Annotated in this window: 44 protein-coding genes and 1 tRNA gene (1 of these 45 only partly in view); 20 read left to right on the forward strand and 25 right to left on the reverse strand. The window is 64.8% G+C overall.

The genetic code is table 11. The annotated features are described in order from the left end of the window. The 7 genes from ppk1 (GAK28_RS17230) to ppk1 (GAK28_RS17260) form a co-directional block, all read left to right on the forward strand. On the forward strand, nt 1-683 hold the 3' end of the coding sequence (ppk1, locus tag GAK28_RS17230) for a polyphosphate kinase 1 (protein WP_291781933.1). Its footprint begins 1,393 nt before the window's first position; the window shows 683 of its 2,076 coding nt (coding positions 1,394-2,076); its start codon lies off the left edge, out of view; the stop codon is at nt 681-683. Beyond that, nucleotides 680-1,825: a glycosyltransferase gene (locus tag GAK28_RS17235; protein WP_291781935.1), complete on the forward strand. Its 1,146-nt coding sequence runs from the start codon at nt 680-682 to the stop codon at nt 1,823-1,825. Before ppk1 (GAK28_RS17230) ends, GAK28_RS17235 begins: the two co-directional genes overlap by 4 nt. Next, a complete protein-coding gene (locus GAK28_RS17240; protein WP_291781938.1) occupies nt 1,822-2,322 on the forward strand; it encodes a hypothetical protein in 501 nt (166 codons plus the stop codon). Before GAK28_RS17235 ends, GAK28_RS17240 begins: the two co-directional genes overlap by 4 nt. Nucleotides 2,323-2,417: 95 nt before the next feature. After that, nucleotides 2,418-3,935, forward strand: coding sequence for a Ppx/GppA phosphatase family protein (locus tag GAK28_RS17245; protein ID WP_291781941.1), 1,518 nt, complete (start codon nt 2,418-2,420; stop codon nt 3,933-3,935). Nucleotides 3,936-4,006: 71 nt separating this feature from the next. Further along, on the forward strand, nt 4,007-4,729 hold the full coding sequence (locus GAK28_RS17250) for a peptidylprolyl isomerase (RefSeq protein WP_291781943.1): 723 nt from the start codon (nt 4,007-4,009) through the stop codon (nt 4,727-4,729). Beyond that, a complete protein-coding gene (locus tag GAK28_RS17255) occupies nt 4,726-5,454 on the forward strand; it encodes a UDP-2,3-diacylglucosamine diphosphatase (RefSeq protein WP_291781947.1) in 729 nt (242 codons plus the stop codon). Before GAK28_RS17250 ends, GAK28_RS17255 begins: the two co-directional genes overlap by 4 nt. 271 nt (nt 5,455-5,725) lie before the next feature. Beyond that, a complete protein-coding gene (ppk1, locus tag GAK28_RS17260; protein ID WP_291781950.1) occupies nt 5,726-7,885 on the forward strand; it encodes a polyphosphate kinase 1 in 2,160 nt (719 codons plus the stop codon). A 164-nt stretch (nt 7,886-8,049) separates the two neighbouring features. Here the strand turns inward: ppk1 (GAK28_RS17260) and GAK28_RS17265 are convergent, their stop codons facing one another. Genes GAK28_RS17265 through GAK28_RS17280 form a run of 4 tightly spaced genes read right to left on the reverse strand, consistent with a single transcriptional unit; the run spans nt 8,050 to nt 12,681 of the window. Next, nucleotides 8,050-10,314 carry a thiamine pyrophosphate-dependent enzyme gene (locus GAK28_RS17265; protein ID WP_291781953.1) on the reverse strand — a complete coding sequence of 755 codons (2,265 nt, stop codon included), beginning with the start codon at nt 10,312-10,314 and terminating at the stop codon, nt 8,050-8,052. Nucleotides 10,315-10,336: 22 nt separating this feature from the next. Continuing rightward, nucleotides 10,337-10,939 carry a glutathione S-transferase family protein gene (locus tag GAK28_RS17270; RefSeq protein WP_291781956.1) on the reverse strand — a complete coding sequence of 201 codons (603 nt, stop codon included), beginning with the start codon at nt 10,937-10,939 and terminating at the stop codon, nt 10,337-10,339. A gap of 26 nt (nt 10,940-10,965) precedes the next feature. Further along, nucleotides 10,966-11,502 carry a GNAT family N-acetyltransferase gene (locus tag GAK28_RS17275; protein ID WP_291781959.1) on the reverse strand — a complete coding sequence of 179 codons (537 nt, stop codon included), beginning with the start codon at nt 11,500-11,502 and terminating at the stop codon, nt 10,966-10,968. 9 nt (nt 11,503-11,511) lie between these two features. Continuing rightward, complete coding sequence (locus tag GAK28_RS17280; protein ID WP_291781962.1) at nt 11,512-12,681, reverse strand: acyl-CoA dehydrogenase family protein; 1,170 nt, start codon at nt 12,679-12,681, stop codon at nt 11,512-11,514. A gap of 189 nt (nt 12,682-12,870) precedes the next feature. Between GAK28_RS17280 and GAK28_RS17285 the strand changes: the two genes are divergently transcribed. After that, a complete protein-coding gene (locus GAK28_RS17285) occupies nt 12,871-13,401 on the forward strand; it encodes a hypothetical protein (protein WP_291781965.1) in 531 nt (176 codons plus the stop codon). Nucleotides 13,402-13,461: 60 nt separating this feature from the next. Further along, nucleotides 13,462-14,337 (forward strand): DMT family transporter, encoded by an 876-nt coding sequence (locus GAK28_RS17290; RefSeq protein WP_291781968.1) that lies wholly within the window; start codon nt 13,462-13,464, stop codon nt 14,335-14,337. Nucleotides 14,338-14,380: 43 nt separating this feature from the next. On the opposite strand, the gene GAK28_RS17295 is transcribed toward GAK28_RS17290, so the two are convergent. The 3 genes from GAK28_RS17295 to GAK28_RS17305 all read right to left on the reverse strand — a co-directional run bounded on the left by GAK28_RS17295 (nt 14,381) and on the right by GAK28_RS17305 (nt 21,231). Further along, complete coding sequence (locus GAK28_RS17295) at nt 14,381-15,322, reverse strand: 5'-nucleotidase (protein ID WP_291781970.1); 942 nt, start codon at nt 15,320-15,322, stop codon at nt 14,381-14,383. A gap of 84 nt (nt 15,323-15,406) precedes the next feature. Then, nucleotides 15,407-16,165 carry an NAD kinase gene (locus GAK28_RS17300; RefSeq protein ID WP_291781973.1) on the reverse strand — a complete coding sequence of 253 codons (759 nt, stop codon included), beginning with the start codon at nt 16,163-16,165 and terminating at the stop codon, nt 15,407-15,409. Between the two features lie 146 nt (nt 16,166-16,311). Further along, nucleotides 16,312-21,231 (reverse strand): NAD-glutamate dehydrogenase domain-containing protein, encoded by a 4,920-nt coding sequence (locus tag GAK28_RS17305; RefSeq protein ID WP_291781977.1) that lies wholly within the window; start codon nt 21,229-21,231, stop codon nt 16,312-16,314. 267 nt (nt 21,232-21,498) lie between these two features. On the opposite strand from GAK28_RS17305, the gene GAK28_RS17310 reads away from it, so the two are divergent. From GAK28_RS17310 to GAK28_RS17320, 3 genes are read left to right on the forward strand one after another with little or no spacing between them, the layout of a single operon-like run. Continuing rightward, entirely contained in the window at nt 21,499-22,155 is a 657-nt protein-coding gene (locus GAK28_RS17310; protein ID WP_291781980.1) for a TetR/AcrR family transcriptional regulator, read from the forward strand. Next, nucleotides 22,152-23,384: an efflux RND transporter periplasmic adaptor subunit gene (locus GAK28_RS17315; RefSeq protein ID WP_291781983.1), complete on the forward strand. Its 1,233-nt coding sequence runs from the start codon at nt 22,152-22,154 to the stop codon at nt 23,382-23,384. Before GAK28_RS17310 ends, GAK28_RS17315 begins: the two co-directional genes overlap by 4 nt. Nucleotides 23,385-23,396: 12 nt before the next feature. Next, entirely contained in the window at nt 23,397-26,705 is a 3,309-nt protein-coding gene (locus GAK28_RS17320) for an efflux RND transporter permease subunit (RefSeq protein ID WP_291781986.1), read from the forward strand. A 206-nt stretch (nt 26,706-26,911) separates the two neighbouring features. Here GAK28_RS17320 and GAK28_RS17325 read toward each other — a convergent pair whose 3' ends face one another. After that, entirely contained in the window at nt 26,912-28,072 is a 1,161-nt protein-coding gene (locus GAK28_RS17325; protein WP_291781988.1) for an acyl-CoA dehydrogenase family protein, read from the reverse strand. 172 nt (nt 28,073-28,244) lie between these two features. On the opposite strand from GAK28_RS17325, the gene GAK28_RS17330 reads away from it, so the two are divergent. From GAK28_RS17330 to metH, 3 genes are read left to right on the forward strand one after another with little or no spacing between them, the layout of a single operon-like run. Further along, nucleotides 28,245-29,171, forward strand: a complete 927-nt coding sequence (locus tag GAK28_RS17330; RefSeq protein WP_291781990.1) for a metalloregulator ArsR/SmtB family transcription factor — start codon at nt 28,245-28,247, stop codon at nt 29,169-29,171. 14 nt (nt 29,172-29,185) lie between these two features. Beyond that, the gene (locus GAK28_RS17335) at nt 29,186-30,262 is read left to right on the forward strand and encodes a homocysteine S-methyltransferase family protein (protein WP_291781992.1); all 1,077 of its coding nucleotides are present in this window, start codon (nt 29,186-29,188) and stop codon (nt 30,260-30,262) included. Further along, complete coding sequence (metH, locus tag GAK28_RS17340; RefSeq protein ID WP_291781993.1) at nt 30,259-32,952, forward strand: methionine synthase; 2,694 nt, start codon at nt 30,259-30,261, stop codon at nt 32,950-32,952. The genes GAK28_RS17335 and metH overlap by 4 nt, the downstream gene beginning before the upstream one ends. Here the strand turns inward: metH and GAK28_RS17345 are convergent, their stop codons facing one another. The 9 genes from GAK28_RS17345 to pilV form a co-directional block, all read right to left on the reverse strand. Next, entirely contained in the window at nt 32,953-33,285 is a 333-nt protein-coding gene (locus GAK28_RS17345) for a lipid-A-disaccharide synthase N-terminal domain-containing protein (RefSeq protein WP_291781996.1), read from the reverse strand. It lies immediately after the preceding gene. Between the two features lie 121 nt (nt 33,286-33,406). Continuing rightward, nucleotides 33,407-33,481 (reverse strand) — tRNA-Val (locus GAK28_RS17350). 48 nt (nt 33,482-33,529) lie between these two features. Beyond that, nucleotides 33,530-34,129 (reverse strand): GspH/FimT family pseudopilin, encoded by a 600-nt coding sequence (locus GAK28_RS17355; protein ID WP_291781999.1) that lies wholly within the window; start codon nt 34,127-34,129, stop codon nt 33,530-33,532. Then, complete coding sequence (locus GAK28_RS17360; RefSeq protein ID WP_291782002.1) at nt 34,129-34,554, reverse strand: type IV pilin protein; 426 nt, start codon at nt 34,552-34,554, stop codon at nt 34,129-34,131. Before GAK28_RS17360 ends, GAK28_RS17355 begins: the two co-directional genes overlap by 1 nt. Before the next feature lie 16 nt (nt 34,555-34,570). After that, nucleotides 34,571-38,113 (reverse strand): PilC/PilY family type IV pilus protein, encoded by a 3,543-nt coding sequence (locus tag GAK28_RS17365; protein ID WP_291782005.1) that lies wholly within the window; start codon nt 38,111-38,113, stop codon nt 34,571-34,573. Nucleotides 38,114-38,115: 2 nt separating this feature from the next. Further along, the gene (locus GAK28_RS17370; protein ID WP_291782010.1) at nt 38,116-38,268 is read right to left on the reverse strand and encodes a hypothetical protein; all 153 of its coding nucleotides are present in this window, start codon (nt 38,266-38,268) and stop codon (nt 38,116-38,118) included. Nucleotides 38,269-38,272: 4 nt separating this feature from the next. Then, a complete protein-coding gene (locus GAK28_RS17375; protein ID WP_291782013.1) occupies nt 38,273-38,899 on the reverse strand; it encodes a PilX N-terminal domain-containing pilus assembly protein in 627 nt (208 codons plus the stop codon). A gap of 18 nt (nt 38,900-38,917) precedes the next feature. Further along, complete coding sequence (locus GAK28_RS17380) at nt 38,918-40,258, reverse strand: PilW family protein (RefSeq protein WP_291782017.1); 1,341 nt, start codon at nt 40,256-40,258, stop codon at nt 38,918-38,920. Then, nucleotides 40,255-40,785: a type IV pilus modification protein PilV gene (gene pilV / locus GAK28_RS17385; RefSeq protein ID WP_291782020.1), complete on the reverse strand. Its 531-nt coding sequence runs from the start codon at nt 40,783-40,785 to the stop codon at nt 40,255-40,257. The genes GAK28_RS17380 and pilV overlap by 4 nt, the downstream gene beginning before the upstream one ends. A 228-nt stretch (nt 40,786-41,013) precedes the next feature. Here pilV and GAK28_RS17390 point away from each other — a divergent pair, with 228 nt between their 5' ends. Then, complete coding sequence (locus tag GAK28_RS17390) at nt 41,014-41,274, forward strand: hypothetical protein (protein WP_291782023.1); 261 nt, start codon at nt 41,014-41,016, stop codon at nt 41,272-41,274. 376 nt (nt 41,275-41,650) lie between these two features. On the opposite strand, the gene GAK28_RS17395 is transcribed toward GAK28_RS17390, so the two are convergent. After that, nucleotides 41,651-42,211: a GNAT family protein gene (locus GAK28_RS17395; RefSeq protein WP_291782026.1), complete on the reverse strand. Its 561-nt coding sequence runs from the start codon at nt 42,209-42,211 to the stop codon at nt 41,651-41,653. A 163-nt stretch (nt 42,212-42,374) separates the two neighbouring features. Between GAK28_RS17395 and GAK28_RS17400 the strand changes: the two genes are divergently transcribed. Continuing rightward, entirely contained in the window at nt 42,375-42,809 is a 435-nt protein-coding gene (locus GAK28_RS17400; protein WP_291782029.1) for a hypothetical protein, read from the forward strand. A 6-nt stretch (nt 42,810-42,815) separates the two neighbouring features. On the opposite strand, the gene GAK28_RS17405 is transcribed toward GAK28_RS17400, so the two are convergent. Continuing rightward, nucleotides 42,816-43,466 (reverse strand): TetR/AcrR family transcriptional regulator C-terminal domain-containing protein, encoded by a 651-nt coding sequence (locus GAK28_RS17405; RefSeq protein ID WP_291782032.1) that lies wholly within the window; start codon nt 43,464-43,466, stop codon nt 42,816-42,818. A gap of 60 nt (nt 43,467-43,526) precedes the next feature. Here GAK28_RS17405 and tet point away from each other — a divergent pair, with 60 nt between their 5' ends. Beyond that, on the forward strand, nt 43,527-44,738 hold the full coding sequence (tet, locus tag GAK28_RS17410; RefSeq protein WP_291782035.1) for a Tet(A)/Tet(B)/Tet(C) family tetracycline efflux MFS transporter: 1,212 nt from the start codon (nt 43,527-43,529) through the stop codon (nt 44,736-44,738). On the opposite strand, the gene GAK28_RS17415 is transcribed toward tet, so the two are convergent. Then, nucleotides 44,723-44,971: a hypothetical protein gene (locus tag GAK28_RS17415; RefSeq protein WP_291782037.1), complete on the reverse strand. Its 249-nt coding sequence runs from the start codon at nt 44,969-44,971 to the stop codon at nt 44,723-44,725. The genes tet and GAK28_RS17415 overlap by 16 nt on opposite strands. Nucleotides 44,972-44,976: 5 nt before the next feature. Next, on the reverse strand, nt 44,977-45,267 hold the full coding sequence (locus GAK28_RS17420; protein ID WP_291782040.1) for a hypothetical protein: 291 nt from the start codon (nt 45,265-45,267) through the stop codon (nt 44,977-44,979). A 165-nt stretch (nt 45,268-45,432) separates the two neighbouring features. Here GAK28_RS17420 and GAK28_RS17425 point away from each other — a divergent pair, with 165 nt between their 5' ends. Then, on the forward strand, nt 45,433-46,059 hold the full coding sequence (locus GAK28_RS17425; RefSeq protein ID WP_291782043.1) for an outer membrane beta-barrel protein: 627 nt from the start codon (nt 45,433-45,435) through the stop codon (nt 46,057-46,059). Between the two features lie 55 nt (nt 46,060-46,114). Here the strand turns inward: GAK28_RS17425 and bla are convergent, their stop codons facing one another. The 4 genes from bla to GAK28_RS17445 all read right to left on the reverse strand — a co-directional run bounded on the left by bla (nt 46,115) and on the right by GAK28_RS17445 (nt 50,075). Beyond that, nucleotides 46,115-47,092 carry a class A beta-lactamase gene (gene bla / locus GAK28_RS17430; RefSeq protein ID WP_291782045.1) on the reverse strand — a complete coding sequence of 326 codons (978 nt, stop codon included), beginning with the start codon at nt 47,090-47,092 and terminating at the stop codon, nt 46,115-46,117. A gap of 88 nt (nt 47,093-47,180) precedes the next feature. Further along, complete coding sequence (locus tag GAK28_RS17435; protein ID WP_291782047.1) at nt 47,181-48,431, reverse strand: DUF418 domain-containing protein; 1,251 nt, start codon at nt 48,429-48,431, stop codon at nt 47,181-47,183. 138 nt (nt 48,432-48,569) lie between these two features. Next, nucleotides 48,570-49,025 (reverse strand): hypothetical protein, encoded by a 456-nt coding sequence (locus tag GAK28_RS17440; protein WP_291782049.1) that lies wholly within the window; start codon nt 49,023-49,025, stop codon nt 48,570-48,572. 741 nt (nt 49,026-49,766) lie between these two features. After that, complete coding sequence (locus tag GAK28_RS17445) at nt 49,767-50,075, reverse strand: hypothetical protein (RefSeq protein WP_291782053.1); 309 nt, start codon at nt 50,073-50,075, stop codon at nt 49,767-49,769. A 62-nt stretch (nt 50,076-50,137) separates the two neighbouring features. On the opposite strand from GAK28_RS17445, the gene GAK28_RS17450 reads away from it, so the two are divergent. Continuing rightward, on the forward strand, nt 50,138-50,334 hold a 197-nt coding region (locus GAK28_RS17450), incomplete at its 3' end, for a hypothetical protein (RefSeq protein ID WP_291782056.1).

Here is a 50,334-nt window from a genome sequence, read left to right on the forward strand (position 1 = left end):
ACTACCACCAGGGCAACAGCCGGGGCTACACCGACATCGGCCTGATGACCTCCAACCCGGAGATCGGCGAGGACATCCACAAGGTATTCCAGCAGCTGTCAGGCCTGGGCCCGATGATCCAGCTCAAGCGCCTGCTACATTCGCCCTTCACCCTGTACAGCGGCGTGATGGCGAAAATCGAACGCGAGATCGAGCACGCGAAGAACGGCCGCCCCGCGCGCATCGTCGCCAAGCTCAACGCACTCAACGAGGCCCATGTGGTGGAGGCGCTGTATCGCGCATCCATCGCTGGCGTCAGCATCGACCTCATCATCCGCGGCGCCTGCACGTTGCGACCGGGGATCAAGGGCGTATCGGAGAACATCCGCGTGCGCTCCATCATCGGCCGCTTCCTGGAACACAGCCGCGTGTACTGGTTCGGCAACGATGGCGAGCCCGAGCTTTACTGCGCCAGCGCGGACTGGATGGAACGCAACCTCATGCGCCGCATCGAGATCGGCGTGCCCATCCTCGAACCCGACCTGGCCAAGCGCGTCTACGACGAGACGCTCGACAACTACCTGCGCGACAACACGCAGGCCTGGGCCCTCGGCGCGGACGGGCGCTACACGCGCTGCGAGCCGGCCACGGGCGAACTTCCCCACAGCGCCCAGCAGGCGCTGCTCGCCCACTACAGCACATGACACGACGCATCCTATTTCTCTCGGTCTCCGCCGGTGCCGGCCATGTACGCGCGGCGGACGCGCTCGAAGCCACGGTGAAGAGCCTCGCCGACGAAGGCCGCGACATCCAGGCGAAGCACCTGGATGTCATGGACTACGTGCCCTCCAGCTTCCGGCGCATCTACGCCGATTTCTACCTGAGCCTGATCACCCGCTATCCGCGACTGTGGGGCATGCTCTACCGCATCACCGAGGACACGCGCCCCGACGCCGTGACCCAGCGCATGCGCCGCACCATCGAGCGCCTGAACACGCGTCGCCTGCGCGCGGCCATCGCGGACTTTGCACCGGACGCCATCGTCTGCACGCATTTCCTGCCAGCAGAGATGCTGATGCGGCAGATCCGCAAGGGACGCGTCACGGCCCCGGTGTACCTCCAGGTGACCAACTTCGACCTGCACCGCATGTGGGTGGTGCCGGAGATGACCGGCTACTTCGCGGCCAGCCCGGAGATCGCGCACCGCATGCGCGCCGTGGGCCTGCCGACGGACCGCGTCCACACCAGCGGCATCCCGGTGATGCCGGCCTTCGCCGAAACCCACGATCGTCGCGAGATCGCCACTTCGCTCGGCCTGGATCCCGATCAGCCCACCTATCTCGTGATGGGCGGCGGCGCCGGTGTCGGCGCACTCGACGAACTGGCTGACACCCTGCTCTCCGAGACCGAGGGTTTCCAGCTGATTGTGCTGGCGGGGCGCAATACCGAGATGCTCGAACGACTGCGCAAGCTCGCCACCGGGCGCCATGCGGGGCGCCTGTTCCCACAGGGTTTCACGCGCCAGGTCGAACGCCTGATGGCGTGCAGCGATCTCGCCATCACCAAGCCGGGCGGCCTCACCACGTCCGAATGCCTGTCGATGGGCCTGCCGATGATCGTCAATGCGCCGATCCCGGGACAGGAAGAACGCAACGCCGATTACCTGCTCGAACAGGGTGCGGCGTGGAAGGCCATCGACGGCGTGGCCCTGGCCTGGCGCCTGCGTGCGCTGCAGGAAGACCCTGGGCGCCTGGCCGCCATGGCGACGCGAGCCCGCGCCATCGGTCGACCGCATGCCGCCCGGGCCGTCATCGATACCGTGCTCGCCCGACTGGACGGCGCATGAGCCATTCGCCCCGCCGCCGCATCGCCTCCGTCCTGGCGACCGCGGCGTTCGCCTTTCTGCTGGCCTTTTTCTTCGCCCATGTGGAAGTGGAGATCGAGGGCCCGCATGGCTGGGCCACCAGCCTGCCGACCTGGCGCATCGAGAACCACTGGCTGCTCGACCTGCTTTGGGGCGGTCGCCCGATGACGGGGTACCACGCCTGGGTCTTTCCCTTCATTGCCCTGTTCTTCCACTTCCCGATGATCTTCCGGGGCTTCTGGAGCTGGCGCGCGCAGGTCCGGATCATCGCCTGCATCATGCTGTTCTGGGTGGCCGAGGATGGCCTGTGGTTCATCCTGAATCCCGCCTTCGGGCTGGCCCGATTCAACCCCGAGAACGTGCCCTGGCACCGTCACTGGTGGGGTCCCGCACCCACGGACTACTGGGTGTTCGGCTTCCTGTGCATCCTGCTGTTCGCGTTGTCGGCCATGCCCAAGAGCCGGAAACGGTCTCCGTAGGAGCGCGCTTGCGCGCGATCGCGCGCAAGCGCGCTCCTACAATGAACGAGCGATGCGTGCCAGAATTCCCGACATAGTTGCTGCGGACATTTCCCTTGCCCACATCAGGTAAATCCCAGATCAACGAAGGCGAACTGCTCGCCGCCGTCGACCTGGGCTCCAACAGCTTCCACATGGTGGTGGCCCGCTACGAACACGGCGAACCCCGCGTCATCGACCGCCTGCGCGATTCCGTCCGCATGGCGGTGGGCCTGCGGCCGGACGGCACCCTCGACGCGAACCATCGCGCCGCCGCGCTGGCGAGCCTCGCCCGCTTCGGCCAGCGCATCGCGGGCATCCCTGCCCTGCACGTGCGCGCCGTGGCCACCAACACCGTGCGGCGCCTGGCCTCGCCCCATGCCTTCCTGTCGGCCGCCGAGGCCGCCCTGGGCCATCCGGTGGAAATCGTCTCCGGTCGCGAGGAAGGCCGCCTGATCTTCCTGGGCGCCTCGCACGACCTGCCCGCCTCGCGTGACCATCGCCTGGTGATCGATATCGGTGGCGGCAGCACGGAATTCATCATCGGCCGCGGCACCTCGCCGCTGCACACCGAAAGCGTGCAGGTCGGTTGCATCGCCTCCACGATGCGCTTCTTCCCGGGCGGCAAGATCACCCGCAAGCGCTGGCAGAAGGCCCGCCGCGAAATCGGCGTGCTACTCCAGCAGTTCGCCGAGGAGTACCGCGAAGCCGGCTGGGCGGATGCCTATGGCTCCTCGGGTACGGCCAAGTCCATCGGCTCGGTCGTGCGCGCCATGAAGCTTTCCGACGACGGCGTCACGCCCGAAGCACTGGCCGTCGTCCGCGAAGCCCTGATCGAGCAGGGATCGTCCGGCGTGCTGAAACTGCCGGGGCTTGCCGAGGACCGCGCCGAGGTGTTCGCCGGCGGCGTCGCCATCTTCGAGGCGGCGTTCGAAGCCCTGGGCATCGAACGCCTGCGGGTCTCGGAAAGCTCCATGCGCGAGGGCCTGCTGTGGGACCTGATCGGCCGTTCGGCCGGTACGGACCCGCGCATGGCCAGCATCGACTCGCTGGCCAGCCGCTACGGCGTGGACCGCGCCCAGGCCCGGCGCGTGGAAACCACCGCCCTGTCGCTGTTTGACCAGCTCGCCAAGGTCTGGAAGCTCGACGACGATGGCCGTGAATGGCTCGCCTGGGCCGCCCGCGTGCATGAGCTGGGCCTGGCCATCGCACACAGCCAGCACCAGCGGCACGGCGCCTACATTCTTCGCCACGCCGACATGGCGGGCTTCTCGCGGCAGGAACAGCAACTGCTGGCCGCCATCGTCGAGTGCCACCGTCGCAAGCCCGAGAAGTCCGTGATCTCCGCCCTGCCTGTGCGCTATCGCATGCTGGCCCGGCATATCACGGCCATCCTGCGCCTGGGCGTGCTGTTCCGCCGTGCCCGCCGGGCCGAGGCCCTGCCCCGGATCCGCGTCGCCGCCACCCGCCAGCGTCTGCGCCTGTCGCTGCCTGCCGACTGGCTCGACCAGCATCCGCTCACCGAGGCCGACCTCGACCAGGAGCGCGAACCCATGGCCGAACTGGGCCTGGAACTCGAAATCGTCACCGAATGAGTCAATTCAGGGCAGCCTGTGCAAACGGGCGTATCATGGCGGGATTGTTCAGCCGTAAGCGCCGGTCACCCATGCTCAGAGCCGCCCTCGCCAGCCTCCTCCTCGTCCTGCCGGCCGCCTCCATGGCCCAACAGGCGGCCAAGCCGGCCACGCCGGCCCAGCAAGGCCCGGTCGAGCACCCGCGGGTGACGATGCATACCACCCAGGGCGACTTCACGATCGAGCTTTACCCGGAGAAGGCGCCCAAGAGCGCCGCCAACTTCCTCCAGTACGTGCGCGACGGCTTCTACGACGGCACCGTGTTCCATCGTGTCGTGGACGGCTACATGGTGCAGGGTGGCCTCTACAGCCGCGACCTCACCCAGCGCCGCACCCGCGCGCCGATTCCCAGCGAGGCCGATAACGGCCTGTCGAACCTGCGCGGCACCGTGGCCGTGGCGCGCGGTGCCGACGCCAATTCCGGCACGTCGCAGTTCTTCGTGAATCTCGTGGACAACCGCCGCCTCGACTATGTCAGCAACCAGAGCGGCCTCACCTGGGGTTTCGCGGTGTTCGGCAAGGTCGTTTCCGGCATGGACACCGTCGACAAGATCGCCAAGCTGCCGACCCGTGCGCAGGGCCCCTTCGTCGGCGACGTGCCCAACCCGCTCGTGATCATCGATTCGGCCTATGTCGTGGGCGAAGAGAAGGCCGCTCCGGCCGCCGCATCGAGCAGCAAGGCGCCCGCCGCCGAGCCGGCCAAGCCAGCCGCGCCGAAGAAGGCCGACAAGAAGAACGACAAGAAGGCCACATGAGCACGCTGTTCATCGCCGACCTGCACCTCGACGACGCGCGCCCCCAGATCACCGAACTGTTCGAACGCTACCTCGCGTCCGACGAGGCCCGCGCGGCGTCCGCCTTCTACATTCTCGGCGACCTCGTGGAAGCCTGGATCGGCGACGACGACGATGCTGCCCTTCCCACACGCATTGCGAAAGCCACGCGATCGCTACGCGACAGCGGCGTGCCCGTGTACTTCATGGTTGGCAACCGTGACTTCCTGCTTGGGGAAGCCTTCGCCGAACGCGCCGGCCTGACCTTGCTGGAGGACGGCACCGTCCACGACATCGAAGGCAAGCCGACCCTGCTCATGCATGGCGATGTGCTGTGCACCGACGATGTCGCCTATCAGGCCGTGCGTGCGCAGGTGCGCACCGACGCATGGAAGCAGCAGATCCTCGCCATGCCTCTGGAGGCACGTCGTGCCTTCGCCGCCAAGGCGCGCAGCGACAGCAAGTCGAAGACCGGCAGCACCGACGAAACCATCATGGACGCGAACCAGGGCGCGGTCGAAGACACCATGCGCAAGGCCGGCGTGCATCGGCTGGTGCATGGGCATACGCACCGCCCCGCCATCCACGATTTCCCGCTCGACGGCGTAGCGGCGCAACGCATCGTGCTGGGTGACTGGTACGACCACGGTTCCGTCTTGCGCATCGATGGCGATGCGGTGGAACTGCGCGGATTGCAGACGAACTGACCTCGTCGCACTAACCGATTGCCCGGCGCTGGGTCCTTAGCTTTCGCAGGGACGACGAGCTGAAGGACGCCGCACCTTCACCTACCGTCGTTCCTGTGAAAACAGGAACCCAGCGCCCCGGTCCACCTGCCTGCGGAAGCGCCGCATCGGCCTTTTCACGCCGATTTCCCGCCACCATGTCATTCCGATGTAAAAGCGCAGTCATAAGCTCGCTGGGCGGCGTAACATGGGTTCGTCGCGATCTGCGATGAGGACCGCTGCCCTGGATACGATGACGCCCCCCACCGAGTCGAACGCCACGCTCAAGGCCCCCGCGCCCCGCCTGCCCGCTCCGCCGGAACAGCCCGGTGTCGATCTCAACGACCCTGCGCTGTACATCCACCGCGAGCTGTCGCAGCTGCAATTCAATATCCGCGTGCTCGACCAGGCCCTGGACGAAACCAAGCCGCTGATCGAGCGCCTGAAGTTCCTGCTGATCTTCTCGTCCAACATGGACGAGTTCTTCGAGATCCGCGTAGCCGGACTCAAGCAACAGATCGCCTTCGATCACGAGGTGATCGGTGCCGACGGCATCCCGCCGCGCCGCGTACTTGCCGAAATCTCCGAGATCGCCCACCGGCAGATCGAGCGCCAGTACCAGATCCTCAACGAGAAGATCCTTCCCGCGCTGGAAGAGGAAGGCATCCGCATCGTCCGGCGTAACCAGTGGTCGCACAAGCAGAAGCTGTGGGTGCGCCGTTATTTCCGGCACGAAGTTGCGCCGCTCATCACGCCGATCGGCCTCGATCCCACGCATCCGTTTCCGCGTTTGGTCAACAAGAGCCTCAACTTCATCGTGCAACTGGAAGGCACCGACGCCTTCGGTCGCGATTCGGGCCTGGCCATCGTGCCCGCCCCGCGCATCCTGCCGCGCATCATCCGCCTGCCGCCCGATGTCTGCGAGGACGGCGACAACTACGTGCTGCTGTCGTCGATCATCCACGCCCACGCGGACGACCTGTTCCCCGGCATGCGCGTGCTGGGCTCGTACCAGTTCCGCCTGACCCGCAACGCCGATCTCTCGATCGATCCGGAAGACGTGGAAGACCTCGCCCGCACCCTGCGCGGCGAACTCTTCTCGCGCCGCTATGGCGACGCCGTGCGCCTGGAAGTGGCCGACAACTGTCCGAAACCGCTGGTCGACTACCTGCTCAAGCAGTACTCGCTCGACGCCGATTCACTCTACGAAGTGAACGGGCCGGTGAACCTCGCCCGCCTGTTCGAGATGACGCTGAAGCCGGACTACGCGCGGCTGCAGTTTCCCACCTTCGTGCCCGCGCTGCCGAAGGCGCTGGCCGACGCGGAGGACATGTTCTCCGTCATCGGCAAGCAGGACGTGCTGCTTTACCACCCGTTCGAGTCGTTCTCGCCGGTGGTGGATTTCCTTCGCCAGGCGGCGAAGGATCCGCAGGTGCTGACCATCAAGCAGACGCTTTACCGCAGCGGCGCCAACTCCGAAATCGTCGACGCGCTGGTGGAAGCCGCACGCGCGGGCAAGGAAGTCACCGCCGTGGTCGAGCTGCGCGCACGCTTCGACGAGGAATCCAACCTGAGCCTGGCCTCGCGCCTGCAACAGGCCGGCGCCGTGGTCACCTACGGCGTGGTGGGCGTGAAGACGCACGCCAAACTGGCCTACGTGCAGCGTCGCGAGAACGGCAAGCTGGTGAGCTACGCCCACCTGGGCACCGGCAACTACCATTCCGGCAACGCGCGCCTTTACACCGACTACAGCCTGCTCACCTCGGACGAGGCACTGTGCGACGACGTGCACCGCCTGTTCCGCCTGCTCACCGGCATGGGCAAGGCACTGAAGATGAAGCGCATGCTCTATGCGCCGTTCACGCTGAAGAAGACCCTGCTCGACCTGATCGCTCGCGAGGCGGCCCATGCCGCCGCCGGCAAGAAGGCCGAGATCATCTGCAAGGTCAACGCGATCACCGACCCGAAGATGATCCGCGCGCTATATCGCGCCAGCCAGGCCGGCGTGAAGGTGGAACTGATTGTGCGTGGCATGTGCTGCCTGCGTTCGGGCATCCCCGGCGTGTCGCAGAACATCCGCGTACGCTCGGTGGTGGGCCGCTTCCTGGAGCACAGCCGCGTGTACTGGTTCCATAACGACGGCGAACCGGACCTGTACCTGGCCAGCGCGGACATGATGGAACGCAACCTCGAACGCCGCGTGGAAACCTGCTTCCCCATCGAGGGCAAGAAGCTCCAGCAGCGCGTGCGCCGTGAGCTGGATTTCTACCTCAACGACAATCACTCGGCGTGGTTGCAGCAGGCGGATGGCGCCTATGTGCTACTGCAGCCCGCCAGCGGCCAACCGATGCGCGATGCGCAGACGCAGCTGCTGGAGCGCTTCGGCGTCATCGCCGCTCCGCAGCCGGCTTGATGGAAACCCTGTAGGAGCGCGCTTGCGCGCTCCTACATCAAGCTAATGGCGTGGCGATGCACTTGTAGGAGCGTGCTTGCACGCGATCCGCGGCAGCGGCAACCTGGCCCGCTACGCGGGGTCGCGCGCAAGCGCGCTCCTACACGGGCCTGGGCCATCTCGCATCAGGCCAGTTTCGCGGCCGCCGCGACGATATCGTCGTCGCCCGGCAACACGAGGAAGGCTGCGCCGGCGAGCGGCGTGAAGGTGTCGGCACCCACCACGCGGTGCAGCGGCGTGGCGCCGTATCCGCCTTCCACGATCGCCGTGATGACACCCTCGCCTACGCCTGCACTCTTGCGCCCCTCGTCCACCACGATGATGCGTTTCGCCTTCGCCGCCTGAGCGGCGATAAAGGCGTCGTTGAGCGGCACCAGCCAGCGCAGGTCCACCACGCGCACCTTCCAGCCACGCTCCGCCTCGATACGCTTCGCAGCACGCAGGCTCATTGGCACGCCATTGCCGAAAGTGAAGATCACCAGATCGTCGTGGCCTTCGTTGTATACCCTGCCCTCGCCCAGCGGCATCGCTTCGCCCGGTGCGGGATACGGGAACTGCCACTGACCGTCGCCAGCCTCATACAGGTCCTTGGTCATGTACAGCGCGATGGGTTCCAGGAACGCCGTGACACGCCCATCGACCTTCGCCAGCGCCCCCAGGGTGCGCAACATCGTCGCGGCGTCATCGCCACGGCTCGGGCAACCGACCACCAGGCCCGGGATATCACGCAGGGCCGCGATGGAATTGTCGTTGTGGAAATGACCGCCGAAGCCGCGCTGGTAACCCAGCGACGCCACGCGCATCAGCATCGGGTTGCGATACTGGTCGTTGGAGAAGAACTGCAACGAAGCTGCTTCGCCACGAATCTGGTCGCAGGCGTTGTGGAAGTACGCCAGGTACTGGATCTCGGGCAGCGGCAGCATGCCCATGTTCGCGTAGCCCTGGGCGAGCCCGAGGATCATAGTCTCGTCGAGCAATGTGTTGAACACGCGCGTGTTGCGGAACGCCTTGTGCAGGCCCTTGGTTACCGTATAGACACCGCCCTTCTGGGCCACGTCTTCGCCGAACAGCAGGCTTTCCGGGTACTTCGCCATGAGATCGTGCAGCGCCTGGCCGATCTGGATCGCCAGATGGCGCGGCGGTTGCTTCTCCGGAAGCTTCTCGGCGCCACCGAAGGCGCGCTCGCGTTCCGCGGCATCAGCCTTGCGCTCCGCCTCCGCGCGTACCGCGTCCGGCGTGTACGGTGCCAGCGGCTTCATCACGTCGACGAGCGAGTCCAGCTTCGGGCGGCGATCGGCCTCCTCGGCTGCGGCGAAACAACGCTTGCGCACCTCGGCATAGAGGTTGAGCAGGCTGTCGCGGTCGTAAAGCCCGGACGCCAGCGCGATGGTGGCGCTGCGAAGGAGCGGATCGGTCGCTTCTAGCGCCACCAGTTCTTCCACAGAACGCCACTCGATTTCGAAATCGGTGCCCGCATGGCCCATAACGCGCGTGGTATTGAGGTGCAGGAAGGTCGGGCGGCGCGTGCTGCGGCAGTGTTCCACCGCGCGTTGCACGCCGGCATAGCCGCCAGCCAGGTCCAGGCCATCGGCATAGAAATAGTCGAGGTTGGCGCGACGCTCGAAGTTGTTCGCCACCCAGCCGCTCGGCGTCTTCACCGAGATGCCGATGCCGTTGTCCTCGCAAATGAAGAGCACGGGTGCGGGCAGCTTCTGATAGGCCGTCCAGGCCGCGGCGTTGAACGCCGTCTGCGCCGTGGCATGGTTCGACGAGGCATCGCCGAACGAGCACAGCGCGATCGAGTCGTCAGGGATCGGCAGCTCATGACGAATGCGTTTGCCCTGCTCGATCGCGATGGCGGTGCCCAAGGCCTTGGGCAGGTGCGAGGCGATGGTGGACGTCTGCGGCAACACCCACAGCGGCTTGCTGCCCCACACCTTGTGCCGGCCACCGGACGCGGGATCTTCGCTGCTGGCCGCGAAGGACAGCGCCGAATCCATCACTGGATCCATGCCTGGAAGCTTGCGGAAGCGCTCGGCCATGAAGCCGCCGCTACGGTAATGCAGGAAAGCCGGATCGGTATGCCGCGTGAGACGCGCCACCATGGCGTTGCCTTCGTGGCCGGACGAACCGATGGTGTAGAACACCTTGTTCTGAACGCGTAAAACGCGGGCCATCAGGTCGAGATGACGGCTGATCAGCTGCGATTCGAGCAGCTCGCGGAAGCCGCGCGCGTCCAGCGCGCTACCGGGAAGCACCGGCTCGTCGTCGTGCGGCGCGCGGGCGACATCGCCCTGCCAGAACTGCACGAACTCGACAAAGTTCTGGTCGACGATCTCGGCGCGATTGAAGCCCTTGTGATGGGCTGCGATGGTATGCGGAACGGACATGGACGAACTTCCGTAAGGGGAGTCAGGAATGCATCGCGGTAAAGCCCGGCTGGGCACGGACGCGATCGAGCCAGGCGGCGACGCGGGGCCAGCGGGACATCTCGAAGCCGCCATCGGCGGCGCAGTGCGTGTAAGCGAACAAGGCGATGTCGGCCACGCCGAAGTCACCACCACTGAAGAACGCGTCGTGCGATAGCGCTTCCTCCATCACATCGAAGGCTTTCGCGCCACGTTCGAGCAGTTGCGGCAGTTCAGCGTAACGCGCGTGCTCTTCGGGCAACCATCGACGAATGAAACGCGCCACGGCCACATAGGGCTCGTGGCTGTATTGCTCGAAGAACATCCATTGCAGCGTGACCGCGCGCTTCCATGGATCAGCCGACAAATAGGTGGAACCTTCGGCGAGGTAGCACAGGATCGCGTTGGACTCGACAAGCCGACGCCCGTCGTCGAGTACCAGCAGCGGCACCTTGCCGTTGGGATTCATCGCCAGGAACTCGGGCGTGCGCGTGGCGCCGTGCGCACTGTCGACATCCACCCAGCGATACGGTTTGCCCAGCATGTCGAGCAGGCATTGCAGCTTGTAGCAATTGCCGGACGTACGCAGGCCATGCACGGTAAACATCGTCGGTCGTTTCCTGGAAGTGAGTGCTATCGCCGACGCGCTTTCCATTCCGCGCGGGTCTGACCCCAGATGTCGATGCGGTGGTCGGCGGACGGTTCGGGAAGCTGCCCGGGCCCTTTCAACGTGGAACCGAGTCGCTTTGCCAACGCGATGGAGGGAAGGTTGTCCGGATCGATCGAATGGATGATCTCGGCCCAGGGAAGGTTGTCAAACGCCCAGTCCATCGAAGCGGCGGCCCCTTCCGTGGCGTAGCCCTTGCCCCAGCTTTCGCGATTGAGGCCCCAGCCGATCTCGTGTCCCGGCCAGCCTTCGGGCTGCCAGGGACCGAGCCGCCCCATCCAGCGCCCCGTGGAGCGCTCGATGACGGAAAACATGCCGAAGCCGAGGATCGTCCAGCTACCCGCCATGGTCATGAAGTTGCACCATGCGAGCGCCCGTGACTGCGCGCCACCCAGGAACGTCATCACCTCCGGATCGCCCAGGCACTCGGCCCAGGCGTCGAAATCTTCCGCCGCCGTGGGGCGGAGGATCAACCGGTCGGTTTCGATGCGCGGTCCGTGCATGGCGGTTCCTCAGAACGCGTTGATACCCGTCAGTTCGCGGCCCACCACCAGCTGATGCACCGTCTCGGTGCCTTCGTAGGTGATGACCGATTCGAGGTTCAGCGCGTGGCGGATGGCCGAATGCTCGGTGGTGATGCCCGCGCCGCCGAGGATGTCGCGGCATTCGCGGGCGATGTCGATCGCCATGCGCACGTTGTTCCACTTGGCCAGGGAGACCTGCGTCGGCTGCATCGTGCCGGCATCCTTCAGGCGACCCAGTTGCAGCGAGAGCAACTGCGCCATGGTGATGCGACGGGCCATGTCGGCCATCTTCACCTGCACCGCCTGGTTGGCGGCGAGCGCGCGACCGAAGAGGATGCGCTGCGAGGTGTAGTCGAGCACTTCCTTCAGGCAGGCCTGGGCGGCGCCGATCGGGCCCCAGGTGATGCCGTAGCGAGCCTGGGTGAGGCAGCCCAGCGGGCCCTTGAGGCCCTTCACATTGGGCAGGCGCGCGCTGTCCGGCACGCGCACGTCGTCGAAGAACAGCGCGGAGGTGACCGACGCGCGCAGGCTCATCTTCTTGTGCACTTCCTGCGCCGCGAAGCCCTTGGTGTCGGTCGGCACGATGAAGCCCTGGATGCCGTCCTCGGTCTGCGCCCAGACAATGGCGATATGGGCGAGATTGCCGTTGGTGATCCACATCTTGGCGCCGTTGATGACCCAATCGCCGCCATCCTTGCGCGCCACGGTCTTCATGTTCGCCGGATCGGAACCGCCGTGCGGCTCGGTGAGGCCGAAGCAACCGATCACCTCGCCCGCGGCCATGCGCGGCAGGTACTCGCGCTTCTGCTCTTCAGAGCCGTAGGCGTAGATCGGGTACATGCACAGCGAACTCTGCACGGACGCGAAACTGCGCAGGCCCGAATCGCCACGCTCCAGTTCCTGGCAGATCAGGCCGTAGCTCACGGCATTCATGCCGGCGCAGCCGTATTCCTCGGGAAGGGTCGCGCCCAGCAGGCCGAGCGAGGCGATCTCGGGGACCAGTTCGGCCGGGAAACGGCCCTTGTCGAACGCGTCGCCGATGATCGGCAGCACTTTTTCATCGACGAAGCGGCCGACGGTGTCCTGCACCATCCGCTCCTCTTCGGTGAGCAGCGAATGGACGTCGTAGAGATCGAGCGGGTTGAGACGATGGGCCATACGGGTACTCGCAGATGGGCTGCCTGAAAGCCCTCGATTGTAGCCGCGAGGGTATGGAAGGGTCATGGCGGGGCGCAGCAAAGGACGTGGCCTGTCGCCGGTCGCCCACGGGCCGACGGGACGTTCTCCGCTGCCCTGTCGTGACGCGGATCGGGAAACTTCCCGGCCCCGCCAAGGAAACACACGCACATGCACTCCCCACGCCATCTCATCACTTCACTGCTTGCCATGCTGGCGATCGCCCCCGCGGCGGCCACACCCGACGATGCCGGTCGACGCCAGGGGCCGTTGGTCTTCACGTTGTCCAACGGCGACTATCTCGCGCTGGACAACGCCTCCGACCGTCCGATCCGCGGCATCCAGGCCGCCCGAGGCACCCCCGATGCGATCTACTGGCGCGACGACGGCCTCCGTGCCATCACCTGGCGCGGCGATATCGCCCGCGTCGACATGCCCCCGGATGGCCATAGCGCCACGATCACGAACGCCTACGACCGATGCCTGACGGTCATCGCGGCCGACGATATCCGCTGGGTCCCCTGCCAGGGCGGCAACCCGGCCCAGGTATGGACGGTCGCCGACGACACTCTCATCGCCCCTGCCCCCTGGCAGGGCTACCTCGCCCACGACGACACGGGGGCCCTGAACGGCCATATCCACCTCGTTCGGGGCGAGCCGCCGATGACCCTCGTCACCTCGGCGCTCCACCCGGTGGATTGACGCCACGCGCACGTCGCAAACGCTTGCATAATAGGCACCCTGGCCACTGGTGATACTTCGATGTTCAAGGGTGTGCTGCTCGGCTTCGCCTGCTACGCGGCCTACGCGTGGAGCGACGCCTTCGTGAAATCGCTCGAGGGCAGCCTGCCGGCGTACGAGGCGGTGTTCTTCGGCGCCGTGCTGGCCCTGGCCGCGTTGCCCTTCCTGAAGAAGCCCGGCGACCGCTGGAGCGAAGTGGTGATCTCGAAGATGCCGGGGCTCTGGCTGTTGCGGGCCATGGCCGGTGCCATCGGCAACGTCACCGCCGTCATGGCCTTCACGGCGCTGCCGATGGCCGAAGCCTTTTCGCTGATCTTCCTGCTGCCCATCTTCGTCACCATCCTGTCGGTGGTGTTCCTTCGCGAGCAGGTGGGTTGGCGGCGCTGGACGGCCGTGCTGGTGGGCTTCCTGGGCGTGCTGGTGGTGTTGCGCCCAGGTTTTCGCCACCTCGGCACCGGCCACGTGGCTGCCATCATCTGCGGCATCACCGGCGCCCTGTCGATCATCGCCCTGCGCATGGCCGGGGCGACCGAAAAGCGCATCACGCTCTACGGCGCCGGCGTGGTCGGGCCGATGATCGCCGGCTTCATCATGATGCTTCCGCATTTCGTCTGGCCCAACCTGCACCAGTGGTTCCTGGTGCTGGGCTATGGCTTGCTAGCCGCCGCGGGCGCCGTACTGCTCATGCTGGCCACCCAGAACGCCCCGGCCAACCGCGTGGCGCCCACGCAGTACAGCCAGATGCTCTGGGCGATCCTGTTCGGATATCTGCTGTTCCACGACCACCTGGACTGGCCGATGCTGGTCGGCATCGTGATGATCCTGGGCGCTGGCCTGTTCACCTTCGTGCGCGAGGAGAAGCGCACGCAATGGTGGCGATGGACAAACATCGTGTAGGAGCACGCTCGCGCGCGATCCGCCTTTCGCGATGACCTGATCGCTACGGCAGGTTCGAAACGCCGTGGGGGACGTGGCCCGTGGCCACGACGCGACGGGCAGACTCTACGTTGGCCGGGGAATCGTCGAAGAAAATGTCGGCACCGAACGCGTCGAGGAACGGCCCCTTGTCGCGACCGCCCAGAAACAGCGCCTCGTCGATGCGGACGCCCCACTGACGCAAGGTGAGGATCACGCGCTTGTGGGCGGGTGCGGAGCGGGCGGTCACCAACGCCGTGCGGATCGGCGAATCTTCCGCAGGGAATGCCGCCTGCAAGCGATGCAGGGCCGACAGGAAGCCACGGAACGGGCCGCCGGAGAGGGGCTCGGCCCAACGGGCGGTCTCGCTGGCGTGAAACGCTTCCAGGCCCTGCTCTTTCGACACCCGTTCGCCTTCGTCCCCGAAGATCACCGCATCGCCATCGAAGGCGATACGCAGCTGTTCGGTAGAACGCGGCGGCGCGATGGACGGTAGGATCGTGGCCGCCGCGACGCCCGCGCGCAGCGCGCGGCCGACATCCTCGGCATTTGCGGAAAGGAACAAGTCCGCCTTGAACGGCGCAATGTAGTCGGACGTGGGCGCCCCACTGGTGAACGCCGCGCGCGAGATCTCCAGGCCGTAATGCTGGATGGCGTTGAAGATGCGCAGACCGGTGTCCCCCGAGTTGCGCGACAGCAGGATCACCTCGACTGGAGGCACGTCGCCGGAGAGCTTGTTCAGGCCGAGCAGTTTTTGCACCAGCGGGAAGGCGACCCCGGGCTGGAGCAGTTCGTCCTCGCGCTCGATCTGGAACGCCCGGTAGGCGTCGATGCCTTCGCGTTCGAACAGGTCGTGGCTGTCGCCCATGTCGAACAGCGCACGCGAGGAAATCGCCACGACGAGACGATTGTCGTGGGCTGACGCTTCGGCGTGGACGTTGGGATGGAGGGTGTCTGGCAGAGGCATGGCGAGGTGATCCGTGTAGGAGCGCGCTTGCGCGCGATGGGGTGTGCCGCGACCCGGATCGCGCGCAAGCGCGCTTTTACCCCATTACGGCGCGAACTGCTCGTCCAGGATACGCTGCTGCAGGTTGTGTTCCGGATCGAACAGCAGGCGCACCGAATTGCGCCGTGACTGCTTCACCTCGACGGTGCGCACGTCGCGCACCTCGTGGAAGTCGGCGGTAGCGCTTATGGGACGCTTGTTCGGGTCCTTGGTGTCGAAACCCACCTTGGTCGCGTGCGGCAGGATCGCGCCGCGCCAGCGACGAGGACGGAACGGACTGATGGGCGTGAGCGCCAGCACGTTGGCATCCAGCGGAAGGATGGGGCCGTGGGCCGACAGGTTGTAGGCCGTGGAGCCTGCCGGCGTGCTCACGAGGATGCCGTCGCAGACCAGTTCGTCGAGTTTCACTTCGCCGTTGAGACGCACCTGGAGGTGCGCCGCCTGGTTGCTCTGACGTAGCAGGGCCACTTCGTTGAAGGCCAGCGCGCGGTGCTCGGCGCCGTCGCAACAGGTACTGTGCATTTCCAGCGGATGCAGCACGGCCGGATGCGCACGTTCGATCCGCTCGGCGAGCGCGTCGAGGTCGTGCTTGTTCATGAGGAAGCCTAGACGGCCGAGTTTCATGCCGTAGAAGGGCACGCCCAGCGCGCGATGCGTGTGCAGCGTACGGAGCATGAAGCCGTCGCCACCCAGCGAGACGATGATCTCGGCGTCACCCGGCTCCACGCCGCCATAGCGTTTCACGAGCGCCGCACGGGCGCGTTGGGCGACATCGGTTTCGCTGGCGACGAAGGCTAGGCGCATGGATGGGCTGGCTAAGGTCCGACCCCCAGCTTAGCGCCAGGGAACCGTGGAACGATAGCCTGTAGGAGCGCGCTTGCGCGCGATCGCGCGCAAGCGCGCTCCTACAGGAAAGGGAATGGGCGCCAAGGCGCCCATTCCACCAGGGCTCAGACCGGAATCTGGGCCAACTGCGCCAGGCGACGGACGGCGACCGAGGCGATCGAGTAGTCCGCGTTCTGGGTGAGGATTTCCGCCAGCATCGTACGGGTGTACTTCAGCGTGGCGTCGTCGCGCTCCAGCCAGCCCTTGACCGGGCTGACATCGGTGCGATCACCGGCGACGGCGAGAACTTGCACGGCCAGGGCATGATGCTGGGCATTGAGTTCGTCCAGCAGCGAACCACGCGCCTGTGCGTGCCATGCGCCTTCCACCGGCAACGCCTCGATCTGCCCACGCAGCCATTCGAGGTCGAGCGCTTCGCCCAGCTCGTAGAAGACCTTGGCGACCGAGGCCATGTCCTTGCCGCTCTGCTTGGACACCTCGACCATGTCGAGCGCCGCGCGGAGCACCGGGATACGGGCCAGGCGCACGGCCAGCGACGATGGCACACCGAGGCCTTCCCACTTTTCCTGGCTGGCGGCGAAGTCCGCACGGCCCGTCTCGGTGAGGGCATCGGGCAACGCCTTGCGCAGGACGGTGACTTCGGCCGCGTAACGGTCGACGTTCGCCGCGATGTCGAGCGAACCGCCCGGGCGGCTGAGTAGCCAGCGCGTCAGATGACGCAGGAGCGACCAGATCTGCAGGATCGCGTCGATCTGGGTGTCCTCGGCCACCTTGCAGTCGAGCGCTTCGATCTCGGCCCACAGTTCACGGGCATCGAGGATCTCGCGTGCGGCGGTGTAGGCCTTGGCGATCGACGCCGGGCCGTGGCCCGTGTCTTCCTGCATGCGCATCATGAAGGTGGCGCCCATGCGGTTGATCGTCGAGTTCGTCACCGAGGTGGCGATAATCTCGCGCTTCAGGCGATGGCGCTGCATGTGCTCGGCGTACTTGTCGTGCAGCGGCACGGGGAAGTAACGCACCAGCTCGCGTGACAGGTACGGATCTTCCGGCACGTCGGAATCGAGCAACTGCTGGAACAGGCGGATCTTGTCGTACGACAGCAGCACCGACAGTTCCGGTCGAGTCAGGCCCTGCCCCTTCTGCTTGCGCTCGGCCAGTTCGGCCGGGCTCGGCAGCGATTCGACCTGACGGTCGAGCAGGCCTTCGGCCTCCAGCGTGGAGATGAAGTGCGCCATCGAACCCAGGCGGCGGACCGACTGGTGCTCCATGAGCGTGATGGCCTGGTTCTGGCGGTAGTTGTCCCACAGCACCAGGCGGCCGACCTCGTCGGTCATCTCGGCCAGCTGCTTGTTACGACCCTCGAACGAGAGCTCGCCACGCTGCACGGCATCGTTGAGCAGGATCTTGATGTTCACCTCGTGATCGGAGGTGTCCACGCCGGCGGAGTTGTCGATGAAGTCGGTGTTCATCAGCACGCCGGCCTGCGAGGCCTCGATGCGGCCCTTCTGGGTCATGCCCAGGTTGCCGCCCTCGCCGATGATCTTGCAGCGCAGTTCGTTGCCGTTGACGCGCAGGCCGTTGTTGGCGCGATCGCCCACGTCGCCGTGCGTTTCGCTGGTGGCCTTCACGTAGGTGCCGATGCCGCCGTTCCACAGCAGGTCGACCGGCGCCTTCAGGATGGCGGAGAGCAGGTCGTTCGGCGCCATGTGCGTGGCGTCAGAGCGGATGCCGAGCACCGCCTTCACTTCGGCCGAGACCGGGATGGACTTGGCGCTGCGCGGATACATGCCGCCACCGGCCGAGATCAGCGACTTATCGTAGTCGTCCCACGACGAACGCGGCAGGGCGAACATGCGCTGGCGCTCGACGAAGCTCTTCGCCGCGTCGGGGTTCGGGTCGAGGAAGATATGGCGATGGTCGAACGCGGCCAGCAGGCGGATGTGCTCGGAGAGCAGCATGCCGTTGCCGAACACGTCACCGGACATGTCGCCCACGCCGACCGTGGTGAAGTCCTGGGTCTGGCTGTCGCGGCCCAGCGAACGGAAGTGGCGTTTGACCGACTCCCACGCGCCCTTGGCCGTGATGCCCATGCCCTTGTGGTCGTAACCGTAGGAGCCGCCCGAGGCAAAGGCGTCGTCGAGCCAGAAACCGTGTTCGGTCGAGATGGCGTTGGCGATGTCCGAGAACGTCGCCGTGCCCTTGTCGGCCGCAACCACCAGGTACGGATCGTCGTTGTCGTGGCGCACCACGTCGTGCGGCGGAACCACCTTGCCCTCGACGAGGTTGTCGGTGATGTCCAGCAGGCCGTTGATGAACATGCGGTAGCAGGCGATGCCCTCAGCCAGCTGCGCGTCACGATCGCCGCCCACCGGCGGACGCTTCACGAAGAAGCCGCCCTTCGAGCCGACCGGCACGATGACGGTGTTCTTTACCATCTGCGCCTTCACCAGGCCCAGCACTTCCGTGCGGAAGTCCTCGCGACGATCGGACCAGCGCAGGCCACCACGCGCGACGGAGCCGAAGCGCAGGTGGATGCCTTCCACACGCGGGGCGTAGACGAAGATCTCGCGGAACGGGACCGGCTTGGCCAGGTCGGGCACCTTGTGCGAATCGAACTTGAAGGCGACATACGAACGGAACGCGCCGTCCCAGGCCTGGAAGAAGCTCGTGCGCAGCGTGGCGTGCACCAGGGCGATAAAGCTACGCAGGATGCGGTCTTCGTCGAGGCTGGACACGTTGTCGAGCAGCGCGTTGATGGCTTCTTCCAGCGCCACGGCCTGCTCGTCGCGCGGACGCGACAGCGAGGCGACGAGGTTGCCGATCAGTGCCGGATGCGCGGCCAGGGTGTCCTGGTCGATCAGGGCGTGCATCTCGTGCGAGAGCATGCCTTCGGCGTACGCGCGGTCCTTCTCGTCCAGGCTCTCGCGGCGCGGATCGAAACGGGCGTTGAACAGCTCGATGATCAGGCCCGCGATGGCCGGGTAACGGTTGAGGGCGTCTTCCATGTACGCCTGCGAGAAGGCGACACCCGTCTGCAGCAGGTACTTGCAGTAACCGCGCAGCACGGCGACCTGGCGCCAGTTGAGCTTGGCGCCGAGCACCAGGCGGTTGAAGCCGTCGTTCTCGGCGTTACCGCGCCAGATCTGCTCGAAGGCATCTTCGAAGATCGTGCCGACCTGCTCCACCTCGAACGCGAGGCGGCCGACCGGCTGGACCTCGAAATCCTGGATGTAGAACGAGGCGTCGCCCTGCTTCACCTCGTACATGTGCTCGGTGAGCACGCGCAGGCCGAGGTTTTCCAGCTGGGGCAGCACTTCCGACAGCGCGATGTCCGAACCGGAGCGGTAGACCTTGAAGCGCAGTTCTTCCGGACGATGGGCCGGATGGTAGAACGACATACTGATCGCGTCGGGACCATCGAGGCCCGCCAGCGCGGCGACGTCGGCGGCAGCGACCTGCGGGGACACCTCGTCCACGTAGCCGGCCGGGAGGGCCTTACCGTAGCGGTTGGCGAGGATGATGCCCTGCTGCTCGCCCATCGATTCGACCAGGCGATCGCGCAGCTCGTCGTACCAGTTGCGGGCGATGGAGGCGATCTGGGCCTCCATGGCGACGGCGTCGTACACCGGCTGGTCGCCGATGCGCGGGCGCACCACGACGTGCAGGCGAACCAGGGCGGCCTCGCCCATCAGCACGGCGGAGTCGACGTGCTCGCCGTGGAAGGCTTCACGCAGCACGCCTTCCACGCGCTCGCGGACGCTGGTGTTGAAACGATCGCGCGGGATGTAGACCAGGCACGAGAAGAACCGGCCGTAGCTATCGCGACGGATGAACAGACGCGTGCGCGTGCGCTGGGCCAGTTCGAGCAGGCCGATCGACAGGGCGAACAGCTCGTCGGTGCTGCACTGGAACAGCTCGTCGCGCGGCAACGTATCGAGGATGTGGCGCAGCGACTTGCCCGAGTAGGAGTCGCGCTTGAGGCCCGAACGGGCCATCACGGCCTCGCACTTGTCGCGGACCAGCGGCACGTGCTGCGGGTGGGCCATATAGGCGTTGGACGAGAACAGGCCCAGGAAGCGCTGTTCGGCGACCGGGCGGCCCTTGTCGTCAAACTTGAGGACGCCGATGTAATCCATGTAGCCCGCGCGATGGATCGGCGAGCGGGCGTTGGTCTTGGTGAGGATGATGGCGTCGGTCGAACCCGAGCGCGGCAATTCCGAGGCGACCAGCGTGCGCAGCGAGCGCGGCGCCAGCGAGCGCTCGGCGGCGCGCAGGATGCCCAGGTCGGAGCCATCGACGGTCTTCAGGACCTCGTCGTCGCCTTCGGCGGCCACTTCGTATTCGCGGTAGCCCATGAAGGTGAAGTGGTCGTCGGCGACCCAGCGCAGGAACTCGGTGGCCTCGCGGACTTCCTCGGCGGTGTACGGAAGGGCGCGCTTTTCGAGGTCGTCGGCGACCTGGACCATGCGGCCACGCATGTCCTTCCAGTCCGATACGGCTTCGCGAACGTCGGACAGCGCCGTCTCGAGCTGGGTACGCAGCGTGTCGAGCTGGTTATCGTCAAGGCGATCGATCTCGAAGCGCATCACCGACTCGGTCTTGTCGCCCGAACCCATCGACTCCAGCACGCCGGCCGCGGAGCGGACCACCGGGACGACCGGATGGACGATGGCGTGGATGTCGGCGTGGGCGGCGGCCACCATCGAGACGGTGTCGACCAGGAAGGGCATATCGTCGGTGACGACCTCGATCACGGCGCGCGACCCCGAGACGCCGGGGTTGTAGACCCGCAGCTTCGCCTGGCCGGCGCTACGCTCGCGGGCGAAGGCCAGCAGGTCGGCGATCAGCGCGGCCCAGCGCTCCGGGGTATGGAGCACATAATCGGCCGGCGCGATGCGCTCGAAGAAGGCCTCGATAAAAAAGCGCGCCTCGTTAAGGCGCTCCGCGGGATAGTCGATTTTTTTCAGTTCATCGAAGACGACGGTATGGAACTGGCCGTTTTCGGCTGCGCGAATCGCATTCATGGGCGGATATCGGTGTGGGGGAAGGATTAAAACCGTCAAAGCATAGCTCTCGCACCCAGGAGTAGCCACACCGGCGCATGGGATTCATCGCAGCATCTTTCACTGCGTCGCGGCATAACCGTCCTATATCCGGACAGATAACCCTCACGACTCATTCACATGCGGGGTTTGCAATGCAACAAAAGCCGTTCATCGGGGCGAAAGGCCCGTTGACGCTGGGTCGGGGGAGATTCTAAACTGGACGGTATAGTCCAGCAGGTAAGCGAAATGACGAACCTGGATGAGCGCCCCGCCCCCGAACGCCAGAAGCGGGTGCTCCAGGCCGCATATACGTTGTTCCTGCGCGACGGTTACCGCGTAAGCATGGGCTCCGTGGCACGCGAAGCGGGCGTGTCAAAGCAGACCGTGTATGCCTACTTCGAAAACAAGGACACCCTGTTCCACGCCGCCGTCGAACAACTCGTCTTGCCTCTCCATGCCAGCCTGGCCCCCGAGGGCCGTGACCTCTCGGACACCCTGCAAGCCTTGGCCCAGGCGCACCACACGCACGTGATGGACCACGACAACGTCGCGCTCGGCCGGATGCTGATCGCGGAAGCGCCGCGGTTTCCAGCCGCGGCGAAAACGTTCTTCAGGACCGCGATCGACCTGATCGCGGCCCGCCTGGCCAGATGCATGGCCGAGGCGATGGACCAGGGCAGGATGCGCCGGGAGGATCCGGACGTGGCCGCCGAGCTGTTCCTGTCCATGCTTCACGGACTGGAAGGCGATCGGCGCCTGTTCGGGATGCGTGCCAGGGGCCAGAGGGCCCAGGACGAATGGGCGCGGCACGCGGTAACAGTATTTATGCACGCTTACGACATCCGCTCGGATGGCGAGGCGCGATCGAACAAGAAACCTGGAAACGGAACGGAGTTCTCATGAAACCCCTGCCCCTGCGCACCACCCTGCTGGCCGCCGGCCTGATAGTCGCCCTCGCCGCCTGCCACAAGCAGGAAGCTCCCCCGATGCCGCCTCCGCCCGAGGTCGGCGTCGTCACCGCCCAGCCGCAGAACGTTCCGCTGGTCCAGGACCAGGTCGGTCGTCTTTCCGCCCTGCGCACCGCCGACGTCCGCGCCCGCGTGCCGGGCATCCTGCTGCACCGCCTCTATGACGAAGGCACCGACGTCAAGGCCGGCCAGAAGCTCTTCAAGATCGACCCGCAGCCGCTGCAGGCCGAACTCGACCAGCAGCTGGCCCAGCTCGCCTCGAACAAGGCCACGGCGATCAATGCCAAGGCCCAGGCGGACCGCGCCCGTGGCCTGATCGGCAAGCACTACGTGTCGCAGCAGGACCTCGACACGGCCGAAGCCACCGAGCGCACGGCCAATGCCTCCGTGAAGCAAAGCGAGGCCGCCGTGCAGGCCGCCCGCATCAATCTCGGCTTCACCGATGTCGTCTCCCCGATCGACGGCCGCGCCGGGCAGCAGCAGGTCACCGAAGGCGCCCTCGTGGGCCAGAACGAAACCACCCTGCTCACCCAGGTCGACCAGATCGACAAGCTGTACGTGAACTTCAGCATGTCCGTCGCTGACCTCGACACCATGCGCAGTGCCGCCGCCAAGGGCAACGCCACGCTGTCGGCCACCGACAAGTCCACGATCCGCATCCAGCTCCCGGACGGCTCCGACTACGCCGAACAGGGCGTGCTCGACTTCTCGTCGGCCACGGTCAACCCGCAGACCGGCACGGTGAACCTGCGCGCGCAGCTCGCCAACCCGGACCTGCGCCTCCTGCCGGGCCAGTTCGTGACGGTGAAGGCCAACCTCGGCGAACTGCACAACGTGTTCCTCGTGCCGCAGGACGCCGTGCTGCGCGACGCCAACTCGGCCTATGTGCTGGTCGTGGGCGAAGGCCACATGAAGGATCCGCAGACAGGCGAGGACAAGACCGTTCCGTCCGCCGCCGTGCGTCGTCCGATCCAGGCCGATCGCCTGAGCGGTTCCAACTGGGTGGTCACCGGCGGCCTCAAGCAGGGTGACCAGATCATCGTCCAGGGCCTGCCGAAAGCCAGGGAAAACGCGCCGGTCAAGCCCGCCGCTCCGAAGGCCGAAGGGGCCGACGGCGCGCCGGGCCAGGCGGGTGCCCCGGGCGCTCCTGCCGGCAAGCAGTAAGGGAGTTTCGTCATGCCGAGTTTCTTCATCGACCGCCCCATCTTCGCGTGGGTCGTGGCGATCCTGATCAGCCTGTGCGGCACGATCTCCCTGTTGAACATGGGTATCGAGTCGTATCCGAACATCGCACCGCCGCAGGTCGTGGTTACCGCCACGTACCCGGGTGCGAGCGCGGACACGACCGAAAAAACCGTGACGCAGGTCATCGAGCAGCAGCTGACCGGTATCGATCACCTCCTTTACTTCAGCTCCCAGTCCAGCTCGGCCGGCACGGCGACCGTGACGCTGACCTTCGAGACCGGTACCGACCCTGACATCGCCCAGGTCCAGGTGCAGAACAAGGTGTCGCTCGCGACGCCCCGCCTGCCCCAGGAAGTGACCCAGCAGGGCGTCGTGGTGGCCAAGTCCAACCCCGACTTCCTGATGTTCGTGGCGTTGACCTCGTCCAATCCGGCCATCGACGGCAACCGCCTCACCGACATCGTGTCCTCGCAGGTGCTCGACCAGATCGCCCGTATCCCGGGCGTGGGCAACACCCGCCAACTCGGTGCCGAGTACGGCATGCGCGTCTGGTTGAACCCGGACAAGCTGCGTGGCTACGGCCTCTCGGCCACCGACCTGCGTAACGCGCTCAGCACGCAGAACGTGCAGTTCGCCGCCGGCTCGATCGGTACCGACCCGGCCGTGGACGGCCAGGGCTTCAGCGCCACCGTGTCCGCCGAAGGCCGCTTCACCACGGCCGAGCAGTTCAGCGACATCATCATCCGCGCCAACAACGACGGCACTGTCGTGCGCCTGAAGGACGTCGCCCGCGTCGAGCTGGGTCCGCAGACCTACGGCTTCAACGCGGCATGGAACGGCCAGTCCACCGGTTCGTTCGGTGTGCAGCTGCTGCCCGGCGCGAACGCGCTGGACGTGGCCAACGCCGTGCGCGCCAAGATGGACGAGCTGTCCAAGAGCTTCCCGGACGGCGTGACCTGGTTCGCCCCGTACGATACGACCAAGTTCGTGGTGATCTCGATCGAGGAAGTGGTCTACACCCTCGTCGAAGCGATCATCCTCGTGTTCCTCGTGATGCTGCTGTTCCTGCAGAACTTCCGCGCCACGATCATCCCGACCCTGGTCATCCCGGTCGCCCTGCTGGGTACCTTCCTCGGCTTGTCGCCGCTGGGCTTCACCGTCAACCAGCTGACCCTGTTCGGCATGGTGCTCGCCATCGGTATCGTGGTGGATGACGCGATCGTCGTGATCGAGAACGTCGAGCGCATCATGACCGAGGAGCACCTGTCTCCGAAGGAAGCCACGCGCAAGGCGATGGGCCAGATCACCGGCGCCGTCGTCGCGATCACCGTGGTGCTGGCGGCGGTGTTCGTGCCGTCCGCGCTGCAGCCGGGCGCCTCGGGCATCATCTACAAGCAGTTCGCGCTGACCATCGCCGTGTCGATGGGCTTCTCGGCCTTCCTCGCCCTCTCGTTCACCCCGGCGCTCTGCGCCACGATCCTCAAGAACGAGCACGGCCAGAAGAAGAACATCGTCTACCGCAAGTTCAACGACATCTTCGACCGCGTGACCCACACCTATGCGGGCCACGTCGGCGGCGCGATCCGTCATGCGCCGCGCTGGATGATCGTGTTCGTGCTGATCGCGGTGCTCTGCGGCTTCCTGTTCACCCGCCTGCCCACCAGCTTCGTCCCCGACGAAGACCAGGGCTACGCGCTGGCGATCGTGCAGCTGCCCCCGGGTTCGAGCATCGCGCGCACCGAGAAGGTGATGGGCGACATGCGCGGTATCCTGCTGAAGGATCCGTCCGTGGACGGCATCTTCCAGATCTCGGGCTTCAGCTTCGTGGGTAGCGGCGAAAACGTCGGCATGACCTTCATCCGCCTCAAGGACTGGAGCGATCGCGACCTCACCGCCGACAAGTTCATCATGCAGGCGAACGGCAAGATGCAGGCCGTGCGCAACGCCACGATCTTCGTGGTGAACCTGCCGACGATCCGCGGCCTGTCGCAGTTCGGTGGTATCGGCATGTACCTGCAGGCCCGTGCCGGCCAGTCGCGTGCCGAGCTCACCCAGGCCCGCAACATGCTGCTCGGTGCCGCCTCGCAGAACCACGCGCTGGTCGGCATCCGCCCGAACACGCTGGAAGACGCTCCGCTGCTGCAGTTGCACGTCGACCGTACCCAGGCACAGACCATGGGCCTGTCGGTCAGCGACATCTACACGGCGATCCAGCTCACCCTGGCTCCGGTGTACGTCAACGACTTCTCCTACGGCGGACGCGTGAAGCGCGTGATGCTGCAGGCCGACGCGCCCTACCGCATGGGCACCGACGCTTTCCAGCACATCTTCACCCCGAGTGGCCTGGCCTCGACTTCCGCCTCGTCGTCCGCGACGGGCGGGTCGGTCGCCAGCACCTCGACGTCCACGGACAACAGCATGATTCCGCTGTCGTCGGTGGTGTCCTCGAAGTGGGAAATGGCGGCGCCCAGCCTCACGCGCTACAACGGCTACTCGGCCGTGGAAATCGTGGGTAACAATGCGCCGGGCTATTCCACCGGCCAGGCGATGAACATCGTCGAAGGCATCGTCAACGACAAGCTTCCGAAGGGCTTCGGCTACGACTGGACCGGCCAGTCCTACCAGGAAATCCTTTCGGGCAACTCGGCCACCATGCTCATGGTCCTCTCGATCGTGATCGTGTTCCTCTGCCTTGCCGCCCTGTACGAAAGCTGGTCGATCCCGGTCGCCGTGCTGCTGGTGGTGCCGCTGGGCATGCTGGGTACCGTCGTGTTCTCGATGCTGCGCGGCCTGCCGAACGACATCTACTTCAAGATCGGCCTCATCACCGTCATTGGTCTGGCGGCGAAGAACGCGATCCTGATCGTGGAATTCGCGGTGGAGCAGCAGCAGTCGGGCAAGACCCTGCGTGACAGCGTGATCGAAGCGGCCCGCTTGCGTCTTCGCCCGATCCTGATGACCTCGCTGGCCTTCATCCTCGGCGTGCTCCCGCTCGCGATCTCCACCGGTGCCGGCGCGAACTCCCGCCACGCGATCGGTACGGGCGTGATCGGCGGCATGATGTTCGCCACGTTCCTCGGTCTGCTGCTGATCCCCGTGTTCTACGTGGTGGTTCGCCGCATGCTGGGCGACAAGCTGGACGAGGTGTCGCACAAGATGCCGCACCACGGCGATGACGGCCACGATCCGCACGGCGGCGGCAACGCCCCCGGCCCGGTGAACACGGGTCCGCATGCGCCGAACGTCGGCGACGTGAGGGCCTTCGATTCGGACCCCCGACGGGGCACCGACCGGCCGTAAGTGACACGAAAAAGCCCGGCGAAAGCCGGGCTTTTTTTATCGACGTCGGATGCTGCCGCCTCGTTGTTGTAGGAGCGCGCTTGCGCGCGATCCCGCGATAGCGGGCCAAGTTGCCGCTGCCGCTGGATCGCGCGCAAGCGCGCTCCTACAGGCCACAAAAAAGCCCCGGCAAAACCGGGGCTTCGATGTCCACCGACAAGCGCCGCTTAGCGCAGGCCGGTTTCCGCGCGTGCGATCACGAGGCGCTGGATCTCGCTCGTGCCTTCGTAGATCTCGGTGATCTTCGCATCGCGGAAGTAACGCTCCAGCGGCATTTCCTTCGAGTAGCCCATGCCGCCGTGGATCTGCACCGCCTGGTGGGTGATCCACATCGCGGCTTCCGAGGCCACCAGCTTCACCATCGAGGCCTCGGTACCGAAGCGACCGCCGGTCTTCTCGACCTGGCCCTTGGTCCATGCCGCACGCAGCGTCAGCAGCAGGGCTGCGTCGAGCTTGCACTTCATGTCGGCGATCTTCGCCTGGGTCATCTGGAAGGTACCGATCGGCGAGCCGAAGGCCTTGCGATCGCGCGACCACTGCAAGGTGGCCTCATAGGCAGCGCGTGCGATGCCCACCGCCTGCGACGCGATGCCGATGCGGCCGGCGTCCAGCACGCCCATGGCGATGGAGAAGCCCTTGCCTTCCTGGCCCAGCAGGTCTTCCTTCGGGCAGATGTAGTCGTGGAATTCGATTTCGCAGGTGGCCGAGGCGCGGATGCCCAGCTTCGGCTCGGTCTTGCCGGCCAGGAAGCCCGGACGCTGCGTGTCGATGACGAAGGCCGAGACGCCCTTGGCGCCGATGCCGGGCGTGGTCACGGCGAACAGTACGATGTAGCGCGCCACCGGACCCGAGGTGATCCAGCTCTTCTTGCCGTTGATGACCCAATCGCCGTCGGCGTTCTTCACCGCGCGGGTGTGCATGTTCGACGCGTCGGAGCCCGACTGCGGCTCGGTCAGCGCATAGGCGCCGATGGCCTCGCCCGACGAGATGGCGCGCACGTACTTCTGCTTCTGCTCTTCGGTGCCGTTCTTCAGGATGCCGTTGCAGAACAGCGAATTGTTCACCGACATGATGGTCGAGGTGGCGGCATCGGCCGCGGCGATCTCCACCATGGCCAGCACGTAGGCCACCGGGTCCATGCCGGCACCGCCGTATTCCTCCGGCACTTCGATACCCATCAGGCCCAGCTGGCCCATCTCCCGGATGTTGTCCAGCGGGAACTCGCCCTTGGCGTCCAGCTCGGCGGCCACGGGGGCGATGCGCTTCTGGGCGAAATCACGAGCGATGGACTGGATCGACAGTTGGTCGTCGGTAAAGCGGAAATCCATGGGTACTCCTAGCGCCGGCCCGCAGGGCGGCAAAGTCTTTGGGGTAGAGACAAGCCCGCCATTCTAACGGTCGTTTGAGTCCTTGCCGCGCCGCAGCGCAACATGCGGCCTTGACGCTACGCCGGGCCGGCCTCATCCTTATGTATCCCTGTATCGCGATGAAAGGATGAAGATGGACCTGTCAACGGCCTCGACCGTGCTGCGCCTGTTGGCGGATCCCACCCGCGTCCGCCTGCTGGCCCTGCTCGACCGCGAGGAGTTGACCGTGGCCGAATTGGCCGCCGTGCTCCATCTCGCCCAGCCGCGCGTATCCACCCACTTGGCCAAGCTGAAGGAAGCGGACCTGGTCCGCGACCGCCGCGCAGGTGTGTCCGCCTATTATCGTGCCAACGGCGAAGCCGATCCCACCCTTGCCGCGCTCGTGGCCTCGCTGCGCGACACGCTCAGCGACGCCTTGCTCCGCGAGGACGCCGAACGCCTGCCCGCCGTACTCGCACAGCGTGCGCGTAGCGAGGGCTGGGCCGATACGGTGGCCGGCGACATGGAGCGCCATTATTCACCCGGTCGCACCTGGGAAACCCTGGGCCGCGCCCTGCTCCAGTTGCTGGAGACCGGCGACGTGCTCGACATCGCCTCGGGCGATGGCGTCACCGCCGAGCTGCTCGCACCGCACGCCCACTCCATCGTCTGCATCGACAGCTCCGATCGCGTGGTCGAGGCCGCACGCCAGCGCCTTGCGCATTTCCCCAACGTGGAGGTGCGAATTGGCGACATGCATGCCCTCGATGTCGGCACGAAGCGATTCGATCTCGTGCTGCTGATGCATGCGCTCACCTATGCGGAGCATCCGGACGAGGTGTTCCGCCAGGTCGCCGGCGTGCTCAAGCCGGGCGGTCGCGTGCTCGCGGTGACGCTGGGCGAGCATGACCATCGCGCCGTGGTGGAACCCTTCGATCACCGCAACCTCGGCTTCAACCCCAAGGCGCTGTCCAGCCTGGCCAGCAACGCCGGCCTCGACGTGGTCAGCTGCGAACGCCTCAGCCGCGAACGCCGCGCGCCGCATTTCGAGGTCATCAGCCTGCTCGCCCGTAAAGCCTGACCCGGAGCGATTCCATGAGCACCCTGCCCTGGCTCCATCCCGATCGCGTGGCCCTCATCGAGAAGGGCCTGTCCGAGCGAATCATGATCCTCGACGGCGGCATGGGCACCATGCTGCAAGGACACCGACTGGACGAAGCCGGCTATCGCGGTGACCGCTTCGCCGGCGGTCACGACAGCCTGCACGATCACGACCATCCGGGTGAGTGCAACCTCAAGGGCAACAACGACCTGCTGCTGATCACCCAGCCGGACATCATCCGCGGTGTGCACGAGGCCTACCTGGAAGCGGGGGCCGACTTCATCGAGACGAACACCTTCAACGCCACGCGCGTCAGCCAGGCCGATTACCACCTGGAACACCTAGTGCCGGAGCTGAATCGCGACGGCGCGCGCATCGCCCGCGAGGCCTGCGACGCGATGACGGCAAAAACGCCGGATCGCCCGCGCTTCGTCATCGGCGTGCTCGGTCCGACCAGCCGCACGGCATCGATCTCGCCCGACGTGAACGATCCTGGCTTCCGCAACATCGACTTCGAAACGCTGAAGGCCAACTACATCGAATCGGCCCGCGCCCTGATCGAGGGTGGCGCGGATACGATCATGGTCGAGACCATCTTCGACACGCTCAACGCCAAGGCCGCGCTGTTCGCGCTGTCCGAACTGTTCGACGAACTCGGTGCACGCGTGCCGGTGATGATCTCCGGCACCATCACCGATCGCTCCGGCCGTACGCTATCGGGACAGACAGCTGAAGCGTTCTTCTACTCGGTGGAACACATCCGCCCGCTGTCCGTGGGACTGAATTGCGCGCTCGGCGCGGAAGACCTTCGTCCCCACGTGCAGATGCTGGCCCGCATCGCGAACGCGGCGGTAAGCACCCACCCCAACGCCGGCCTGCCCAACGCCTTCGGCGAATACGACGAAACACCCGAAAGCATGGCCTCGACGATCCGCGATTTCGCCGCCAGCGGCCTGATCAACATCGTTGGTGGCTGTTGTGGCACCACGCCCGCCCATATCGCGGCTATCGCCGCGGCCGTGGCGCCCTATCCGCCGCGCGTCCGCCAGGCCACCGACCAAGCCGCATGAGCATTCGCTATACCCGCCTTTCCGGCCTCGAGCCGCTGGTCCTCACCCCGGACCTGAACTTCATCAATGTCGGCGAGCGTACCAACGTCACCGGCTCGGCCCAGTTCCGCAAGCTCGTCAAGGAAGGACGCTACGAGGAAGCCGTGGATGTCGCTCGCCAGCAGGTGGAGAACGGCGCCCAGATCATCGACATCAACATGGACGAAGGCCTGATCGATTCCGAGGCGGCGATGACCCGCTTCGTGAACCTGATCTCCTCCGAGCCCGACATCGCGCGCGTGCCGATCATGGTCGACTCCTCGAAATGGAGTGTGATCGAAGCCGGCCTGCGTTGCTTGCAGGGCAAGGGCATCGTCAATTCCATCTCGATGAAGGAAGGCGAGGCATTGTTCCTCGAACATGCCCGCAAGGTGCGCCAGTACGGCGCGGCCGTCGTGGTGATGGCGTTCGATGAAGCCGGCCAGGCGGACACGAAGGAGCGCAAGATCGAGATCTGCTCGCGCGCCTACGAACTGCTGGTCAACGACATCGACTTCCCGCCGGAAGACATCATTTTCGATCCGAACATCTTTGCGATCGCGACGGGTATCGAGGAACACAACAACTACGCCGTGGACTTCATCGAAGCCACCCGCGAGCTGAAGCAGCGCTTCCCCGCGTCGCACATCTCCGGCGGCGTCTCCAACGTGTCGTTCTCGTTCCGTGGCAACAACCCGGTCCGCGAAGCTATCCATTCGGTGTTCCTGTACCACGCGATCGCCGCCGGCATGGACATGGGCATCGTCAATGCCGGCGCCCTGGCGATCTACGATGACCTGCCGGACGAACTTCGCGAGCGCGTGGAGGATGTCGTACTCAACCGCCGTCCCGACGCCACCGAGCGCCTGCTCGACGTCGCCGACAAGTACAAGGGCGGCAAGGGCGGGGCCGTCGTGGAGTCGGCCGCGTGGCGCGAAAAACCGGTGGTAGATCGCCTCAGCCACGCGCTGGTCCATGGCATCGACCAGTACGTGGTCGAGGACACCGAAGAAGCACGGCAACAGGCCAGACGCCCGCTCGACGTCATCGAAGGACCGCTGATGGCCGGCATGAACGTCGTCGGCGACCTGTTCGGCGCCGGCAAGATGTTCCTCCCGCAGGTGGTGAAGTCGGCCCGCGTCATGAAGAAGGCCGTCGCGCACCTCATCCCGTTCATCGAGGAAGAAAAGAAGAAGACCGGCGACGCGGGCAAGAGCAACGGCAAGATCGTGCTCGCCACGGTCAAGGGCGACGTCCACGACATTGGCAAGAACATCGTCGGCGTGGTGCTCCAGTGCAACAACTTTGACGTGATCGACCTGGGCGTCATGGTGCCCACGCAGAAGATCCTCGACACGGCGCGCGCCGAGAACGCCGACATCATCGGCCTGTCCGGCCTGATCACGCCGTCGCTGGAAGAAATGAGCCAGGTTGCTCGCGAAATGCAGCGCCAGGACTTCCACCTGCCATTGATGATCGGTGGCGCCACCACCTCCCGCGCGCACACCGCGCTGCGCATCGAACCACACTACAAGGCGCCCACCGTCTGGGTGAAGGATGCCTCTCGTGCCGTGGGCGTGGCGCAGTCGCTGGTCAGCAAGGACCTCATCGACGACTTCATGACCAAGGTGCGCGCCGACTACGCGGAAGTGCGCGAGCGGCATCGCAACCGCGGATCGGGCAAGCAGCTCGTCGCACTGTCCAAGGCGCGCGAGCAGCGCTATCGCGGTGACTGGGAAAACTACACGCCCCCTGCCCCGCGGACGCCTGGCATCACCGTGTTCGACGATTACGATCTCGGCGAACTACGCCGCTACATCGACTGGTCGCCGTTCTTCAACGCATGGGAGCTGGCCGGCAAGTTCCCGGACATCCTCACCGACGAGATTGTCGGAACGCAGGCCAGCGAACTGTATCGCGACGCCCAGAACATGCTGGATCGCTTGATCGCCGAAAAATGGCTGACCGCCAAGGGCGTCATCGGCTTCTGGCCGGCGGCACAGGTCGGCGACGATATCGAGATCTACGCCGAACCCAGCCAGCGCAAACCCAGGGTGACGTTGCGCCATCTGCGCCAACAGGTCGACAAGCCCGTGGAACGCCCGGATTTCTGCCTGTCCGACTTCGTCGCACCGAAGGACACGGATGTGCAGGACTGGATCGGCGGCTTCGCCGTCACGGCGGGTATCGGCATCGACGAACATGTCGCGCGCTTCGAGGCGGACCACGACGACTACTCGTCGATCCTGCTCAAGGCGTTGGCCGATCGCTTCGCCGAGGCATTCGCCGAGCGCCTGCACGAGCGCGTACGCAAGGAATTCTGGGCTTACGAGCCGGATGAAGCGCTCGACAACCATGCGCTTATCGCCGAGAGCTATCGGGGCATCCGCCCTGCCCCCGGCTACCCGGCCTGCCCCGACCACACGGAGAAGCGGACGCTGTTCGACCTGCTGGATGCCACGGCGAACACCACCGTGGAACTGACCGACAGCTTCGCCATGTATCCCACGGCCGCCGTCTCGGGCTGGTACTTCTCGCATCCCGACAGCCAGTACTTCGTGGTGGGTCGCCTCACCCGTGAACAGATAGACGACTACGCCAAGCGCAAGGGCTGGGATCGTAGCGAAGCGGAACGCTGGCTGGCCCCCTACCTCGACTACGACCCGGATTGATCAGTTGTCTTCCGGACCGCCGGGCTTAACCGTTTCCGCCGTGTCCTTGTGCTTCAGGTGCGCGAACACGTTGTAGAACGACACCAGCATCGGGAAGGCCGTCTGGATGATGCCCACCGAATCGTTCTTGCCCCAGATGAAGTAGGCCAGGGTCAGGATGCTGCCGCTGGCCGACAGGTACCAGAACGCCATCGGCACGGTGACCTTCTTGTTCTTCTTGGTCGCGTAGAACTGGACAAACCAGCGCGCGGTGAAGAGCAACGTGCCCAGCAGGCCGATGATCTTCCAGGGGGTGATGGTCAGCAGGTGGAGATCGGCGAGAGCGTCGTGCATGGCGGTATCCGTCGTCGTAACCGGCGCATTGTAAGCACCGGAGCTGGCTGGAGGCTTAGCGGTGCCCGATGGCATGTGGGCAAAAGAAAACCCGGCACGGGGCCGGGTTTTCGAAATTCGATGGTGGGCGGTACAAGGATCGAACTTGTGACACCTGCCGTGTGAAGGCAGTGCTCTACCGCTGAGCTAACCGCCCATCGAGCGCGCCATTGTACGTAGATGACAAGGGGGGGTCAATACTTTCTCAGCTGGCCGTGCAGACCGCGCTGACGGCCAACTTGGTGCTCGCGACCGACCCAGAGACACCCAACGCGATCCTGGCCCCGGGAACATCCGACGTATTCACGCCGTTGCCCGTCTTGGTGCCGGCCAACCGGGCGCAGGCGACCATGTTCATCGCCGTACGCGTGCCATTGGGAACAGGCAGCCCCGTCTGACCGAACGTGACAATGTTGCCATCGGTGGCCTGGACGGACACGTTGGTCTGTGCCGGCCCTACCCGCAACAAGACCATGCCCGCTGTGGAGGCGTTGTAGGCCTGGTTGGCCCCCGACGCCGAGGCGTTATACGCATAGACGATGTACCCGGCGTCATAGTTCACGCCACTGGTATCGCAGGACGTACCGGTCGAGCTACGGCAGATCGAGACGAACTGATGCCTGTTCGCCGCCTCGGCCCTCGCGAACTGCATATCGCCGATGATGCTGTTCACCACGCTGCTCACGTAACTCTTTCGCGTGACGGTGCGCAGCGTCGGAACGGCGATGGCCAACAGCACCGCGATCACCACGATGACGACCATGAGCTCCAGCAGCGTGAAACCACGGTGCAGCCGGCCTTTCATCACCAGCACCGTCCGTTGGACGTCGTACCGGACTGGGATTTCACGCCGATCGAATCCAGTGTGAGGTTGCCGCAGACGTCGGATTTCTGGGCGAGCAGCGGCGCAGCGGTGAGCACGTAGCCCGTGGAGAGCGAACCGCCTGTCGGCGCCGCAATACTCACCTGGTAGTAGCCGTTCACGCTAGTGTCACTGGCGAATTTGAGATCCGTGGTCATGCTCGCGGCGTATTTGTTATACGTAGCGTAGTAGCGCTCCTGCGCCGTCGCCGTGCGCAACAGCAGCTCCTGCCCCTCGCCTCGGCGCGCGCGGTACGTATAGCGCGTGTACTGGGGATAGGCGATGACGACAAGCACGGCGGCGACCGCCACGACGATCATCAACTCGATCAGGGTGAAACCAAGGATTCGAGGTCCGAATCGACGCATGCGATGGTTGCTCCGATCAGTAAGCATTGTTCAGCTCCCGCCACGAACGCCGGCGCCAGATGGCGTCACCGATGTTGAAGGTGCCCGCCGGATTGCCGCTGCTGTCTGTGATGGTAAGGCCCGGCAACGCGATCTTACCGCCACCGACTGCCGTGGCCGCGGGCAATGCGCCGGTCACCGGGACATTGCTCACTCGTACGCCCGCCTGCGTGAAACCTGCGCCCAGGTTGGCGGAACCCACGTTCACGCCACTGGCCGCTCCGCCGGTACCCGCATCGACCACCATGATCGCTCCCTTGCGGACGGGTGCACAGGGGTCGGTGCTGCCCGGGATAAGCGACGTGATGATGGCGCGACCGCTGTCGAACAGAGCCGTGGCGTCGACGACCACCCGCTCTCCCTTGTTGGTCTGGCTACCTGGCGAGCCGGTGAACAGCGTGAAATACCAGCCGCCGATGCGGTTTCCGTTAGTGTCTGTAGCCGGCACAGGGTTATTCGTCAGGCCACGCACATTGTTGCTCTCGGTCAATGTCTGCGCCACCAGGGGCGTCGAGCCTTCGATGACCGGGGATGTGCTTCCAGGCCCACCGTCGCGAATACCGTAGACGTACTGCGTGCCGGCGCTGTTGTCCGCCGTGTTGTCGCTACCCCCCAGGTACTTGCCGGTACCGAAGATCACCATGAAATAAGACGATGTCGGATTGGCGAACAGGCGAGGCATCACCGTGATCGGACGCCCTCCCTGATTGGACGAGTAGAACGCCAGCGACACGCTCCACTTCGATGAATCGCTGTTGGAAAGATCGAAGCGCCACAGGTTGCCGCGGAGATCGCCTGCGAATGCCACATCGTCGATCTGGTCGTTGTCATAGTCGCCAAGCACGGGCGACGACAGACCGTAGCTGATGATTTTCCCGGACACGCCCGAAACACTCGTCGGTGTGACCAGCTCCCGGATCACGGCGCCGGTCTGTGCGTCAAGGACGAACAACGAACTTTGAGTACGGGTGGAAGCCGGATCGTTCGCGTACGTCGAATAAGGTGCCGCGCCCGTCGCCTGGGGAAAGTAACCAGACGGCACGAGGACAACCCACTTGCCGTTCGCCAGGCGACCAATGTTGGGCTTGCCATAGGTGTAACCCAGGTTCGCACCCACGGTAGCGCCGGTCGAATCGGTACTGGTATTCGTGAACTCCCAAAGCACCTTGGCGCCGGCGTTGGCCTCGCTCGCCGAGGCATCCGTGATGTCCAGCGCATAGATACCGCGCCCTCCCAGGCGAAGGCCACCTACCAGAATGGAGTGCCAGCCCTGGTTGCTGCCCGTACTGAAGAACACATCCCTGACCACGGGTGTGGCGTCTACGGTCGGAACGAAAGTGAAGTCGGAACGCGGAGTCAGGTAGTTCAGTTTGTCGTACACGCTAAACGGGACATAGGCCCAACGCTCCGCACCGGGCGACGGCGTGACGTCGACAGAATCCGCCGATGTGGCGCTGGTCGTGGCATCGAAGGCGTGCAACATACCGTCGTTGGCGCCTACGTAGATCGTGGGTGCCCGTTTGGCATGATCGGAGACGAACTTCTCATAGCTGTACTTGAGAGCGGTACCGTCTGCCGTCAGCGTCGCTTCGGGCGATCCGGTCGGGAAGGTATCGGTATATCCACTGGCCGGATAAGCGACGTAGACCGACTGCGAATTGATGATCGCACCCAGCGTGGAGGTACGGCGACGGAACGTGGTGCCTTCCTTGCTGGCATCGCCTCGCAGGTAGGCAACCTTGTTGGCTCCGCTGCTGGCGCTGTTGAAACTCGCATCGACCCCGTTCATCGCGGTGGAGATGTTCGTCCAGCGGAAGGCCGTGCCATTCCCCGCATCCGGCGCCGTGCTGGTAAGGATCACGCGCGTGTCCGTGCCCTTGGCGCGCGAGGTCAGCAGATCGCCCGCACTCCACAGCTGGCGCCCGATGGTTCCGTCGGCGCCAACCAGGTTGGCCACCAGCGAACCGCTCCAGTTGGAACTGTCGAAGCCCGTCTGGTAGGTCACGCCCGCACCCGTCAGCACGGAGCTGCTCAACGCACCCGCCACCGCGGACGTGCTACGGGAAATGATGCGTGCCAGCAATTGGTTCAGGGCGTTGCCGAGCGCGGCCGGATCGCGGGCGCTGAAGTACTGGCCACGACTATTGATCGCGGAATGCCACGTGTCGTCGATGTCCGTCAGGTCACCGTTGCCGCTACCCGTCGGCTGCGGCCAGGACACCGTACCGGCGCGAAGACCGGCATAGTCACCGGGAAAATTGAGTGCACCGTCGATGCCCAGCGCAATCATGAACTGCACGACGTGCGGCCAGCTCGCCGAGTCGTTCTTGGGATTGAAGTACAGCGAGGCCGGAGGTGTGCCCGTGCCGTCCCAGTTGACCGTATTGCCATTGGCATCGGTGTAATCCACGTACGAGGTCGGCACGCCCAGCTTGGGCTTCGTACCGTTCACGAAGTCGGGACGCAGGTTCGTCGCCCAGTAATGAAAAGCAATATCGGACAGGGTCGAGTACGACGTGTTCGGAACATTCGCGTAAACGGCGGACAACGGATCCGAACTGCTGCCTGAGTAACTCACGCCATCAGGAAGGGTGAGCGCCATCCGCGTATTGAGCAGTTTCTTCTTGGTAGTAGCGTCCAGATCGCTGCCATTCCAGTAGCCGTCGGTCACGAGCAGGCTGTAGTTCAATCGACAGGTCAGCTCCATACCCGAGGACGTGGGGCCGATATTCGGCTCCCAGTAGGGATTGGTATTGTTGGTGACGCCGCTTCCATAGCCGAAGAGGTCACCCGCGCGATTGATCGCGACTCGGGTCGGCGTGCCGCCACTCGCCTTGACCTGGTAAAGCCAGGTGAAGAAGTTGGTGCGGGCATCCCCCGTGAAGGCATCGAATGTGGTCTTACCCCTGCCGAGAACGTAATTTCCATCATTGAGGTTCTGGTAGACGACGCGAATGTTCGTACCGAGGCTACCGAACACATTGGCGATAGCCGAACGCGTCATCAGGTTGCGGGTACGATAGTACGAGTACCAGTTGGCGAAGTTCTGCTGGACGGTGCTCGACGCACTGTTGATATAGGTAACGCTGCATCTCGAGTCGCTACCGACGGAGGGACAGGTCCAGTAGAACCCGCCGCCATTGGAATAGCCTGAGGCGTAATCGGAGATACTGAAAACACCGCCGCTGGTCGGTGCACGTCCCGATGTGGTGTTCGTACCGAAGCGATAGGTGAACGATTGCGAAAGGTCGATCGTGCCACCACAGTTGGCCGCGTTGCTTCCCGGTTTGTTCGCGCAGACGCCGTCGTACCAGGCGCCCGTATAAGATGCGTTCTTGAACCGCGAGAGGCCATCGGCCGACACGGGTGGCGTGTACGTAATCGCTGGATTGTAGTAAACGAAATTCGTCGTCGACGAATAGTAAAACCGCGAATCCTGGTCGTCATCCAGCGTATCCGGCAGTCCCGTCGAACCCATCGAACCCGAATCATCGAAGGTCACCGCGATATTGGGCGACACGGCTACCGTGAGATCCGGGGGGCCGTGCTCAGGTCGGTGGTGTAGTACACCGTGGCCGTCTGCGCACTCGTCGGCGCCGTCGAACCACCGAGCAAGCCGAGCGCCAGGGCCGTCAGCCCCATGCCGATGCGCGAATACTTGACCAGAAGCTTCATGGGTTCAGTCCGCCTTCGCGGCAAAGGTGGTTTCCAGCACGCGGATGGCGTTCTCGTTGTTACCCATACCGCGCGCCGTGATGCGATAGACGTGTCGGTTGGTGCTGGTATAGCCGGTGCCCGTGGCGCCGGTGGCGCCCGATTCGTGCTGCATGCCCGCGTTGGGCGGCAACTCGAGACCGAGATCTTCGATGATGTAGACCGGATTGTTCTTGAGGCCAAACGTGCCATCACCGGACGCAGCGGTGTAATCCACTGGCTGGTAGGTGGTGGCACCCGTGGTGACCCACCCCGTCGAACTGCGGAACGTCTGCACCGTCGCATTCGGCGGGTTGGCGGCATAGGCGTAGCAGGACGCAAGGGCACCGGTGCCGCAAACCATGCGGGTGGCCGGGTCCGAACTCGCCCGCCACAGGCGCCACTCGGCGCCACGCAACGCGGATTCCGCGCTCCACTCCGCCAACTGCGAATTGCGCAGTCCGCCAGCGAGCTTCTGCTGCAAGAGCGACGTTCCCGACGCGCTGATCGCCAGGATGGTGATCAACAGCAGGAAGATGAGCGCGGTGATCAACACGACGCCCCGCTGGCGGCGCGACGGAAGGAGATGCCTGGGAAGGTAACGATGATTCATGGCGTGATCGCTCGCCGCTTACGGGTTGTAGTTGCGCATCATCACCACCGTGCTGAACTGGCGGCGAATCATGGGTAGGGCAAAGCCCTGCGTCGCGGGCGAGATCCCCCCGGTTCCCCGCTGGTCGGGGGCGACCGGCGTGGTGTTGCCCTCCGGGGAGTAGGCATAGGCGAGGTCGGGGCCCTGCAAGGTGTAGAGAGGGGTCTGGCCGTCCATCAGGATGTTCACCTCGATGGTCTTCAGGGCGCGCCACAGGCATCCCATGTCCGTGGCCGTGGCACCCTGGGCCCCCGACGGGCATGGAATCGTGGCGCCCGCGCGCGAGTCGACATCGGCCGCGGACAGATAGTGCAACAGGCCATTCTGGTCTTCGACGCCGTAACGGAAGTCGAGACGTTCGACGCCACGGACGATTTCCTGGCAGGTCGCGCCGATGCCACTGTCGCAGCGCATCAGGGCACCGGTCTTGATGCCGGTCGCCGTACCGTCGTCGCTCACAACCTGAAGGAAGTAGGTGACGGTACGAAAATCGGTGCTCAGACGAAACAGGCGCGGCGCCGATTGCGGCTTCAGCGCCCGCGGCGCGCTGAAATTGACCTTGTTGTCGCCTGGCACGAGGTTGTTGCTGCCGGTGGTCTGGAATATCTGTGCGGTGGAGCAATCGGCAAGCATGACGAGATCGCCGTCCTGGATACCGGTAGGGCTAAGTTCGCCCACCGAGGGCGAGGTATTAGGTACCAGGGTGATGTGATCGATCGTGCCATCGTTCTTCGGCACGATGACGCTGTTGCCGCCGATGGCCCAGCCGCGAGCGGAGTCCACATAGCGCATCTGGAACACCGCGCCGCCCATCACTCGCGACCCGACGTCGGTGCCCATCACCGGCACGCCCATGGCAGCGGTGGGCGGGCTGGAGGGCGTGCACGCGGCCACCGTGCAATCGAATCCGCGCATGAAGAAGAACGAAGGCAGGTTGTAGGCGGCCGTTGGCTTGACCGGATACGGAGTGCCCCACGGAGTGGTGTTCTGCGGGAAGGTCAGGTTCATGGCCAGCACGCGAGGGGTACGCAGTGAATCGAGCGCGACGCCGCTGGTGGCCGCAAGGTTGGCGATACCTCCCGTGCTACTGCAGTACTGTGCGCCGGCCATCTTCAGGTCGGCACTGATCCGGTTGATCGCATAGCGCCCCTCCTCCTGCAGACGGGCCATCTGGTTCTGCGCCCGATTGCTTGACGAGGTGGACAGGAACAGGGTCACGATGCCCCCGGCGACGATAAGACCCAGCACCAGGGCGACCATGAGTTCGATCAAGGTCACGCCGCGCTGGCGGCGGTCGGTGGAAAGACGCGCCAGGATCATGGTTCGAACACCCAGGTGAAGGATTGCAGGTTGCTGGACGTCGTCTTGTCGTCCCCGCCGGTGAAGCCACGCTCCGCCCAGGTAATCGACATCGTGCAGGTACCGCTGTAGGGCGGCCGCATGGCGTACTGGCCGGTCGGGTCGAAGCCGCTGGCCTTGACGCAGCTGATGGATGTCGTGCCGACGGCCGGCAACTGCTGACTCCACAGGATCTGGTCGCGCAGCGCTACGTCGGCCGGTTTGCAGCCGTTGGCCGCGTCGCAGGCAGGAGCGTTTCCGGTGATCGGATACTTGGCGCTGTCGTAGCTGGCGTTCCACAAACCGACAGGGTTCGCCCGCATGCGGTCGACCATATTGTTAGCCAGGAAGGTCACCTGCGTCCGCACGTAGGCTGTGGTGTTGGCGCGGGTGGCGGTGATCATCAGCCCACCCAGGCCGATCAGGCCGATCGTGAAGATCAGCACCGCGACCAGCACCTCGATGAGCGACACGCCACGCTGGACGCGCGGCGACGGAATGCGATTCACCCTGGATCCCCCAAAGCCATACGTTTGAGCGACACGTTAACTGAACGAGGATCGCTCTCCGAGCCTGGGCCGACGTGCAGTCAGATTCCTCCGACAAGCGGCACGGCGGCCCATCGGAGCCGCCCGCGGCGGCGCCGGGCTGAACGCCGACACCCGGACGTAGCCTCGGGATAACAAAGCGGTCACGCAGCGCCAGCCAAAATACGCAGGCTACGAAGGAGTCGTTCCGTGCTCGCGCAATATGTCTACACCGCCGCCGAAGTGTTGATCCGCATCGTCCGCCATGGCCACCGCTGGCGGGCCCTGCAGGGCGAACGCGAGGTCGGCCGCTACGAGACCCCCGAGGACGCCGTCCGCGGCCTGCGCGAGGCCATGCCGGCCCAGCGTATTCCGCGTCGACTGGGCGACTGGCGCTTCATCCCCGCCGCCCCGCTCGGTCACCTCTCACCGCCCAGCCCGGCCGCCATGGCTCGACTGGCATCCGCCTGACCCGCAGGTCCGAAGGCGCGCGTCCACCGCGCGCTTGGCCTGGGCGAGGATGTCGCTCAGTTCATCGCGGTTCCTGATCGCCCCATTGGCGTCACGAACGGCCACCGATTCCACTTCCACGTCTTGGAGCACGAGCGTGTAGCCGCTCTCGCTGCAGAGGATGTCGTATCCCCTGTAGTGCACTGGCGTTTCCATGATGTCATCCCGCGGTCGTTGGGCGACCGAATGAATTTCCGGCCGCCGATCGTTCAGGTGGGTGCCGATGCGTCCCCTCGCCATCGTGTGTCGCACCCGCCCCATGAAGATCGTGTATGCATTTCCGGCGATCGGCAGCAATACTGCGACAAATTGCCGTTTTAGCGCATTGTCTGTCGCATCAACGGGAGGACGAGCGCCACTCCCGCGCCAACATGGCGAAAATCATGTCATCGACCCATTCCCCGCGGAAGAAGTAGCTTTCGACATGATGGGCCTCCTGACGAAACCCCAGGGACCGCAGCAGCGCGATGCTGGCCACGTTGCGCGGATCGACCGAGCCGACCGCACGGCGATATCCCCAGTCACCGAACGCGGCGTCGAGCATGGCGCTCATCGCCTCGCGCGCGTAGCCCCGCCCCTGCCGGTCGGGACGCAGGGAGACACCGAACTCGATCGCGTCATCGGTACTCGCGGGGAAATGCACGCCGAGGTCACCCAGCAACTCGCCGGTTTCCCTGTCGCGTACGGCGAGCTGCGCCCAGCTGTCGGGCTCCCGGAAGCCTAGCGAGGACTGCTCCGCGATGAACCGTTCCGCCTCGGCGATATCGGCCGGACGCCAGCCCTGGTATCGGGCGACCGCATCGTCACCCCGATACGCGAAGAGCGTGTGCGCGTCGTCGGGTACGAGGGCGTCGAGATGAAGTCGGGTCGTGCGGAAAGTGTCTCGCGTTGCGTCCATGTGCAAGCCTTTGGCCGAAAGCGCTGAAATTAGCACTTACCTGCCGGCCCGCGATATGCGTCGTATCTCTTTACGCAACCGTTACCCGGAAAGCGCCCCATGCGGGCAGCTTTTTTACGGGACGCCCCCGGATACTGGACTCCCTTCCCCACGAGTCGCCCCGATGTCGATCGTCGTCATCACCGGTCCATGCCAAACCCACCCCTCCCACCTCGCCGAGGGCGCCATGTGGCGGTTGTGGGAGCGCGCGCAGGCGGCCGGCGTGGACTTGCTCTGGCGTCCGTGCAACGACTTCATCGAACTGACCGGTCACCTGGATCGCTCGCCCATCGACCACGCCGAACTGGTGCTGCTGGATGTGGATGCCGCCGATGTTCCCGAAGCCGAAGTGGTACCGCTTCGCCGGGCGCTGGCCGCACTCGACGTCCCCTACATCGAGATCCACGACGGCAGCGACGAGACCGATGCCTCGATGCTTGCTCCAGGACACCCCTCGCTGGTCAGCGTAGTGGTGCCGGGTAACGCCATGGCCGGTTACGACATGGCGCTGTCCATCGGCCTGCGCTACCTCGGCGCCCAGACCCGCATGGCTGCCTGACCGACGTCAGGCCTTTTCCTGGCGACGCCGCATCGCGGCTTCCGCCCCATCCACCAGCAGCGTTACCGCGCTGGTGAATGCCTCCTCCGGATCCGCTTCGCTGACCGATACCCACCCCGCGCTGAGCAAGGGGTGGTTGGTCGCGTCCGGCATGTCGGCCGAGACGACACGCGTTGGCTCGGCCTGTTCTTCCAGCACCCAGCCGACCACGAAACGCCCGGTCGCCATCATCAGACGCACGGCTTCTTCAGCCTCGAAACCTGCCGCTCGCAAGAAGACCATCTTGGCCTCGATACCGCTGAAGTCACCGGGTCGGGGGCGGGTACCCGCATGAAGGCGGGCACCATCGCGATAGGCCAGCAGCGACCGCCTGAAACTCAGCGCATTGGCCAGGAACCACGTCCGCCAGTCGGTGCCGGATGTCGGCGGCGGCGAATCGTGATGCTCGCGCCCTATCCGCTCGGCCATGGCCTCGAGCAAGGCCTCCTTGCTGGGAAAGTGCCAGTAGAGGCTGGGTGAGCGCACCCCGAGATACTCGGCAAGCCGACGCGTGGTGAGTGCGTCGATACCGATATCGTCGAGCAGAACCAGTGCTCCGCTCAGAACATCGTCCTTGCTGAGTCGCCGGGCGGGACGGGAGGTTTTGGTGTCAGCCATACCCTATCGATGATAGATAAAGTATGCCATGCTGTCTCCCTATCATTGATAGATAACCGTATGCGCCTCGCCATTCCCGTCATCCTCATCGCGATCCTGCTCGATGCCGTCGGGCTGGGTCTCATCATGCCGATCCTTCCCGGGCTGCTGCGGACCCTGGCACCTCCTGGCACGCAGACCTTTCACTACGGCGGGCTGCTGGCCGCCTACGCGCTGATGCAGTTCCTGTGCGCCCCGATCCTCGGGGCGCTGAGTGACCGCTTTGGCCGGCGCCCCATCTTGCTGCTGTCGATGATTGGCGCGGCCGCAGACTATGTGTTGATGGCCGTCGCCCCCTCCCTCGCCTGGCTGTATGTGGGACGCCTGATCTCGGGGGCCACCGGCGCGAACATGGCCGTCGCCACCGCCTCGCTCACCGACCTGACGCCCCCGGAAGGACGTGCGCGCCGTTACGGCCAGCTGGGTGCGATGTTCGGCCTGGGCTTCATCGCCGGCCCCGTGCTGGGTGGCCTGCTCGGCGACTGGCACCTGCGCGCCCCGTTCGTCGCTGCCGCGATCCTCAATGGCGCGAATGCATTGCTGGCCCTGATCTTCCTGCCCGAATCCCGGGCGGCTGACGATCGCCCGGCGCTCTCGCTGAAAGCCGTCAATCCGTTCACCGCCCTGCACCGCCTTTCAGGTGGTCCCCGCCTGCTTCCGCTGGCCTGCGTGTTCGCCCTGATCAGCTTCGTGTCGCAAATACCCGGCACGCTCTGGATCCTCTACGGCCAGGATCGCCTCGCCTGGTCCCTGTCGGTGGCCGGATTGTCGCTTGCGGCGTACGGTGCCTGTCATGCCATGGCCCAGGCCGTCCTTACCGGTGCCGCGGTGAAGCGGCTTGGCGAGGCGGCCGCGCTGCTCGCCGGACTGGCTGCGGAAATCGTCGGCATGCTGCTCATGTCGATCGCGACACGTTCGTGGATTCCCTTCCTTGCGCTGCCGCTGTTTGCCGCCGGCGGCATGGCGATGCCCGCCCTGCAGGCACTGCTGTCACGCGAGGTAGACGACGCCAGGCAAGGAGAACTGCAAGGCGTGCTCGCCAGCGTCATCAGCCTGACGGGCATCGTGGGGCCATTGCTCGTCAGCGCCGTCTACGGGTGGTCACGCGGATGGTGGCCGGGCGCGATCTGGGCGTTCGGCGCGATGTTCTACCTCCTGGTGTGGCCACTGCTCGCCTGGCGAGCACGAAGCACGCCGAACCCCGCGATGGCAGGCGCTCAGGGGGAGCGATAGGCCTCCAGGCTTGCGACTCGCGCGCAGACATCGTCGGCCACGTCGTCGAGCGACGCCGAACTTCCCAGCATCTCTCCCGCAGGCAAGCCGGTACCCGGAAAGATGGCGTGCCAGACGGCACGCGAAGCGTCTTCGTCCTTCCCCGCGGTGACGGCAGCGAAGACGGAGCGCCCTGCCCGATCCTTGCAGCGAAGCCAGAGACGCACGGGTTTGGGCAAGGAATGCATATCCACGGACCTCAAAGACTCGATTCGTCGTCCAGCCATCCATGGCGCAGATTCATCGCCCACTCGATGTCACGCGCCATACGGTCGTCGATATCGGCTCCTTCGATGATCTCGGCCAGATCGAAGGGATGGATGCCCAGCGAAAGAGCCTGCGCGCCGATGCTGGAAGCGCCCTCCCGGCGCAGCTCGTCCAGGATCACCCCAAGCCTGGCGCGGCGGAGCAATGGGAGATCCTCGTGATGGAAGGGTTTGGTCACCTGTCCGAGTCCCCCTTGCGCTGGCTCGTTCAGGTGATAACGCAATCGGGAGAAAACCCCCTACGTCTCCAGGCCCAAAGAGCTGAACACTTACTGATGCCCGACGACCTTGTAGGAATGCCCCTACATGAATTCGGGAAGTGCCTGTCTAAGATGCCCCTGTCGCGACAGCTTCACGCGACATTGACAAAAGACAGGAACAGGGAATTCATGAAAAAGCTGAGCTTGCTTGCCGCCACCGCCATAGCGGCACTCGTATCCATCTCCATCGCGCATGCGGACAACAGCGGCGTCTTCGTCCAGGCAGACGCAGGTCGCACGACCGTGTCCACCAGCAACGGAAAATTCTCCTTCGGAGTCTCCGGCGGTTATCGCTGGGCGGTCGCCCCCTCCTTCGCCCTCGGCGTGGAAGCCGGCTATGTGGATCTGGGACATCGCAGCAATACGTATAATTACAGCCTGAACTACGGCCCCCACAGCCTTTCGGGTACCTCACGCAATCGCGGTAGCGTCAAGGCGGCCACCTTGGGCGTCAACGCCAAGTGGGACATGTCCGAGACGTACTTCCTCATGCTGCGTGGCGGCATCGCACGCTACCGCCTGAACAACACGACGAAGTCCTACAGCGTCTCCGATGGCGTGTCGTACAGCGATAGCGATAGCGATATACACAACAGCACCCGATACTACGTCGGCGCAGGCTTCGGTATGCATCTGATGCCGAACCTGGACCTTCAGGTCACGTACGACCATTACGCCCCCCGTTACAGCACCTACGGCTATCACCTCTCCCCGAAGCTGAACTCCTGGTCCGCCGGCGTCGAATACCGCTTCTGATCCACGCGCGGCACCCTGAAAGACGACGGTCGGCTTGCCCGGCCGTCGATCCATCTCACTGCATGGTGGCGGCAACCAGCCCGCCTACTTCCGCGAAAAGCGCATCCGCTTGCTTGGACGACATCTTCGCGTCGCTCAACAGCAGCACGACGATCTTTTTCCGCCCATCGGGTGCGGTCACGATACCGATGTCGTTCCACGCGGTGAGATGATCGCGGGTCGAAGGACCGGTACCCGTCTTGTCGGCGATCTGGAAGCCGGCTGGCAGACCTGCGCGGATACGGTTCGGGATGACCTGGGCGGTCATCATGTCCAGCAATCGTTTCGTCGAGGTCGGCGACACCATGTCTCCCGCCTGGAGGCGACGCAGAAACGCGCCGGCCGCATCGAGCGTCGTCGAATTGAGCTTGCCGGCCACGACCGCCGCGAAGCCCTTCGTCAGGCGACGATCCTGCTCGGCCTCCGAGATATCGTCGGGGTACTGTTCGCCCGGCTTGAGATCGTCAAGTACTCGGCCGAGATCACGCTCGCCCATGTCGATGCGCATCCCATGCACGCCCTTGCCTTCGAGATAAGCCGTCACGACCTTGCCGCCGCCCAGGACACGGATCAGGGCATCCACCGCCGTGTTGTCGCTTTGCGTCACGGCCGCATGCAGCAATTCGTCGATCGTGAGATCGAGCGACCCCGACTTCAGGCGCACGCCCACCGAGGGAACCGCCGATCCGGGAACCACATCGGCGGGAGTCAGGTGCACCTTCTTGTCGAACGACAGCTTGCCCGCGTCGATCTGGTCCAGCACAGCCGCCGCCACCGGCGCCTTGAACACGCTCATCATCAGGTAGCTGCGGTCGTCGTTCACCTTGATGGTGTCGCCCGTCACAGGATCCATGACGAGAATGCCCAGCGTACCGGGCCGGGCTTTCTTCGCCACCTGCTCGAGCGAGGTACGAAGGTCGACGGCGGACGTGGCGGCCAACGCCGTGCATGTCGCGAGCGAGAGGGACAGGCCACACAGGAGTTGCTTGATCATCGGCAAAAATCCATTGACGGAAACCCGCATAGACTGGGTGGACGAATGGTCGCGCCAATGGCCGAATGCTGGCGATTTCCGGGCGCGCCTAACGTGGCGTCCGGATGGGGACACGACGACCGTAGGTAAAGCAACGCCAGACCCATTCGAACGGCCCCATGTCGAAACGTGACATCCACAGCGGTGACCAGATCAGTTGAAGGCACCAGACGCCGACGACGATAGCCCACAACACCGGTCGATCGACCTGCCCCATCCAGCCACCACGACCGCCGTAGAAGATCGAGGTCATGATCAGCGACTGGGTCAAGTAGTTGGTGAACGCCATGCGCCCGGCCGCTGCGATCGGTGAAAGCAGGCGCGCGGCCCCGGCCCGTATGAGCAGGATGAGGCCCGCCGCGTAGCCGAGCGCAGCCCAGGGCGACACGATCAACTGAAGGAAGTGACCGCCGACGACCGGGGATGCGAGGATGTCCTGTTGCCAGGTCAACCAGCACACGAGCGCCAGGGCCAGGGCGCCGACGACAACCAGTACGCGATAGCGACGATCAGGCCACGCGCCTGCGAAGAAACCATACTTAAACAAGGCCAGGCCGATCATCATCAACGCCAGGGTCGACGGCACCAGGTCGATATCGCCACGCAACAGCTTCAGGTAGGCCTGCGTATTGGCCCGATACGCCCCTTCCCAGGATGACCTGGCGTCGTCGATCTGTGCCGCGATACGGGCCCTGTGTTCGGCCTGCATATTCGCCGCGTGCTCCGGCGTGACACTCGCGGTCGCCTGGGCAGGATGCGGATACAGATCAGGGAATTCCCGAACGGACATGGCCAGGAATAACGCGAGACCCACCGTCATCAGCGTTCGCGGCTTCCACGAACGGCAAAAGAACATGATGCATCCCGTGACGGCATACAACGAAAGGATGTCACCCCACCAGATGCCGAACCCATGCAGCATGGCAAAGAAGAACAACGTGATGAGCCGCCGCCTGAGCAGGCGACCACGCACCGGATCGTTTCGTTCGCCTCCGACGAGAAACAACGACACACCGAACAGCATGGAAAACAGCGTCACGAACTTCTCGTGGAAGAACGCGTCCATGAACCAGTACGAGAAGGCAGTCAGGCCTTCGTTGGGAAACGGCCAGCTTTCCGGCTTGAGCGAGGCGGAGATAGGAACCGCGTAGCCATCCGCGTTGACCGCGAGAATGCCGAGGATTGCGATGCCACGAATCAGGTCGAGCGACTGGATTCGAAGCTTGGGTTTCGTAGAGGCGGCTTGCGCCGTGATGGATGACATGTCGAACCGGTACCAACGAGCGAAACAAGCGGGCATGTTTCATCCGCCCTCTCCGCTCAACATGTGCCGGATGGACTATCGGTATCTCTTAAACGTAGCGAACGACCATAAAACAAGGATGGTCGCAGCACGTCCATCCATGAAGAGGCCACGCCTATCGTGCCCCATGCGTCCTCAGTATCCCGAATTCGTCGACAAGGCCTGGCAGGTCGAATCATGCTCGGGATGCGCGTTGGCCGCGCACGCGGAGCGCGCTTCCTGCAAGCCTTCCGTCACCCGGTGGCTGCGGCCGGGCGCGTTGTAGGGAATCTCCGCGTTTCCTGGTGCATGCCACGAAGGCGTCGACGGATTCGCGGCGGATTCGATCGGCGTGATGGCATGCGGCGCTTCCCACGGCGTACCCGCCGTCTGATTATCGCGCTGCTTGATGAGCTTTCCGTACTCGTGCTTCTGCTCCGGGCTGGCATTCTGGATCATCGCGTTGAGTCGACGGGTTTCTTCTCCCGTGGATTTCATCCGCTTCAGATCCTTGTCCACCACCTTGCTCGCCTGCTCCTTCTGCTCGGGCGTGAGCTGGGCATGGGCGGAAAAGGTAGCCACGAGAACAAGAGCCATTATCAGACGTCGCATGACGAATATCCTTGGCAGCCGGTAGAAGGAGCTTATCTTCCCCGCGCCTCATCGATGCGCTGCGTGTCTCCGGGCGTTTATCCGCTACTAAGCCTTGGCATTCATCCCCGGTATGACAACCGCTAATTCGACGCCTGATGCAGGATCGCGCTCACGACGACACCCGCTGCGCAGGCCGTCGCGTTGTTGCCACTTGAGGAGCAGACGGGACCGGGCGGCGACTGAGCGGAAGCCGGCCGATCGTATGCGTAGTCGTGATTCGTGGTGGCGCACCCGGCAAGGGCGACCAAGGCAAAGCAAGCAAGAATGCGCATGAGACTCCCCGGATCTGTTCAGGAAATCCTCCCCTGATTTCCTCGCCTTGTCTGTAGGGCAATACCTACACCAGCAGCACGCATCGTGGCTCGCAATCTACCGACGCACACGCTCGGAACGGTGTTCACCCCGCCCGGCAAAGCCGTGCCGCGCGCCATGTCCAAGCGTGAAAAGCGGGTACAAAAAAACCAGCGTTTCCGCTGGCTTCTTTGTGCCTCAAGGACTCGTCTGGACGCCCTTGGACTGATCTATGGTGCCGGAAATAGGAATCCAATTTTGGCTCTGCCAAGCCATTTCTGCCCATGCATGTGCAAAATATGTGCAGATTTTCCAGCTCGGTCTTGTTTAAGTCGAATCCGAGAACTGGTCATGGAATGGCCTACAACCCGCATTCCTACGCGGTTTGCTTATTTAATCGCAAAGCACCTACTGATCGGGCCCAAGCTTCTGGAAGTTGTCCCAGAAGGCCCGGCGCTCAGTCCGAAGCCGGTCGATGTCTGGCAGGTGGTAGGAGAGCCAACGCTCCACCATCCGCCGCCCCTGGGCCTCTGACCCCACGTAGGCCTCCATGTGCCTCATCCAGTCCGCCGTAGGCATCACCCGGCTCAGATACCGCCCATCTGGCATGGGCCTCACATAGCCGACTTCCACCCCATCGATCGTGCCGACCATGATGTCCGACCCCATCAGGGCCGGACGCCAGATGATCTCTACGGTGAGGGCTCGGTAGGGCATTAGCCCAGCCTACGCCGGGGCGGTCTCAGGCGGTGGGACACGCCCGGCGGTATGCTCCGGCCATGACCCACCCCAACGAAGCCGCGGTCCTGCAGTTCGCCAGCATCAACGCTGAGGCGGAGGCCATCGGGTATGCCGTGCTGGCCAGCGACTTCGAGGAGGCCCGGTTCCGCGCGCACTTGGTGGCGAGCCTCGCCGAGGATCTCGGGCTAAGCCCAATCGTCGACGCGGCGCGCGATGTTGAGTTGCGCCTCGGGCG

It is taken from the genome of Luteibacter sp. (genome assembly GCF_009912395.1).
In the GTDB taxonomy this organism is placed as follows: Bacteria; Pseudomonadota; Gammaproteobacteria; order Xanthomonadales; family Rhodanobacteraceae; genus Luteibacter.

What these genes read in the sequence shown, in the direction of transcription:
- GAK28_RS17435 (WP_291782047.1), bottom strand. Translation starts at nt 48,431, where the DNA reads ATGCCCGCTTGTTTCGCTCGTTGGTACCGGTTCGACATGTCATCCATC.
- GAK28_RS17380 (WP_291782017.1), bottom strand. Translation starts at nt 40,258, where the DNA reads ATGATCCTGGCGCGTCTTTCCACCGACCGCCGCCAGCGCGGCGTGACC.
- GAK28_RS17280 (WP_291781962.1), bottom strand. Translation starts at nt 12,681, where the DNA reads ATGGCCCATCGTCTCAACCCGCTCGATCTCTACGACGTCCATTCGCTG.
- GAK28_RS17375 (WP_291782013.1), bottom strand. Translation starts at nt 38,899, where the DNA reads ATGAATCATCGTTACCTTCCCAGGCATCTCCTTCCGTCGCGCCGCCAG.
- GAK28_RS17320 (WP_291781986.1), top strand. Translation starts at nt 23,397, where the DNA reads ATGCCGAGTTTCTTCATCGACCGCCCCATCTTCGCGTGGGTCGTGGCG.
- bla (WP_291782045.1), bottom strand. Translation starts at nt 47,092, where the DNA reads ATGATCAAGCAACTCCTGTGTGGCCTGTCCCTCTCGCTCGCGACATGC.
- GAK28_RS17290 (WP_291781968.1), top strand. Translation starts at nt 13,462, where the DNA reads ATGTTCAAGGGTGTGCTGCTCGGCTTCGCCTGCTACGCGGCCTACGCG.
- GAK28_RS17370 (WP_291782010.1), bottom strand. Translation starts at nt 38,268, where the DNA reads ATGAAGCTTCTGGTCAAGTATTCGCGCATCGGCATGGGGCTGACGGCC.
- GAK28_RS17330 (WP_291781990.1), top strand. Translation starts at nt 28,245, where the DNA reads ATGGACCTGTCAACGGCCTCGACCGTGCTGCGCCTGTTGGCGGATCCC.
- GAK28_RS17285 (WP_291781965.1), top strand. Translation starts at nt 12,871, where the DNA reads ATGCACTCCCCACGCCATCTCATCACTTCACTGCTTGCCATGCTGGCG.
- GAK28_RS17295 (WP_291781970.1), bottom strand. Translation starts at nt 15,322, where the DNA reads ATGCCTCTGCCAGACACCCTCCATCCCAACGTCCACGCCGAAGCGTCA.
- GAK28_RS17235 (WP_291781935.1), top strand. Translation starts at nt 680, where the DNA reads ATGACACGACGCATCCTATTTCTCTCGGTCTCCGCCGGTGCCGGCCAT.
- GAK28_RS17335 (WP_291781992.1), top strand. Translation starts at nt 29,186, where the DNA reads ATGAGCACCCTGCCCTGGCTCCATCCCGATCGCGTGGCCCTCATCGAG.
- GAK28_RS17315 (WP_291781983.1), top strand. Translation starts at nt 22,152, where the DNA reads ATGAAACCCCTGCCCCTGCGCACCACCCTGCTGGCCGCCGGCCTGATA.
- GAK28_RS17445 (WP_291782053.1), bottom strand. Translation starts at nt 50,075, where the DNA reads ATGCCCTACCGAGCCCTCACCGTAGAGATCATCTGGCGTCCGGCCCTG.
- GAK28_RS17310 (WP_291781980.1), top strand. Translation starts at nt 21,499, where the DNA reads ATGACGAACCTGGATGAGCGCCCCGCCCCCGAACGCCAGAAGCGGGTG.
- GAK28_RS17265 (WP_291781953.1), bottom strand. Translation starts at nt 10,314, where the DNA reads ATGTCCGTTCCGCATACCATCGCAGCCCATCACAAGGGCTTCAATCGC.
- GAK28_RS17300 (WP_291781973.1), bottom strand. Translation starts at nt 16,165, where the DNA reads ATGCGCCTAGCCTTCGTCGCCAGCGAAACCGATGTCGCCCAACGCGCC.
- GAK28_RS17425 (WP_291782043.1), top strand. Translation starts at nt 45,433, where the DNA reads ATGAAAAAGCTGAGCTTGCTTGCCGCCACCGCCATAGCGGCACTCGTA.
- tet (WP_291782035.1), top strand. Translation starts at nt 43,527, where the DNA reads ATGCGCCTCGCCATTCCCGTCATCCTCATCGCGATCCTGCTCGATGCC.
- ppk1 (WP_291781950.1), top strand. Translation starts at nt 5,726, where the DNA reads ATGACGCCCCCCACCGAGTCGAACGCCACGCTCAAGGCCCCCGCGCCC.
- GAK28_RS17355 (WP_291781999.1), bottom strand. Translation starts at nt 34,129, where the DNA reads ATGAAAGGCCGGCTGCACCGTGGTTTCACGCTGCTGGAGCTCATGGTC.
- GAK28_RS17440 (WP_291782049.1), bottom strand. Translation starts at nt 49,025, where the DNA reads ATGCGACGTCTGATAATGGCTCTTGTTCTCGTGGCTACCTTTTCCGCC.
- metH (WP_291781993.1), top strand. Translation starts at nt 30,259, where the DNA reads ATGAGCATTCGCTATACCCGCCTTTCCGGCCTCGAGCCGCTGGTCCTC.
- GAK28_RS17305 (WP_291781977.1), bottom strand. Translation starts at nt 21,231, where the DNA reads ATGAATGCGATTCGCGCAGCCGAAAACGGCCAGTTCCATACCGTCGTC.
- GAK28_RS17345 (WP_291781996.1), bottom strand. Translation starts at nt 33,285, where the DNA reads ATGCACGACGCTCTCGCCGATCTCCACCTGCTGACCATCACCCCCTGG.
- GAK28_RS17275 (WP_291781959.1), bottom strand. Translation starts at nt 11,502, where the DNA reads ATGCACGGACCGCGCATCGAAACCGACCGGTTGATCCTCCGCCCCACG.
- GAK28_RS17270 (WP_291781956.1), bottom strand. Translation starts at nt 10,939, where the DNA reads ATGTTTACCGTGCATGGCCTGCGTACGTCCGGCAATTGCTACAAGCTG.
- GAK28_RS17360 (WP_291782002.1), bottom strand. Translation starts at nt 34,554, where the DNA reads ATGCGTCGATTCGGACCTCGAATCCTTGGTTTCACCCTGATCGAGTTG.
- GAK28_RS17405 (WP_291782032.1), bottom strand. Translation starts at nt 43,466, where the DNA reads ATGGCTGACACCAAAACCTCCCGTCCCGCCCGGCGACTCAGCAAGGAC.
- GAK28_RS17395 (WP_291782026.1), bottom strand. Translation starts at nt 42,211, where the DNA reads ATGGACGCAACGCGAGACACTTTCCGCACGACCCGACTTCATCTCGAC.
- GAK28_RS17400 (WP_291782029.1), top strand. Translation starts at nt 42,375, where the DNA reads ATGTCGATCGTCGTCATCACCGGTCCATGCCAAACCCACCCCTCCCAC.
- GAK28_RS17255 (WP_291781947.1), top strand. Translation starts at nt 4,726, where the DNA reads ATGAGCACGCTGTTCATCGCCGACCTGCACCTCGACGACGCGCGCCCC.
- GAK28_RS17240 (WP_291781938.1), top strand. Translation starts at nt 1,822, where the DNA reads ATGAGCCATTCGCCCCGCCGCCGCATCGCCTCCGTCCTGGCGACCGCG.
- GAK28_RS17250 (WP_291781943.1), top strand. Translation starts at nt 4,007, where the DNA reads ATGCTCAGAGCCGCCCTCGCCAGCCTCCTCCTCGTCCTGCCGGCCGCC.
- GAK28_RS17325 (WP_291781988.1), bottom strand. Translation starts at nt 28,072, where the DNA reads ATGGATTTCCGCTTTACCGACGACCAACTGTCGATCCAGTCCATCGCT.